The 55,251-nt window shown below is 69.4% G+C and carries 59 protein-coding genes, 2 tRNA genes and 1 riboswitch (2 of these 62 running past the window's edge); of the genes, 35 read left to right on the top strand and 26 right to left on the bottom strand.

Features of this window, described 5'->3' with window-relative positions:
• Positions 1-340, bottom strand: the 5' portion of a protein-coding gene (locus V8201_RS12820) for a DNA polymerase Y family protein (RefSeq protein ID WP_336545545.1). 1,091 nt of this gene lie to the left of the window's left edge; only the first 340 of its 1,431 coding nucleotides appear in the window; the start codon lies at positions 338-340; the stop codon falls past the left edge of the window.
• Between the two features lie 153 nt (positions 341-493).
• Here V8201_RS12820 and V8201_RS12825 point away from each other — a divergent pair.
• Positions 494-568 (top strand) — tRNA-Gly (locus V8201_RS12825).
• Between the two features lie 46 nt (positions 569-614).
• Here the strand turns inward: V8201_RS12825 and V8201_RS12830 are convergent.
• The 3 genes from V8201_RS12830 to V8201_RS12840 form a co-directional block, all read right to left on the bottom strand.
• A complete protein-coding gene (locus tag V8201_RS12830; protein WP_336545546.1) occupies positions 615-1,418 on the bottom strand; it encodes a transglutaminase family protein in 804 nt (267 codons plus the stop codon).
• 47 nt (positions 1,419-1,465) lie between these two features.
• Entirely contained in the window at positions 1,466-1,849 is a 384-nt protein-coding gene (locus tag V8201_RS12835) for a hypothetical protein (protein ID WP_271299777.1), read from the bottom strand.
• Positions 1,850-1,955: 106 nt separating this feature from the next.
• Entirely contained in the window at positions 1,956-2,864 is a 909-nt protein-coding gene (locus tag V8201_RS12840) for a LysR family transcriptional regulator (protein ID WP_037536191.1), read from the bottom strand.
• An 89-nt stretch (positions 2,865-2,953) separates the two neighbouring features.
• On the opposite strand from V8201_RS12840, the gene V8201_RS12845 reads away from it, so the two are divergent.
• Complete coding sequence (locus tag V8201_RS12845; RefSeq protein WP_336545547.1) at positions 2,954-3,988, top strand: aldo/keto reductase; 1,035 nt, start codon at positions 2,954-2,956, stop codon at positions 3,986-3,988.
• A gap of 13 nt (positions 3,989-4,001) precedes the next feature.
• Complete coding sequence (locus tag V8201_RS12850) at positions 4,002-5,195, top strand: MFS transporter (RefSeq protein ID WP_336545548.1); 1,194 nt, start codon at positions 4,002-4,004, stop codon at positions 5,193-5,195.
• Here the strand turns inward: V8201_RS12850 and V8201_RS12855 are convergent.
• Together V8201_RS12855 and V8201_RS12860 are read right to left on the bottom strand one after the other, a co-directional pair.
• On the bottom strand, positions 5,164-6,024 hold the full coding sequence (locus V8201_RS12855; protein ID WP_336545549.1) for a tyrosine-protein phosphatase: 861 nt from the start codon (positions 6,022-6,024) through the stop codon (positions 5,164-5,166). The two genes, V8201_RS12850 and V8201_RS12855, sit on opposite strands and share 32 nt — an antisense overlap.
• The gene (locus tag V8201_RS12860) at positions 6,024-8,471 is read right to left on the bottom strand and encodes a TonB-dependent receptor (RefSeq protein ID WP_336545550.1); all 2,448 of its coding nucleotides are present in this window, start codon (positions 8,469-8,471) and stop codon (positions 6,024-6,026) included. The genes V8201_RS12855 and V8201_RS12860 overlap by 1 nt, the downstream gene beginning before the upstream one ends.
• 306 nt (positions 8,472-8,777) lie before the next feature.
• On the opposite strand from V8201_RS12860, the gene V8201_RS12865 reads away from it, so the two are divergent.
• From V8201_RS12865 to V8201_RS12895, 7 genes are all read left to right on the top strand, one after another.
• On the top strand, positions 8,778-9,146 hold the full coding sequence (locus V8201_RS12865; RefSeq protein ID WP_271299783.1) for a CsbD family protein: 369 nt from the start codon (positions 8,778-8,780) through the stop codon (positions 9,144-9,146).
• The gene (locus tag V8201_RS12870; RefSeq protein ID WP_373276481.1) at positions 9,143-10,672 is read left to right on the top strand and encodes a PAS domain S-box protein; all 1,530 of its coding nucleotides are present in this window, start codon (positions 9,143-9,145) and stop codon (positions 10,670-10,672) included. The genes V8201_RS12865 and V8201_RS12870 overlap by 4 nt, the downstream gene beginning before the upstream one ends.
• Positions 10,669-10,824, top strand: a complete 156-nt coding sequence (locus tag V8201_RS12875; protein WP_336545551.1) for a CsbD family protein — start codon at positions 10,669-10,671, stop codon at positions 10,822-10,824. Before V8201_RS12870 ends, V8201_RS12875 begins: the two co-directional genes overlap by 4 nt.
• A gap of 14 nt (positions 10,825-10,838) precedes the next feature.
• Positions 10,839-11,711, top strand: coding sequence for a hypothetical protein (locus V8201_RS12880; RefSeq protein WP_336545552.1), 873 nt, complete (start codon positions 10,839-10,841; stop codon positions 11,709-11,711).
• A gap of 238 nt (positions 11,712-11,949) precedes the next feature.
• Positions 11,950-12,180: a hypothetical protein gene (locus V8201_RS12885; protein WP_037536030.1), complete on the top strand. Its 231-nt coding sequence runs from the start codon at positions 11,950-11,952 to the stop codon at positions 12,178-12,180.
• Positions 12,177-12,869 (top strand): hypothetical protein, encoded by a 693-nt coding sequence (locus tag V8201_RS12890; protein WP_336545553.1) that lies wholly within the window; start codon positions 12,177-12,179, stop codon positions 12,867-12,869. The genes V8201_RS12885 and V8201_RS12890 overlap by 4 nt, the downstream gene beginning before the upstream one ends.
• Before the next feature lie 137 nt (positions 12,870-13,006).
• Entirely contained in the window at positions 13,007-14,278 is a 1,272-nt protein-coding gene (locus V8201_RS12895) for a dicarboxylate/amino acid:cation symporter (RefSeq protein ID WP_336545554.1), read from the top strand.
• A 269-nt stretch (positions 14,279-14,547) separates the two neighbouring features.
• On the opposite strand, the gene V8201_RS12900 is transcribed toward V8201_RS12895, so the two are convergent.
• Entirely contained in the window at positions 14,548-15,141 is a 594-nt protein-coding gene (locus tag V8201_RS12900; protein ID WP_271299787.1) for an NADPH-dependent FMN reductase, read from the bottom strand.
• A gap of 106 nt (positions 15,142-15,247) precedes the next feature.
• Between V8201_RS12900 and V8201_RS12905 the strand changes: the two genes are divergently transcribed.
• Genes V8201_RS12905 through V8201_RS12925 form a run of 5 tightly spaced genes read left to right on the top strand, consistent with a single transcriptional unit; the run spans position 15,248 to position 20,395 of the window.
• A complete protein-coding gene (locus tag V8201_RS12905; RefSeq protein ID WP_336545555.1) occupies positions 15,248-17,383 on the top strand; it encodes a transglycosylase domain-containing protein in 2,136 nt (711 codons plus the stop codon).
• Between the two features lie 43 nt (positions 17,384-17,426).
• Positions 17,427-18,083 carry a cell wall hydrolase gene (locus V8201_RS12910; protein WP_336545556.1) on the top strand — a complete coding sequence of 219 codons (657 nt, stop codon included), beginning with the start codon at positions 17,427-17,429 and terminating at the stop codon, positions 18,081-18,083.
• Between the two features lie 58 nt (positions 18,084-18,141).
• On the top strand, positions 18,142-18,432 hold the full coding sequence (locus V8201_RS12915; protein WP_037536021.1) for a hypothetical protein: 291 nt from the start codon (positions 18,142-18,144) through the stop codon (positions 18,430-18,432).
• A gap of 50 nt (positions 18,433-18,482) precedes the next feature.
• A complete protein-coding gene (locus V8201_RS12920) occupies positions 18,483-19,484 on the top strand; it encodes a threonine aldolase family protein (protein WP_336545557.1) in 1,002 nt (333 codons plus the stop codon).
• Positions 19,481-20,395, top strand: coding sequence for a DMT family transporter (locus tag V8201_RS12925; protein ID WP_037536016.1), 915 nt, complete (start codon positions 19,481-19,483; stop codon positions 20,393-20,395). The genes V8201_RS12920 and V8201_RS12925 overlap by 4 nt, the downstream gene beginning before the upstream one ends.
• Here V8201_RS12925 and V8201_RS12930 read toward each other — a convergent pair.
• Entirely contained in the window at positions 20,305-21,123 is an 819-nt protein-coding gene (locus V8201_RS12930) for a Rossmann-fold NAD(P)-binding domain-containing protein (protein ID WP_336545558.1), read from the bottom strand. The two genes, V8201_RS12925 and V8201_RS12930, sit on opposite strands and share 91 nt — an antisense overlap.
• A gap of 102 nt (positions 21,124-21,225) precedes the next feature.
• On the opposite strand from V8201_RS12930, the gene pepN reads away from it, so the two are divergent.
• The 7 genes from pepN to V8201_RS12965 all read left to right on the top strand — a co-directional run bounded on the left by pepN (position 21,226) and on the right by V8201_RS12965 (position 27,427).
• On the top strand, positions 21,226-23,829 hold the full coding sequence (pepN, locus tag V8201_RS12935; RefSeq protein WP_336545559.1) for an aminopeptidase N: 2,604 nt from the start codon (positions 21,226-21,228) through the stop codon (positions 23,827-23,829).
• A gap of 199 nt (positions 23,830-24,028) precedes the next feature.
• On the top strand, positions 24,029-25,486 hold the full coding sequence (locus V8201_RS12940; RefSeq protein WP_336545606.1) for a S41 family peptidase: 1,458 nt from the start codon (positions 24,029-24,031) through the stop codon (positions 25,484-25,486).
• A 49-nt stretch (positions 25,487-25,535) separates the two neighbouring features.
• Positions 25,536-25,853, top strand: coding sequence for an alkylphosphonate utilization protein (locus V8201_RS12945; RefSeq protein ID WP_037536014.1), 318 nt, complete (start codon positions 25,536-25,538; stop codon positions 25,851-25,853).
• 1 nt (position 25,854) lies between these two features.
• Positions 25,855-26,547, top strand: a complete 693-nt coding sequence (ung, locus tag V8201_RS12950) for a uracil-DNA glycosylase (RefSeq protein ID WP_336545560.1) — start codon at positions 25,855-25,857, stop codon at positions 26,545-26,547.
• A gap of 31 nt (positions 26,548-26,578) precedes the next feature.
• On the top strand, positions 26,579-26,824 hold the full coding sequence (locus V8201_RS12955) for a type II toxin-antitoxin system Phd/YefM family antitoxin (RefSeq protein WP_037536012.1): 246 nt from the start codon (positions 26,579-26,581) through the stop codon (positions 26,822-26,824).
• Positions 26,821-27,087 carry a Txe/YoeB family addiction module toxin gene (locus tag V8201_RS12960; protein WP_336545561.1) on the top strand — a complete coding sequence of 89 codons (267 nt, stop codon included), beginning with the start codon at positions 26,821-26,823 and terminating at the stop codon, positions 27,085-27,087. Before V8201_RS12955 ends, V8201_RS12960 begins: the two co-directional genes overlap by 4 nt.
• A 58-nt stretch (positions 27,088-27,145) precedes the next feature.
• Positions 27,146-27,427 carry a DUF427 domain-containing protein gene (locus V8201_RS12965; protein ID WP_336545562.1) on the top strand — a complete coding sequence of 94 codons (282 nt, stop codon included), beginning with the start codon at positions 27,146-27,148 and terminating at the stop codon, positions 27,425-27,427.
• Positions 27,428-27,431: 4 nt separating this feature from the next.
• Here V8201_RS12965 and V8201_RS12970 read toward each other — a convergent pair whose 3' ends face one another.
• The 7 genes from V8201_RS12970 to V8201_RS13000 all read right to left on the bottom strand — a co-directional run bounded on the left by V8201_RS12970 (position 27,432) and on the right by V8201_RS13000 (position 35,333).
• Positions 27,432-27,785, bottom strand: a complete 354-nt coding sequence (locus V8201_RS12970; protein WP_336545563.1) for a hypothetical protein — start codon at positions 27,783-27,785, stop codon at positions 27,432-27,434.
• A gap of 90 nt (positions 27,786-27,875) precedes the next feature.
• The gene (locus V8201_RS12975) at positions 27,876-28,628 is read right to left on the bottom strand and encodes a hypothetical protein (RefSeq protein ID WP_336545564.1); all 753 of its coding nucleotides are present in this window, start codon (positions 28,626-28,628) and stop codon (positions 27,876-27,878) included.
• 234 nt (positions 28,629-28,862) lie between these two features.
• Complete coding sequence (gene thiC / locus V8201_RS12980) at positions 28,863-30,719, bottom strand: phosphomethylpyrimidine synthase ThiC (protein WP_336545565.1); 1,857 nt, start codon at positions 30,717-30,719, stop codon at positions 28,863-28,865.
• Between the two features lie 38 nt (positions 30,720-30,757).
• Positions 30,758-30,867, bottom strand: a riboswitch (TPP riboswitch).
• A gap of 29 nt (positions 30,868-30,896) precedes the next feature.
• A complete protein-coding gene (locus V8201_RS12985) occupies positions 30,897-31,901 on the bottom strand; it encodes a ferritin-like domain-containing protein (RefSeq protein ID WP_271299799.1) in 1,005 nt (334 codons plus the stop codon).
• A 37-nt stretch (positions 31,902-31,938) separates the two neighbouring features.
• Positions 31,939-33,015 carry a ferritin-like domain-containing protein gene (locus V8201_RS12990; RefSeq protein ID WP_037536000.1) on the bottom strand — a complete coding sequence of 359 codons (1,077 nt, stop codon included), beginning with the start codon at positions 33,013-33,015 and terminating at the stop codon, positions 31,939-31,941.
• Between the two features lie 225 nt (positions 33,016-33,240).
• A complete protein-coding gene (locus V8201_RS12995) occupies positions 33,241-34,290 on the bottom strand; it encodes a ferritin-like domain-containing protein (protein WP_037535998.1) in 1,050 nt (349 codons plus the stop codon).
• Between the two features lie 14 nt (positions 34,291-34,304).
• A complete protein-coding gene (locus V8201_RS13000; RefSeq protein ID WP_037535997.1) occupies positions 34,305-35,333 on the bottom strand; it encodes a ferritin-like domain-containing protein in 1,029 nt (342 codons plus the stop codon).
• A 205-nt stretch (positions 35,334-35,538) separates the two neighbouring features.
• On the opposite strand from V8201_RS13000, the gene V8201_RS13005 reads away from it, so the two are divergent.
• Both V8201_RS13005 and V8201_RS13010 read left to right on the top strand, forming a co-directional pair.
• Complete coding sequence (locus V8201_RS13005) at positions 35,539-36,117, top strand: sigma-70 family RNA polymerase sigma factor (protein WP_336545566.1); 579 nt, start codon at positions 35,539-35,541, stop codon at positions 36,115-36,117.
• Positions 36,104-36,811 (top strand): anti-sigma factor, encoded by a 708-nt coding sequence (locus V8201_RS13010; protein ID WP_336545567.1) that lies wholly within the window; start codon positions 36,104-36,106, stop codon positions 36,809-36,811. Before V8201_RS13005 ends, V8201_RS13010 begins: the two co-directional genes overlap by 14 nt.
• Here V8201_RS13010 and V8201_RS13015 read toward each other — a convergent pair whose 3' ends face one another.
• From V8201_RS13015 to V8201_RS13030, 4 genes are all read right to left on the bottom strand, one after another.
• Positions 36,812-37,657, bottom strand: a complete 846-nt coding sequence (locus V8201_RS13015) for a MipA/OmpV family protein (protein WP_200870463.1) — start codon at positions 37,655-37,657, stop codon at positions 36,812-36,814.
• An 87-nt stretch (positions 37,658-37,744) separates the two neighbouring features.
• Positions 37,745-38,137 carry a DUF2141 domain-containing protein gene (locus V8201_RS13020; protein WP_336545568.1) on the bottom strand — a complete coding sequence of 131 codons (393 nt, stop codon included), beginning with the start codon at positions 38,135-38,137 and terminating at the stop codon, positions 37,745-37,747.
• Entirely contained in the window at positions 38,100-38,918 is an 819-nt protein-coding gene (locus tag V8201_RS13025; RefSeq protein ID WP_336545569.1) for a sterol desaturase family protein, read from the bottom strand. The genes V8201_RS13020 and V8201_RS13025 overlap by 38 nt, the downstream gene beginning before the upstream one ends.
• A gap of 39 nt (positions 38,919-38,957) precedes the next feature.
• The gene (locus V8201_RS13030) at positions 38,958-39,476 is read right to left on the bottom strand and encodes a GNAT family N-acetyltransferase (RefSeq protein ID WP_336545570.1); all 519 of its coding nucleotides are present in this window, start codon (positions 39,474-39,476) and stop codon (positions 38,958-38,960) included.
• Positions 39,477-39,553: 77 nt separating this feature from the next.
• Here V8201_RS13030 and crtY point away from each other — a divergent pair, with 77 nt between their 5' ends.
• Both crtY and V8201_RS13040 read left to right on the top strand, forming a co-directional pair.
• Positions 39,554-40,720, top strand: a complete 1,167-nt coding sequence (gene crtY, locus V8201_RS13035; RefSeq protein ID WP_336545571.1) for a lycopene beta-cyclase CrtY — start codon at positions 39,554-39,556, stop codon at positions 40,718-40,720.
• A gap of 23 nt (positions 40,721-40,743) precedes the next feature.
• Positions 40,744-42,219, top strand: a complete 1,476-nt coding sequence (locus V8201_RS13040; protein ID WP_271300808.1) for a phytoene desaturase — start codon at positions 40,744-40,746, stop codon at positions 42,217-42,219.
• Between the two features lie 254 nt (positions 42,220-42,473).
• Here the strand turns inward: V8201_RS13040 and V8201_RS13045 are convergent, their stop codons facing one another.
• Genes V8201_RS13045 through ftsE form a run of 5 tightly spaced genes read right to left on the bottom strand, consistent with a single transcriptional unit; the run spans position 42,474 to position 46,536 of the window.
• Entirely contained in the window at positions 42,474-43,682 is a 1,209-nt protein-coding gene (locus tag V8201_RS13045; protein ID WP_037535982.1) for an LL-diaminopimelate aminotransferase, read from the bottom strand.
• Positions 43,683-43,710: 28 nt separating this feature from the next.
• Positions 43,711-44,433 carry a lysophospholipid acyltransferase family protein gene (locus V8201_RS13050; protein WP_336545572.1) on the bottom strand — a complete coding sequence of 241 codons (723 nt, stop codon included), beginning with the start codon at positions 44,431-44,433 and terminating at the stop codon, positions 43,711-43,713.
• Positions 44,430-44,966: a YdcF family protein gene (locus tag V8201_RS13055; protein WP_037535980.1), complete on the bottom strand. Its 537-nt coding sequence runs from the start codon at positions 44,964-44,966 to the stop codon at positions 44,430-44,432. Before V8201_RS13055 ends, V8201_RS13050 begins: the two co-directional genes overlap by 4 nt.
• Complete coding sequence (locus V8201_RS13060) at positions 44,963-45,829, bottom strand: cell division protein FtsX (RefSeq protein ID WP_336545573.1); 867 nt, start codon at positions 45,827-45,829, stop codon at positions 44,963-44,965. The genes V8201_RS13055 and V8201_RS13060 overlap by 4 nt, the downstream gene beginning before the upstream one ends.
• A complete protein-coding gene (gene ftsE / locus V8201_RS13065) occupies positions 45,826-46,536 on the bottom strand; it encodes a cell division ATP-binding protein FtsE (protein WP_037535976.1) in 711 nt (236 codons plus the stop codon). Before ftsE ends, V8201_RS13060 begins: the two co-directional genes overlap by 4 nt.
• A 171-nt stretch (positions 46,537-46,707) precedes the next feature.
• Between ftsE and V8201_RS13070 the strand changes: the two genes are divergently transcribed.
• On the top strand, positions 46,708-47,490 hold the full coding sequence (locus tag V8201_RS13070; protein ID WP_336545574.1) for an MJ0042-type zinc finger domain-containing protein: 783 nt from the start codon (positions 46,708-46,710) through the stop codon (positions 47,488-47,490).
• On the opposite strand, the gene V8201_RS13075 is transcribed toward V8201_RS13070, so the two are convergent.
• The gene (locus tag V8201_RS13075) at positions 47,462-48,826 is read right to left on the bottom strand and encodes an MATE family efflux transporter (protein ID WP_336545575.1); all 1,365 of its coding nucleotides are present in this window, start codon (positions 48,824-48,826) and stop codon (positions 47,462-47,464) included. The two genes, V8201_RS13070 and V8201_RS13075, sit on opposite strands and share 29 nt — an antisense overlap.
• A 132-nt stretch (positions 48,827-48,958) precedes the next feature.
• Here V8201_RS13075 and V8201_RS13080 point away from each other — a divergent pair.
• From V8201_RS13080 to V8201_RS13090, 3 genes are all read left to right on the top strand, one after another.
• A tRNA-Leu gene (locus V8201_RS13080) sits at positions 48,959-49,045 on the top strand.
• A gap of 109 nt (positions 49,046-49,154) precedes the next feature.
• Complete coding sequence (locus V8201_RS13085; RefSeq protein ID WP_336545576.1) at positions 49,155-49,940, top strand: DNA/RNA non-specific endonuclease; 786 nt, start codon at positions 49,155-49,157, stop codon at positions 49,938-49,940.
• Positions 49,941-50,014: 74 nt separating this feature from the next.
• Entirely contained in the window at positions 50,015-50,428 is a 414-nt protein-coding gene (locus V8201_RS13090) for a hypothetical protein (RefSeq protein ID WP_336545577.1), read from the top strand.
• Between the two features lie 50 nt (positions 50,429-50,478).
• Here V8201_RS13090 and V8201_RS13095 read toward each other — a convergent pair whose 3' ends face one another.
• Entirely contained in the window at positions 50,479-50,949 is a 471-nt protein-coding gene (locus tag V8201_RS13095) for a helix-turn-helix domain-containing protein (protein WP_037535971.1), read from the bottom strand.
• 126 nt (positions 50,950-51,075) lie between these two features.
• On the opposite strand from V8201_RS13095, the gene V8201_RS13100 reads away from it, so the two are divergent.
• From V8201_RS13100 to V8201_RS13120, 5 genes are all read left to right on the top strand, one after another.
• The gene (locus tag V8201_RS13100; RefSeq protein WP_373276483.1) at positions 51,076-52,212 is read left to right on the top strand and encodes a type III polyketide synthase; all 1,137 of its coding nucleotides are present in this window, start codon (positions 51,076-51,078) and stop codon (positions 52,210-52,212) included.
• Positions 52,209-52,898, top strand: coding sequence for a methyltransferase domain-containing protein (locus V8201_RS13105; RefSeq protein WP_037535967.1), 690 nt, complete (start codon positions 52,209-52,211; stop codon positions 52,896-52,898). Before V8201_RS13100 ends, V8201_RS13105 begins: the two co-directional genes overlap by 4 nt.
• A complete protein-coding gene (locus V8201_RS13110; protein ID WP_336545579.1) occupies positions 52,877-53,953 on the top strand; it encodes an NAD(P)/FAD-dependent oxidoreductase in 1,077 nt (358 codons plus the stop codon). The genes V8201_RS13105 and V8201_RS13110 overlap by 22 nt, the downstream gene beginning before the upstream one ends.
• Positions 53,954-53,992: 39 nt before the next feature.
• Complete coding sequence (gene msrB, locus V8201_RS13115) at positions 53,993-54,394, top strand: peptide-methionine (R)-S-oxide reductase MsrB (protein WP_037535963.1); 402 nt, start codon at positions 53,993-53,995, stop codon at positions 54,392-54,394.
• 96 nt (positions 54,395-54,490) lie between these two features.
• Positions 54,491-55,251 carry the start of a transglycosylase domain-containing protein gene (locus tag V8201_RS13120; protein WP_336545580.1) on the top strand. The gene runs 1,405 nt beyond the window's last position, so only the first 761 of its 2,166 coding nucleotides appear in the window; the start codon lies at positions 54,491-54,493; its stop codon lies beyond the right edge, outside the window.

A 55,251-nucleotide genomic window follows, 5' to 3' on the forward strand; every position in this document is an offset into this window, starting at 1 on the left:
CCACCGCGTCCGGCGGCATCGCCAGCGCATCGCCATAGCGGCTCGCCTCCTCGGCAAGCCGGTCGAGCCAGTCCATGTCGGCGTGCGGATCAGCGGGAAACGTCTCGAGATCGGGCGCGAGCCGCAGCGCCTCGACCAAAGTCGCACCCACCGTCAGCCCGAGCCGCGCCGCCGCCGCATCGATCGCGCTGAGCTGCTGCGCCGCGCCCTTGCCCTCGACGCAGGCGACCGGCGCCGCCGCGCGCCCGGCAAACAGATGCGGCCGCGTCAGCCGCAGCCGATCGACCGCGAGCCACGGGAAAACGAGCGCGAGACAGCGCGAGGCGGATGAGTCGCTCACCCCCGTTCTTCTAATGTTCGCCCGTCGCATCCGCCAGATGCGAAATCATTCGCGCTTTTTTCGTCTTTGCTGTTGCAGCCCTCGCAGAGCGCTGCTAGTGGCGCGCCTCACCCAAACGGTGGCTCGCCAGAGCAGCCGTTTCAAGGCGCCAGAGCGGGCGTAGCTCAGGGGTAGAGCACAACCTTGCCAAGGTTGGGGTCGAGGGTTCGAATCCCTTCGCCCGCTCCAGTCTTCCCAGACATCACGAAAACGACGGGACGTCCCTCCGGACGCCCTAGACCGCCGCGAGCGAGGCGAGCAGCGTCGCGATCCGCGCGCGCAGCGCGGTGTCGCGGGTGATCTCCAGCATCGCGGCAAGGCTGCTGCGCGCGGTGGTGACGTCGCCGTCGGCGAGTTCGAGCCGGGCGCGCTCCCACCAGCCGTGGCCGTAATCGGGCGCGACCACCGTCATCCGCCGGTAGAGGATCAGCGCCCGCCGCGCCGCCCCCGCCGCCTCGGCACGCGTCGCCTGGTTGAGCAGCAGCCGCACCAGCACCGCGCGATTCGGCATCGCCGCGACATGGCTCACCGCCGGCGCGCGACCGCCCGCCACGCCCTGCACCATCGCGGCGAGTTCGGCGGCATCGACGAAGCGGCCGTCGCGGAACGGATCGATCATCACCGGCGCGGCCTCGCCGCCGATCAGCACCAGCACATGGCCGGGCACGTCGAGCACATGCGCGCTCCAGCCGAGCCGTCGTGCCGCGGCGACGTAGAGGATCGACAGGCTGACCGGCAGCCCGCGCCGCCGTGCGATCACCTGGATCAGATCAGCGTTGGCGGGATCGTCATAGCTGTCCGAATCACCGCTGAAACCGAATTCGTCGGCGAACACCTGCGCCAGGATCTCGGCCTGGGTCTGCGCGTCGCGCGCGACGGGGGCGAGTTCGTCGAGCCGGTCGGCGACGGCATCGATCACCGCCCGCGCCGGATCGTCGTCGCCTTCGGCGTGGTCGAGCAGCGCAAGCGCCAGCGCGGCGTGGTCGAGAACGATATCCTCGTCATCGAGCAGGCCCAGGCGCAACAGATCATCACTCATGTCGCCAACATGGGGGCGGCAACGGCGGTGGCAAGCCGCCCGGCGCCTCACTCGGTGAGCAATTGCACCGTGCGGATCGTCGTCGCGAGATAGATTTCGATCGCGGTCACTGCGGCGGGGGCGAGCACGATCGTATCGTCGAGCGTCGCATCGGCGGGCAGCACCAACCCGCTGCGCGTCAGATGCTGCAACCACCGCGCCACCGTCGGCCCCGAGCAGGCGAGATTCGCGGCGACCATACCGCCGGTCAGCGGCTTGCCGGCGGCATCGGCGATGAACAGGGTGAGCAGCATCTCCCACGGCCATTCGCCGAACAATTCGGTCGGCAGCAGTCCGTAACGCGAGCGGCGGTTGACCAGGATCGCGAGCGCCGCCTCGGTCAGCCGGTCGCCGCGGCTCTCCGCGCGCTCGCCGTCGACGAAACGCGTCATGCCCGCGTTCCGCATCGGTCGCGGCCCGCGCGCAACCCCTCATCTGCCATCGTCACCTCCCTCGGCGATCGCGGCACATGCCGCCCCCTTTAGCCTTATAGCGGCATCAGCCGGCCAACCGCTCGGCGAGGAAGTCGACGAACACGCGCACCCGCGCCGGCAGGTGCGCGCCGCCGACGAACACCGCGTGGATCAGCTCGATGTCACCGGGATTATAGTCCTCGAGCAGCGCCACCAGCCGCCCGTCGGCGATCTCGCGCTCGACGCTGAACCGCCCGACCCGCGCCACGCCGACGCCCGCCGCGGCGAGCTGACCCAGCGTCTCGCCGTTGTTGGCGACGATCCCGCCCTCGACGCACAGGGTGAAGTCGCCACCGTCGCGGCGGAACGGCCAGGTCGGCTCGGCGCGGCGGAAGCTGAAGTTGAGGCAGTTGTGCGCGTGCAGGTCCTCCGGCACCGCCGGCATGCCGTGGCGGGCGAGATAGTCGGGCGCGGCGACGATGACGCGCCCGCTCTGGCCGATCTTGCGCGCGGTCAGCGCGCTGTCGGCGAGCGGGCCGAAGCGCACCGCGACGTCCGCCTGCCCCGCCGCGACGTCGACCAACGTGTCGGTCAACGCGATGTCGATCAGGATGTGTGGATAGGCGCGCGCGAAGTCGCCGAGCAGCGGCACGACGCACAGCCGCCCATGCGACAACGCCGCAGAGACGCGCAGCCGCCCGCGCGGGCTGCCCTGGTCGGCGATCTGCTGCTCGGCATCGTCGAGGTCGGCGAGGATGCGCCGCGCCGCGAGCAGATAGGCCTGCCCCTCCGCGGTCAGCGTCAGCGCGCGCGTCGAGCGGAGCAGCAGCCGCACGCCGAGCCGCGCCTCGATCCGGTCGACCGCACGCGCCACCGCCGAGGGCGTCAGCGCCAAGGTGCGGGCGGCGGCGGAGAAACTCCCCGCCTCGACCACGGTGACGAACAGCGCCAGCGCGCGCGCCCGGTCACTGCCACCCGCCAGCTTTGCATCCATCGCACAGATCCTTCGCCTGCCGCGGCGGTTCTCCACCGCCTTCTCCTGCGCCACCTAGCCGCTTCGGAACGGACAGCAAAAGGTGAATGATGGACTATCGGCAACTCGGATCGTCGGGGCTGCGCGTGCCGGCGCTGTCGTTCGGCACCGCGACCTTCGGCGGCAAGGGCGCCTTCTTCGGCGCCTGGGGGCAGAGTGACGCCGCCGAGGCGCGCCGCCTGCTCGACATCTGCCTCGACGCGGGCGTCACATTGTTCGACACCGCCGACGTCTACTCGGACGGCGCGTCGGAGGAGGTGCTCGGCGCGGCCATCAAGGGCCGGCGCGACGCGGTGCTGGTCTCGACCAAGACCGGCCTGCCGATGGGCGACGGTCCGCAGGACTGGGGCGCCTCGCGCGCGCGGCTGATCCGCGCGGTGGAGGACTCGTTGCGGCGGCTCGGCACCGATCACATCGATCTGCTCCAGCTCCACGCCTATGACGCGCACACCCCGGCCGAGGAGCTGATGGCGACGCTCGACCGGCTGATCGCCGCGGGCAAGGTCCGCTACGCCGGCGTCTCCAACTATCCCGGCTGGCAGCTGATGAAGGCGCAGGGGATCGCGGATCGCCACGGCTGGCCGCGGCTGGTCGCGCATCAGGTCTATTACTCGCTGATCGGCCGCGCCTATGAGTGGGAGCTGATGCCGCTCGCCGCCGACCAGGGCGTCGGCGCACTGGTATGGAGCCCGCTCGGCTGGGGCCGGCTGACGGGCAGGATCGGTCGCGATCGCCCGATCCCCGCGGGCAGCCGCCTGCATGACACCGCCGCCTTCGCGCCGCCGGTCGCGGACGAGCATCTCTACCGCGTCGTCGATGCGCTCGAGGCGGTCGCCGCCGAGACCGGGCGGACGGTGCCGCAGGTCGCGCTCAACTGGCTGTTGCGGCGGCCGACGGTCGCCTCGGTGATCATCGGCGCGCGCGACGAGGCGCAACTGCGCGACAATCTCGGCGCGGTCGGCTGGACGCTCAGCCCCGGGCAGATCGCCACGCTCGACGCCGCCAGCGACCAGCTCCCACCCTATCCCCACACACCCTACCGCCAGCAGGAGGGCTTCGCCCGCCTCGCGCCGCGGCTGATCTGAGCGGAGATCCGTCATGAAGCTCAATCCCGGCCTGCTCGCTCTGGCGATCGGCGCCTTCGGCATCGGCGTCACCGAGTTCGCGCCGATGGGCATGCTGCCCGTGATCGCCGCCGACCTGCACGTCTCGATCCCCTCGGCGGGCCTGCTGGTCAGCGCCTATGCGCTTGGCGTGCTGGTCGGCGCGCCACTGATGACGCTGACCACCGCGCGGCTCGATCGCCGCACGCTGCTGATCGCGCTGATGGCGATCTTCACGCTCGGCAACGCTTTATCCGCGGTCGCCGGCGGCTATGCCTGGCTGATGGCGGCGCGGGTGGTCACCGCGTTCAACCACGGCGCCTTCTTCGGCGTCGGCGCGGTGGTCGCGGCGGGGCTGGTGCCGCCCGAGCGGCGCGCCGGCGCGGTCGCGGCGATGTTCACCGGGCTGACGGTGGCGACGATCGGCGGCGTGCCACTCGCCACCTGGGCGGGCGAGACGATCGGCTGGCGTCCCGCCTTCGCCGGCATCGCCGCGATCGGCGCGGTCGCGATGGCGGCGCTGCGCCTCGCCCTGCCGCCGCTGCCTGCGCCGGCGGGGGTGGACCTCGCCGCCGAGCTGCGCGTGCTCGGCCGCCCGCGCGTGCTGCTCGCGCTGGCGCTGACCACGCTCGGCTTCGGCGGGGTGTTCACCGTCTTCACCTATATCGTGCCGATCCTGCGCGACGTCGCCCATGCCTCGACCGCGATGGTCACGGTCTCGCTGATGCTGTTCGGCGTCGGCGCGACGATCGGCAACATGATCGGCGGTCGGCTCGCCGACCGATCGGTGACGCGCGCGCTCGCCGCGATGCTCGGGCTGCTGACGCTGGTGCTGCTCGCCTTCGCCTGGCTGATGCACGCCCCGCTCACCGCCGCCGCCGCGATCCTGGTCTGGGGCATCGCCAGCTTCGCGACCGTGCCGCCCTTGCAGATGCAGGTGATGGCGGCGGCGGGCGAGGCGCCCAACCTCGCCTCGGCGATGAACATCGGCGCGTTCAACCTCGGCAATGCGATCGGCGCGGCCTTGGGCGGCGGGGTGATCGCCGCCGAGCTCGGCCTGCCGGCGGTGGCACTGGCGGGCGCGACGACGGCGGCGGCGGCGCTGGCGCTGCTGCTGGTGGCGGCGCGTCAGCCGCTCGGTCGGGCCGGCGCGCGCCTTACTCGAGGTACAACAGACGCAGCCGTGTGAGATCGGCGTCGCTCAGCCCCATCGCCTCGTGCAACCACCCGGTTGCGCCACCCGGGTGGCGGTCGAGCACCGCCAGCGCCGCTTCGATATAGCGCCGGTCCGCCGCGGTCATCGCCGTCAGCACTCCCGGCGGCAGCTGCGACCAGCCGGCGCTCGCCGGAGCGGCGGCGAGCGTCGCGGCATCGAGATAGCGGTTGGTGAGCAGATAATCCGCGATCACCGTTTCGCGCGGCACGCCCAGCGCGGTGAGCAGCAGCGCCGCGGCGACGCCGGTGCGATCCTTGCCCGCCGAACAATTGAAGGCGAGCGGCGCATGGCCGGCGAGCAATTCGGCGAACATCCGCCGATACTGGCCGCGGAACTGGTCGAGCAGCCGCGGATAGCTGGCGGTCATCGCCGCGCGTGCCGCCTCCGCCGTCCAGCCCCGCATCGGCCCGGCGGGAAGCCAGTCCGCCATGTCGAGCGCATAATCGTCGCTCAGCACCCGCGGCGCCAGCGCGGGCCATGCCACCGGCTCCGCGCCGCGTTCGCGGCTGTCGCGCAGATCGCAGACGGTGCGGATGCCGCGCCGGCGCAGCTCGGCGAAATCCGCCGCGGTCAGCCCGTGCATCGATCCCGACCGGTAGAGCAGCCCCCAGCGGACCTGCCGCCCGTCGGCGGTGCGATAGCCGCCGAGATCGCGAAAATTGCGCCCGCCCTGCAAGGGGATCAGGCGTTGCGACACCGGCCCGGCGGGCGGTGCCGGACGCACCTGCGCCGGCGCCGGCGCCACCGGCGCGGCGTGCCCCATGGCGACAAGCGCCAGCGCGATCACGCCGCGCCGACTCATCAGAAGGTCACCTGCGCCTGCACGCCCAATGTGCGCGGCTCGTTATAGAAGCCGGACAGGCCGGTGGTCACCGCCAGCGATTTGTAGAAGACATGCTGTTCGTTCAGCAGGTTGCGCGCCCATAGCGACACCGCGAGCCGGGCGTCGCCCTGCCCCATCGCGATGTCCGCCAGCCCGAGCGTGCCGTTGACCAGGACGGCACTGTCGCCCTTGGGCTGATAGACGTTCGCCGCGGCACCCGGCCCGACATAGACCGGGTCCTTCGAGTCGCTGAAGAAGCCCGAATCGTAATTGCCGTCGAGATGCGCGCGCAGCGTCGCGCCGGGCACGGGCGTTTCGTAATCGACCGCCACGCTCGCCGAATCGCTCGGCGTATAAGGCTGGTAGATCGGCACCGCGAGCGCGCTGACGTCGCCCTTGGCGTTGGGATAGGGGTTCACCGCGGCGGGGATATGTACATAGGTATGCGCATAGCTGCCGTGCAGCGTCAGCCCGCGCGCCGGCAGCACGGTCAGCTCCGCCTCCAGCCCATGGATGCCGCCGGTGCCCGGCGCGTTGAGCGTCGCGATCGTCGTCCGCGTCGTCGCGCCGTTCTTGCCGTCGATATAGGGCCGCTGGAAGTCGACCTGGATGTCCTTGTACGTCCCAGCATAAGCGGCGAGGTTGAAGCGCGCGCGATGATCGAGGAATTCGGTCTTGGCGCCGATCTCGAACACCGACACCGTTTCCGGATTGAAGGCATCATATTCCTGGCTGCGCGAATTGGCGCCGCCCGACTTATAGCCGGTGCTCCACTTGCCGTAGACGTGCACGTCGCGGGTCGCATCGACCGCGACATTGACCATCGGATCGATCCGCGACCAGTGCGCATCGAGCGGCAATTGCCGCGACACGCCGGCGCGGTCGACCGGCAGCTTGCCGTTGACGGTCAGCAAGGTTCCCAATTTGCTGTCGCGCGTCCAGCGCAGCCCGCCGGTGACATGGACGCGATCGTCGAGCGCCGTCGGCGACCACGTCGCCTGACCGAAGGCGCCGATGCTGCGCGTCGTCACATAGCTCGCCCGGTCGATCCGTTGCGCGGTATAGTCGAGCGGCAGCGCGGCATAATTGATCACGTCGGTGCGGAAATTGGGTGGCAGGATGACATAGCCCGTGCACCGCGCATTGCTGCACTGATCGGTGTAGAAGGCGCGGGCGTTATCCTCGACATGCTCCTGGTAATAAAGCGCGCCGGCGACGAACTTGATGTCCGGCAGGTCGCCGATCAGCTGCACTTCCTGGCTGAACTGGTTCTGGCGGAAATCGGCGAGGCTGTAGCGGGCGAAGACCCAGGGGATGGTATTGCCCCGCGCGTCCTTGGTCGTGAAGACCCCGTCCTTGGCGGACAGCGTCGTCGATGCCGAGCCATTGTCATATTGGGTCTGCGTCATCGTGCGATAGGCGCTGATCGACTTGACGGTCAGCGACGCCGCCGGCTCATAGGCGAGCGTCAGCTGGTTGCCGCGGACCTTGCCGATGCTCGGCTGCTGCGGCACGCCGACCGCGGCGTTGCGGGCGCGCCGGCCCTGCACCACGCCGATCGGCGCCTGCGTGTAGCTGCCCGGCGCGAGCAATTGCAGATAGAGCGGCGTCGACGCGTCATAGGAAGTGTCGAAGGCATAATCGGCGCTGAATCCCGCCGCCGGCTTCCACAGCAATTCGTAGCGCAGGCCGCGCTTGTCATAGGCGTTGAACCCGTCCGCGCCGTCGAGCGGATTGCGCACCAGCGGGCCGCGGTGCGCGACCACCGCGTCGATCTTGACGCTGAGGTCGGCGACGGCCGGCAGATCGAGATGCACCTCTCCCTTCGCTCCGCCATAATTGTTGACGCCGGCGATCGTATTGAGATGGAAATGGCCGCTCGGCCGTTTGGTGACGATGTTGAGCGCACCGCCTTCGGTGTTGCGACCGAACAGCGTTCCCTGCGGTCCTTTCAGCACTTCGACATTGTCGATATCGAACAGGGCGGTGCCGAGGCCCTGCGCCCGGCCGAGATAGACGCCGTCGACATAGACGCCGACGCCCTGGTCGCGCGCCGGCTGGTTGCTGTCGCCGAGCACGCCGACGCCGCGGATGTTGACGATCAGTGCCGAATTGCGGGAGTAGAAGGGCGCGACCTTGAGCGACGGGATCGCCCCGTCCCCCAGGTCGACCAGCGACACGACATGGCGGTTGGCAAGGTCGTCGCCGCTCATCACGCTGATCGAGATCGGCGTCTTCTGCGCATTCTGCGGGCGCTTCTCGGCCGTGACGACGATGTCCCCGAGCTGGTCGGCGGTCTGCGCCGGTTCGGCGCTGGCCGCGGCGGCGGCCGCCTGCGGATCGGCGAGCGCCGGCGAGACGAGCAGCGTCGATGACAAAGCGCTCGCGGCGAGCAGCCGCAGCGCGGCCTTGGACGTGACGAACATCAGATTTTCCCCCGTTGATGGCGAACCATTGCCGGGCCCGATGCGGTCGGTTCGTTTCGGACGTATGACGTTTGCATCGCGGTTTTGCGACATGGCTCATCCGAGCCGCACAAACCGCCGTCTGTACCCCCTCATGGTACAAGCCGCTCCATCCGACGGCCGAAAGCTACCAGGAACTTATCAGCTTAACCCAAGTTGTAGGACCATAACGGCCCTTTGGCCCGCATCCCTGCAACCACGGCAATCCGCCCGGCTGCCTCCGTCGCCCGTCGCGCCGGACCGGTGGTCGTGCGACCGGAGTAACGTATGAACACCCATGAATGGCACGGTGGCGCCCGCTATGTCGGCGGCAAGGTTGAGAAAGCGGTCGGCGACGTGGCCGACAGCCGCGAGTGGCAGGCGGACGGCATCGTCGATCAGGTCGCCGGTGCCGCCGAGAACCTCTACGGCCGCGCCCAGGAGAAGGTCGGCGATGTGGCCGATGCGATCCCGCCGCTCGCCGACAAGGCACGCGAGGCGCTGACCGATGCCGGCCACCGCGCGGGCGAGGCGGCACAGCACGGCCGCGCCGTCGCGGCACGCAGCCTCGACGATCACCCGGCGGTCTGGGCGGCGCTTGCCGCCGCCGCGGCCGGCTATGCGCTCGGCTGGCTGGTCCACGGCCGCCACGGGTGAGCGACGCGCGCCCGGCGATGTCGACGCTGCCCAAAAGCCTGCGCGCGACCAGCGACCTGCGTCACCTGCGCCAGATCATCGCCGGGCTCGACGAGGGCGTGATCCTGATCGACCCCGACCAGAGCCTGCTCTGGGCGAATGATGCGGCCTTGGCGATGCACGGCGTCGAACGGCTCGACCAACTGGGCGAGACGGTCGACGATTATCGTGCGCGGTTCCGCCTGCGCTATCGCAACAACCACCGCCTTGCCGCCGACGATTATCCGATCGAGCGCGTCGTCGCCGGCGAGGCCTTCTCCGAGGTCGTCGTCGAGGTGACGGTGGCGGGCGAGGAGGAGGCGCGCTGGGTCCATCAGGTGCGCAGCCTGGTGCTCAACGACGCCGACGAGGACGCGCCCACCTGTGTCGTGATGATCATACAGGACGTCACCGCGCGCTACGAGGCGGAGGAGCGGTTCGAACAGTCGTTCAACGCCAATCCGGCGCCCGCGGTGATCTGCCGCCTCGCCGACCTGCGCTTCGTCAAGGTCAACCAGGGGTTCCTCGAGATGCTCGGCGTCGAGCGCGAGGCGGTGCTCGGCCGCACCGTCTACGACATCGACGTGCTGCACGCGGCGAGCGACCGCGACCTCGCCAAGCAGCGGCTCGGCGAGGGGCGGACGATCCCGCAGATGGAGGCCGAGCTGCAGCTTCCCGGCGGCGGCACGCGGCTGGTGATCGTCGCCGGCCAGCCGATCGAGCTCGACGATCAGCCGTGCATGCTGTTCACCTTCGCCGACCTCGAGCCGCGGCGCCGCACCGAAGCGGCGCTGCGCCACAGCGAGGAACGCTTCACCCGCACCTTCCAGCTCGCCCCCGTCGCGATGGCGATCGGCGCGCGCGACGGCCATGTACTGTGCGAGATCAACGCGAGCTTTGCGGCGCTCACCGGCTATGAGGCCGAGGCGATCGTCGGCCAATCGCTCGCCGACCTCGGCCTGTGGGCGGACGAGACGGTGCGCGCCGGCGTCGAGGCGGCGCTCGCCGCCGGCGGCGACCTGCGCAACCACGAAGCGCGCATCACCACGCAGGACGGCCATCCGATCGACTGCGTCGTGTCGAGCGAGACGATCACCGTCGGCGAGGCGACCTGCCTGCTCTGGGCGTTCCAGGACATCACCCGTCGCAAGGCGACCGAACTCGAACTGGTCGAGGCGATCGAGGCGGTGATGAAGGATACGAGCTGGTTCAGTCGCTCGATCATGGACAAGCTCGCCCGGCTGCGCGCACCGCAGGCCAACAGCGACGGCCCCGGCCTCGACGCGCTCACCGCGCGCGAGCGCGAGGTGCTGGCGCTGATCTGCCGCGGGCTCGACGACAAGAGCATCGCTCGGACGCTCGACGTCTCGGGCAATACGGTGCGCAACCATGTCGCGCGGATCTACGCCAAGATCGGCGTCAACCGCCGCACCGCCGCCGCCGCCTGGGCACGCGCGCGCGGCTTCGACGACGGCGCGATCGCGCTGCAGCCGGGACGCGGCGGATGAGCAAGCCCCCCGTCAAGGCCACGACCCGCGCCGCCAAGGGCGCGGCGCGCGAGACGATCGGCAAGTTGCTCGGCGACGATGCCGCGGTGCGCAAGGGACGCGCCGAGCAGCGCGACCGGCCTGATCCGACCGATCCCAAAGATCCAGAATAACCACAGGAGTATATATGGCTTTACATGCGACGGCCGGGACGTTCCCGGCCGATCAGGCGGGGGTGCGCGGCAAGCGTCTGTCGTGGGGGGCGGTGTTCGCCGGGGTGGTCATCGCGATCGCGGTGCAGCTCGTGCTCGGCATCCTCGGCACCGGCATCGGTCTGGCGATGGTCGACCCGGTCGAGGGGACGACGCCCGGCGCCGCCGGCTTCGGCATCGGCGCGGGGATCTATTGGCTGATCACCACGGTGATCGCGCTCGGGGCCGGCGGCTATGCGGCGGCGCGCGTCAGCAGCGCGCACGACCGGTTCGATGCGCTCGTCCACGGCCTCACCGTCTGGGGCGTGACGCTGATCCTGACGCTGTATCTGCTCACTTCGGCGGTCGGCGGCATCATCGGCGGCGCCTTCCGCACCGTCGGCGCGGTCGCCGGCGCGGCGGGCAGCGGCATCAGCGCCGCCGCACCGCGCGCCGCGCAGATCGCCGGCGTCGACGCGGGCGATGTCCGTGACGAAGCCTCCGCCTATCTGTCGAACGCGCCGGCCGACCCGGCGCAGATGACGCCCGAGCAGGCGCAGAAGGAAATCGCCAAGCAATTGCCGGCGATGGCCCGCGGCGGCAGCGACGGCGCTCAGGCCGAAGCGCGCGTCGTCGACATCGTCGCCGCGCAGCGCAAGATCAGCCGCCCCGAGGCGCAGGCGCAGGTCAGCCGCGCCAAGGCCGATGTCGTCCGCACCAAGACGCAGGCGATCGCCACCGCCAAGCAGGCGACCGACGCCGCCGCCGGCGCCGCGTCGCGCACCTCCTTCCTCCTCGTGCTGGCGCTGGTGATCGGTGCCGGTGCCGCCGGTTTCGGCGCCACCGCGGCAGCCCGCCGCCGGGGCTGAAAAGTCGAGGCGGGTCGGGCGTATCGCGATCCGCCGCCGGTAAGGCGTACCTAGTAAGCGCGTATTTCGCGCCGTCGTCGCCGGGCCCCCTCCGCCCGGCGCCGGCGGCGCGGCTTGCCTTCTGGCCGTGCCGCCCCCATCTATGTGTCTCGAACAGTCGCATATCGACGGACCGACCCGGCCTGACGCCGTGCCGCTCGCCCTTCCCTGCCTCTCCTTTCCGCTGACGAGGTACCCGATGTCGAGCGACGCCACATTCTTCCGCAAACAGGCCGTGCAGGAGCGCAGCAACGCCTCCGAGGCTGATCTTGCCAACGTCCGCGACCGGTGCGAGCGCGCCGCCCGCTCATGGGAGGCGATGGCCGCCCGCGCCGAGCGCACCGAGGCGATGCGCGACCAGCGCGCCGCCGCGACCCGCGCCGCCAGCGTGCTCGCCGAAACCGACGATCCGGTCGCCACCCAGGCGTGAGGCCGCTTCGTGCCGCGCCGCTGCAGGGGGCAGCGGCGGCGCACGCCACGCTGACCCGGGGCGCGACCTTCCTCGCCGCGCTCGCCGACCGGCCGATGCTGGCAGGGCACTGGCCCGATGGCGCCGCGGCGCGACCGCGGGCGCGCTTCGTCGCCAATTGCCTGCGCGAACTCGACCGGTTCCTCCACACGCTGCTCGACGAGCTGGGCAGCTCGGCGGGGCAGAGGGTCGATCGCGAGCAGCGCAACACCGCCAACAAGCTGCGCGACTATGGCGGCCCTGCGCTGACCGCGGGTGCCGACCGCCTGCGGCTGCTCGCGCTCGGCCGGTCGAGCGCCTGTCTGATCCATTGCAACGGACTGGTCCGCCGCCCCGACGTAGCGGGTGGCGACGGGATGACGGCCGGCTGGCGCGGCACCGCGGGCGAGACGTTGCGCCGCTATCCGCTCGGCGACCGCCTCGCCCCCGGTCCCGCCGAATTGCGCGACGTCTGCCGCTTCTACGAGCGGCTCGGCAACGGGCTGATGCGGGGCGCGCGCGACGATGCGATCCTCCTGCCGCGGCCGCTGCAGCCCTATCTGCCGCAGCGCGACCATGAGGCGGTCGTCAAGCCCGTCCGTCTTGCCGGCCCCGCGCGGATCTCCGCCGGCGTATTGGAAGAGACGCTGCGGCCCGGCGACCGTATCTAGCTCAACCGACGGGGTCGCCTCCATCCGCGCTCCACCCGCAGGCGCCCCAACCTACCTTTACCCGCGACGATCAATTCTTTCGTCGCATGCGCCCGTCGCCACCCCTACATGCCCGCGATGAACAGGACGCTCGCGCAATGACCCGCCCCCCGTTCGGTGTGCAGGTTTTCATCGGCATGGCCATCGGCCTCGCGCTCGGCTTCGTCGCGCGCCGCTATGACCTGGCCGGTCTCGCCGAGGGGCTGAAGATCGTTGGCGACATCTTCGTCCAGTTGCTCAAAGCGCTGGTCGTGCCGCTCGTCTTCACCGCAATCGTCGCGTCGATCGCGGCGTTGCGCGATCTGCACAATGCCGCGCGGCTCGTCGCCGGCACCTTCCTGTGGTTCGGCCTATCGGCGCTGATCGCGGTCAGCATCGGCCTGACGCTCGGCACCCTGCTCCAGCCGGGCGCGCATGCCGGGGTCAGCGCCGCGGCGGCGGTGCGGCCGGATACCGCGGGATCGTGGCTCGATTTCCTGCGCGGCCTGGTTCCCGCCAATATCTTCGGCCTCGAAGCCTCGACCCGGCTCACCGACGGCGTGGCGAAGACCGGCCTGTCGTTCAACGTCCTCCAGCTGATCGTCGTCGCGATCGCGATCGGCGTCGCCGCGGTGCGCAGCGGTGAGGCGGGCGCCCCCTTCCTCGCGTTCAACGCTTCGGCGCTGGCGATCTTCCGCCGCATCCTGCGCTGGGTCGTCCGCCTCACCCCGATCGGCACCGGTGCGCTGCTCGGCAGCGCGATCGTCCGCTACGGCTGGCAATCGCTGTCGGCGCTCGGCACCTTCGCGATCGCCATCTACCTCGGCCTCGCGCTGGTGCTCGGCGTCGTCTATCCGCTGCTGCTGCTCGCCAACGGGATCAGCCCGCGGCGGTTCTTCGCCACCGCCTGGCCGGCGATCCAGCTCGGCTTCGTCTCGCGCTCGTCGATCGCGACGCTGCCGGTGACCGAGCAGGTGGTCGAGCGGCTCGGCGTCGCGCGCAGCTATGCCGCCTTTGCGGTGCCGTTCGCCGCGACGACCAAGATGGACGGCTGCGCCGCGGTCTATCCGGCGGTGGCGGCGCTCTTCGTCGCGCAATATTACAACATCCCGCTGCACGGGGTCGATTATCTGCTGATCGTGCTGGTCTCGGTGCTCGGCTCGGCGGCGACCGCGGGGCTGACCGGCGCGCTGGTGATGCTGACGCTGACGCTGTCGACGCTCGGCCTGCCGCTCGAAGGCGCCGGGCTGCTGCTGGCGATCGACCCGATCCTCGACATGGGCCGTACCGCGGTCAATGTCGCGGGGCAGGCGCTGATTCCGACGATCGTCGCCAAGCGGCAGGGGCTGCTCGGGGGGACGCTGGTCGAGGCGGAGCCGGCGTTCGCCTGAGGGCCGTCGGCCGGCGGGGACGTGGCGATCGGCGCGCGCGCCGGCTTGCGGCTTCCGAGACGCTAGGCTTCCGCAGAACCGAGACTAATCGAAAGTCGACGCTCATCCTCACCGCACCACCCCGGCGCAGGCCGGGGTCCAGTTGGGTGGAGCTTTGTCAAGACTAACGAATGTGTCCCAACTGGGCCCCGGCCTCCGCCGGGGTGGTCAGTAGGGTCTGGCATCGGCGTATCGGCTCGCCGCTGGCTCGATACTTCGCCCGACCGATGTCACATGCCGACGGCTTCGCCCGCCGCGAGCGGTGCGAAGCGCGCCACCTGCCGGCCGATCAGGCCGAGCTGCTCGACCACCGCGGGGTCGCTGGCGCCGCCCTCGGCGTCGAACTTGGTGACCTGTGTGTTGATCGCCGCGGCGAACGGCGTCGGCCAGCCGCGCAGCGCGTGGACGATCGAGCGCAGCGCCGCGATCGTCGATCCGGTCGCCTGCCAGCCATAAGCGGTGGCGATCAGCCCGACCGGCATGTCGGCGAGATACGGCCGCGCGTCCCGGGCGGTCTCCTCGAGCAGGTCGAGCGCGTTCTTGACCACGCCCGAGATGCTGCCGTGATAGCCCGGGCTGGCGATGATCACCGCCGATGCCTGCCGCACCGCATCGACGAACGCCTCCTCGTCGGCGGTGCGCTGCGTCGCGCGCGGGTCGTAGAGCGGCAGCCGCGCCATGTCGGCGCCCCCGAACATCCGCGTGCGGAAGCCTTCGCGCTCGGCGGCATCGAGCGCGATGCGCAACGCGCGCTCGGTCGACGAGACGCCGCCGATGGTACCGCCGATGCCGACGACGAGCGGAGAGGAGGCGGAATCGACCATGGCCGCTGCGATAGCGCGGCTCGACGGACGGCGCCAGCCAAGGTAGACCGCTCCGCCCGATCCGCCCCGCGCTTGCCACCGCCGCTTTAGGATAGTAATACACCTCATGGCCGACCGCTGGGACGAGCCGATGCGCCAAGACTCTACCCGCCGCAGCGCGATCGGCCAACGCTATCTGCTCGACGATGACCGCCCGCACGACGCGCGCTTCTCCGGGCGTTTCGACGATTTCGTCGCGCCGGGCGATCCGGCGGGCGAGCCGCCGCCGCCGCGCCGGCCGCGCAACCTCGGCCGCTGGATCGTCCGCGGCCTCGGCGTCGGCATCATCCTGCTCGTCATCGCGATCGGCTGGCTGGCGATCACCGCGCCGCTCAGCAAGTCGCTGCAACCGCCGACGCCGCCGTCGATCACGCTCACCGCCGACGACGGCACGCCGATTGCGCGGCGCGGCGCGATCATTGGCGCGCCGGTCGATGCGGCGAAGCTGCCCGCGCACGTCACCGACGCCTTCCTGGCGATCGAGGACCGCCGCTTCCGCTCGCATTGGGGGATCGACCCGCGCGGCATCCTGCGCGCCTTCGTCCACAACGTCGGCTCGGGCGGGGTGCGCGAGGGCGGCAGCACGATCACCCAGCAGCTCGCCAAGAACGCCTTCCTCGATTCGGACCGCACCGCCGCGCGCAAGATCCGCGAAGTGATGATCTCCTTCTGGCTCGAAGCGTGGCTGAGCAAGGACGAGATCCTGTCGCGCTACCTGTCGAACGTCTATTTCGGCGACAACGTCTATGGCCTGCGCGCCGCGTCGAAACATTATTTCGGGCGCGAGCCGGACAAGATGAACATCGGCCAGGCGGCGATGCTCGCCGGCCTCGTCAAGGCGCCGTCGCGGCTCGCGCCGACCGGCAATCTCGAGGGCGCGCGCAAGCGCGAGATGCTGGTGGTCAAGGCGATGGCCGACGCCGGCTTCATCACCAAGGCGGAAGCCGCGGGCGTCGAGCCGCAACGCGTCCTCGCCAGCCGTCCGGAGCAATTGCCGAGCGGTACCTATTTCGCCGATTGGGTGCTGCCCGACGCGCGCGACCAGGCCGGCGAGATCAAGACCGAGGCGACGGTCAAGACGACGCTCGACCGCCGCCTGCAGAACACCGCCGAGCGCGTCGTCCGCCAGGCCGGGCTGCGGCAGGCGCAGGTGGCGATCGTCGCGATGCGGCGGGACGGCCGCGTCGTCGCGATGGTCGGCGGCAAGAACTACGCGAAGAGCCCGTTCAATCGCGCCACGCAGGCGCGCCGCCAGCCGGGCTCGACCTTCAAGCTGTTCGTCTATCTCGCCGCGATGCGCGCCGGCATGACCCCCGACACGATGGCCGACGACAGCCGCGTCGAGATCGCCGGCTGGAAGCCCAAGAACGACGACAACCGCTATCTCGGCCAGATCCCGCTGCGCCGCGCCTTCGCCCGGTCGAGCAACGTCGTCGCGGCGCGGCTGACGCAGGAGGTCGGCGTGCGCAACGTCATCAAGGCGGCGCGCGACCTCGGCATCTCGACGCCGATCCCCAATGAGGCGACGATCGGGCTCGGCACCGCCGAGGTCTCGCTGCTCGAACTCACCGCCGCCTACGCCGCGGTCGCCAACGGCAGCTATCCGGTCCATCCGCGCGGGCTGGAGGACAGCGGCGCGAGCAAGAGCTGGCTGCAATCGCTGACCGGCGGCCCGCGCCGCATGCCCGACGGCATCCGCGACCATATGCTCGACCTGCTCGGCGCGTCGCTGCGCGGCACCGGCCGCGCCGCGGTGCTGACGCTGCCCGCCTATGGCAAGACGGGGACATCGCAGCAGAGCCGCGACGCCTGGTTCATCGGCTTCGCCGGCGATCTGGTCGTCGGCGTCTGGGTCGGCAACGACGACAGCTCGCCCAATGCCGGGCTGCACGGTGGCGGCATCCCCGCGCAGATGTGGCGCCAGTTCATGGTCTCCGCGCTCAACATCGCGCCGGTGGTGACGCCGGTGGTGGTCGAGGAGAATGCGATGGACCCCGATGCGGTGGTCGGCCCCGAGGAGGGGATCGAGGCGCCGACCGGCGATCTGCCGATTCCCGAGGGGACGATCGACGGGCTCGGCATGCAGATGAAGCTCGGCCGCGACGGCAGCATCAGCATCGCGCCCAGCCGCGACCGCGGTCCGCCGCCGCCCGACGCCCCGCCGCCGCGCGATCGACGCGGAGAGGATGACGGCGAGGAGTAGCGCCCTGCCATCGCCGCCGCGGCTGCGCTAGACGGACGCCACGATGGCGCAGCGACGCTCCCCTTCCCGCGCCCGGCGGCGCCGTCAGGACCTGACGAGCGAACGCTGGCTGCTGCTGCTCGGCGTCGTCGCGGTGGTGGCGGTCGTCGCCGGCTCGATCGGGCCGTGGCCGTTCGCCGCGCCGCCGGCGCCGCGCACCGCAAGGCCGCTCACCATGGCGGAGGCGCGGGCCTCCAACGCCGCGGTGCCGATCGACGCCAGCCGCCGGCTGCGCGCCCTGCCCTATCGCTTCCAGGGCGGCGCGGCGGCGCGCGAACAGGCCGCCGAATGCCTCGCCACCGCCGCGCTCTACGAGGCGGGCGACGACGCCCGCGGCCAGCAGGCGGTGATCCAGGTGATCCTCAATCGCGTCCGCGCGCCGGGTTTCCCCAAGACGATCTGCGGCGTCGTCTATCAGGGTTCGGATCGCGTCACCGGCTGTCAATTCTCCTTCACCTGCGACGGGTCGATCGCGCGCCGGCCGATCCACCTCGGCTGGGGCGCGGCGCGGCGGGCGGCGCGGGCGGCGCTGCGCGGCCGGGTGTTCGCGCCGGTCGGCCGCGCGACGCATTACCATACCGAGTGGATGGTGCCCTATTGGCGCGACACGTTGGTCAAGGTCGCCCGGGTCCGCTCGCATGTGTTCTACGTGCGGCATTAACCGAAGCCTTTTCGCCGCCGATCTGGCAACAGGCTCCGACATTTTAAGGAAGAGCCACATGGCAAAACGATTCTGGGCGCAGATCATCGAGATGGACGAGGAGATCGCCGCCGCGAGCATCCCCGGCGTGACCGATCACGAAAGCGCCGCCGATGCGCTGGTCACCGATTTCGTCGGCGCGATGGGCGGCGAGATCACCAGCGGCGCGGTGCGCGTCTGGGTCGAGGGCGGCGCCGCCAAGATCTACGACTGGAGCGCCGAATTCGACATGCCCGAGGATGCCGATCTCGACGGCGACGAGGATATCGAGGTGGAGGGCGAGATCGTCCTCACCGAACGGATGGGGTGAGCGGTCGCGGCGGTTGACGGTGACGGCGCCGCGCCGCAAGACCCTGGGCGATGCGCTTCTTTTCCGACAATGCCGCCCCCGTCCACCCGCGGGTGATGGCGGCGATCGCCGCCGCCGACACGCTCGACACCGCCTATGACGGCGACGCCCGCTCGCGCGCGCTCGACGGGCGCCTGTCCGAGCTGTTCGGTACCGAGGTCGCCGCGCTGTGGGTGCCGACCGGCACCGCGGCGAACTGCCTCGCGCTCGCCGCGCTCTGCCCGCCGCACGGCGCGGTGGTCTGCCATCGCGACGCGCATATCCAGAATGACGAGGGCGGTGCGCCCGAATTCTACACGCACGGCGCCAAATTGTACCTCGCCGACGGCGAGGGTGCCAAGCTTACCCCGGCGGCCATCGCGGCGGTGGTCGACGGCATCGCCAACGACGTCCATCGCGTCCAGCCGCATGCGATCTCGATCACCAACGCCACCGAATATGGCCGCGTCTATTCGCCCGACGAGGTCGCCGCGATCGGCGCGCTCGCGCGCGACCGCGGCCTCGGCCTGCATATGGACGGCGCGCGCTTCGCCAATGCGGTGGCGACGCTCGGCTGCTCGCCCGCCGCGGTGACGTGGCAGGCGGGGGTCGACGCGCTGAGCTTCGGCTTCGTCAAGAACGGCGCGATGAGCGCCGAGCTGCTCGTCTTCTTTCGCCCCTCGCTTGCCGCCGCGACGCTGTACCGCCGCAAGCGCGCCGGGCTGCTGCTCTCCAAGGGCCGCTATCTTGCCGCGCAGGTGCTGGCGATGCTCGAGGACGATCTGTGGCTCGACAACGGCCGCGCCGCCAATGCGCGTGCCGCCGAGCTCGCCGCGGCGGCGGGGGCGCGGCTGGTCCATCCGGTCGAGGCGAACGAGGTGTTCCTCCACGCCACGCCCGAGGAAGCCGCCCGGCTGCGCGCCGCGGGCTTCGACTTCTATGACTGGGCGGCGGGCGAGATCCGGCTGGTCACCGCCTGGGACAGTCCGGCGGATCAGGTCGCGCGGCTCGCCGCGGCGATCGCCGCGCTGTGACGCAGGCCCCGCCGCGCTCGACGCGCGCGGCGATCCTGGTGCCGTTCGCCCTCGTCACGCTGATCTGGGGATCGACGTGGCTGGTGATCCGCGACCAGATCGCGGTGGTGCCGCCGGGCTGGTCGGTGACCTATCGTTTCCTCGCCGCGAGCGTCGCGATGGCGATGGTGGCATGGTGGCGCGGCGAGCGGGTGACGCTCGACGCCCGCGGCTGGGGCTTTGCCGCGGCGGTCGGCGTGCTGCAATTCTGCCTCAACTTCAACTTCGTCTATCGCGCCGAACAGTACATCACCTCCGGGCTCGTCGCGGTGGTGTTCGCGATCCTGCTGGTGCCGAATGCGCTATTCGCGCGGCTCTTCCTCGGCCAGCGGATGGGCGGCCAGCTGATCGCCGGCTCGGCGGTGGCGATGGCGGGGATCGCGCTGCTGTTCCTGCACGAAGCGCGCGAGGGGCCGACCGGCGCGGCGGCGACGCTCGCCGGCATCGGCTTCACCGCGGTCGCGATCGTCTCCGCCTCGCTCGCCAACGTCTTGCAGGCGACGCAGACCGCTAAACGCTATCCGATGATGGCGACGCTCGCGATGTCGATGCTGATCGGCGCGATCGTCGACGGTCTCGTCGCCTGGACGCTGACCGGGCCGCCGGTGATCGAGACGCGGCCCGGCTATTGGGCGGGAATCGCCTATCTGGCGGTGTTCGGCTCGGCGATCGCCTTCCCGCTCTATTATCGCATCCTGCGCGAGATCGGCCCGGCCAAGGCGGCCTATTCGAGCGTCATCGTCCCGGTGATCGCGATGCTGCTGTCGACGCTGTTCGAAGGCTATCGTTGGTCGCTGCTCGCCGCGGCGGGGGGCGTGCTCGCCGCGATCGGGCTGGTCATCGCATTGAGGGCGCGCAGGCCGAACCGATAATCGGGATAGGCCGGCTGCCAGCCGAGCACGCGCTTCGCCTTGCCGTTGGCGACGCGGCGGTTCTCTGCATAGAAGCCGCGCGCCATCGGTGAAAGCGTGTCGAGCGCGACCAGCGGCGGCGGCGGCAGGCCGAGCAACCGCGCGGCGAAGGTCACGACGTCATCCTGCGCGCACGGCCGGTCGTCGGCGAGATTGTAGGCCCCGGCCGGCGCGTCGCGCGCGGCGAGCACGCCGCTGACGATATCGTCGACATGGACGCGGCTGAACACCTGATCGGCGCGGCCGATGCGATGCGCCTTGCCGCCGGCGACGCGATCGAGCGGCGAGCGCCCCGGACCGTAGATGCCAGGCAGCCGCAGCACGCGGGCGCCGCGCGCCAGCCACGCCGCATCGGCGGCGGCGCGCGCCGTTCGCCGCCCGCGCCCGGTCGGCGCCTGTTCGTCCACCCAAGCCCCCGCCGCATCGCCATAGACGCCGGTCGAGGACAGGTAACCGAGCCAGCGCCCGCCGAGCGCCTCGCCATATCGGCTCAGCACCGGATCGACCTCGCCCGCCGGGGGCACCGAGGAGAGGATATGCGTCGCCGCGCCGATCGCCGCCTGCACCGCCGCCGCATCGTCGAAGCGCAACGTGCCGTCGCGACCGTCGCGCGTCGTGCCGACGCTGGCGCCGGGCCATGAAGCGGCAATCCGCGCGGCGGTGTAACCGAGGCCGAAGATCAGCAGCATCGTGCCTCCATGTGGCTTGAACGGCGGCATTATGTCGCCGTTCCACGATCGCCGCCACCCGCAGGGACTGGCAGAGCCGCCGGGCAGTCCTATAAAGGCCGGATGCTCGACATCTCGCATGCCATCGCCCAGCCCGATCACGCCCCCGGCGCGATCAGCCGCCATGCCTATCGTCCGCCTGCCTGGCTGGTGCCGGAAACGCGGCTGGTGTTCGATCTGGATGCCGCCGCGACTCGCGTCACCGCGACGCTACACGTCACGCGGCAGCATGGCGAGGAACCGCTGCGGCTCGACGGCGCGGGCCAGACGCCGCTGGCGGTGCGGGTCGACGGCGTCGCGACCGACGCCTGGCGGATCGAGGGCGAACAGCTCGTCATCCCGCTCACCGGGACCGCACATACGGTCGAGACCGAGGTGGAGATCGCGCCCGAGCGCAACACGCAGCTGATGGGCCTCTATGCCAGCGGCGGTATCCTGTGCACGCAATGCGAGGCGGAGGGCTTCCGCCGCATCACCTATTTCCCGGATCGCCCCGACGTGCTCAGCCGCTACAGCGTGCGGCTGGTCGCCGATTGCGCGCGCTATCCGGTGCTGCTCGCCAACGGCGATCCGGTCGACGCGGGCGAGCTGGCGGACGGCCGCCATTGGGCGGAGTGGAACGATCCCTTCCCCAAACCCTCCTATCTGTTCGCGATCGTCGCGGGTGACCTTGCGGTCAACCGCGGCAGCTTCACCACCATGTCAGGCCGCGAGGTGCAGCTCGGCATCTGGGTGCGCGCGGGCGACGTCGCCAAGACCGACCATGCGCTCCACGCGCTCACACTGTCGATGGCGTGGGACGAGCGCGTCTACGGCCGCGAATATGACCTCGACGTGTTCAACATCGTTGCGGTCGACGACTTCAACTTCGGCGCGATGGAGAACAAGGGGCTGAACATCTTCAACAGCCGCTACATCCTCGCCGACCCCGATACCGCCACCGATTACGATTACGACGCGATCGCCGCGGTCGTCGCGCACGAATATTTCCACAATTGGTCGGGCAACCGGATCACCTGCCGCGACTGGTTCCAGCTCAGCCTCAAGGAAGGCTTCACCGTCTATCGCGATCAGGGCTTCTCCGCCGATCAGGGCTCGGCAGCGGTCAAGCGGATCGAAGACGTCCGCGGCCTGCGCGCCGCCCAGTTCCCGGAGGATGCGGGGCCGCTCGCGCATCCGGTCCGCCCGGAAAGCTATATCGAGATCAGCAACTTCTACACGGCGACCATCTACAACAAGGGCGCCGAGCTGATCCGGATGATGGCGACGATCCTCGGCCCGCAGGCCTTCCGCGCCGGCACCGACCTTTATTTCAGCCGCTTCGACGGCACCGCGGCGACCTGCGAGGATTTCGTCGCCTGTATGGAAGAGGCGAGCGGCCGCGATCTCGGCCAGTTCCGCCTCTGGTACAGCCAGGCGGGCACGCCGCGCGTCGCCGCCAGCCTGTCGCATCAGGCGGGCGAGGGCCGCGCGACGCTGCGCCTCGCCCAGCACGTCCCCGCGACGCCGGGCCAGCCCGACAAACAGGCGATGGTGCTGCCGCTGCGCATCAAGCTGTTCGGCGCGGAAACCGGCCAGCCGCTCGGCGACGAACGGCTGGTGCTGCTCGACCAGCCGGCCAGCACGATCGTGTTCGACGGCATCACCGAACGCCCGGTATTGTCGGTCAACCGCGGCTTTTCCGCGCCGGTGATCATCGAAAGCGACCGTTCGGCCGCCGACCTCGCTTTCCTCAGCGCGCAGGACGACGATCCGTTCGCGCGCTACGAGGCGATGCAGCAGCTGATGCTCGACACGCTGGTCGCCGCCACCGTCGAGGGGCGGGCCGATCACGATGCGGTGGTCACCGCGGTCGCCAATACGCTCGACGACCGCGCGCTCGACCCCGCCTTCGTCGCCGAGGCGGTGCTGCTGCCCTCGGAGAGCTTCATCGGCGACCAGCTCGCAATGGTCGATCCCGAGGCGATCTTCCGCGCGCGCGAAGGTCTGCGCCGGGCGCTCGGCCTGCGCCTCGCCGCTCGCTGGCGCGACGCCTATGACGGCGCGCCGGACGGCGCCTATGTCTACAGCCCCGCCGCCAAGGGCCACCGCCGGCTGCGCACCGTCGCGCTCGGCTATATCGCGGCGAGCGGTGCCGACGATGCCGCGACGATCGCCTTCCGCCAGTTCGAGCGCGCCGACAATATGACCGACCGGCAGGGTGCGCTCGGCACGCTCGCCAACGGCTATTCGGACGAGCGCGAGGCGGCGCTCGACATCTTCTACCATCGCTATGCCGGCAATGCGCTGGTCATCGACAAATGGTTCCAGACGCAGGCGCTGTCGTCGCGCGACGATACCGGGCGGCTGGTCGCCGAACTGGCGCGGCATCCCGACTTCACGCTCGCCAACCCCAATCGCGCGCGGTCGCTGGTCGGCGCGTTCGGCGCCAACCAGCGCGCCTTCAACGCCGCCGACGGCAGCGGCTATCGCTTCCTCGCCGACCAGTTGATCGCGCTCGACCGGCTCAACCCGCAGACGGCGGCGAAGCTGTTGCCGCCGCTGGCGCGCTGGCGCCGCTTCGACGCCGGCCGCGCCGCGCTGATGCGTGCCGAGCTCGAACGGATCGTCGCCGCGCCCGGCCTGTCCAAGGATGTATTCGAACAGGCGACGAAGAGCCTCGGCTGAGGCGCGCGCCGGGGCGGCACGTCCCTACGTCCCGATAGAAATTCGAGCCCGCACCAACGGGCGGCCGCCGAGTCGGCGCAAAATGAAGTCAAAGTAATAAGTCGCTGAGTTCCATCCGTTATTGGTCGCAATCGCGATTGCCGCCGGCGAAAACCACGCTTAGGCTCGCGAAGACATATGGGGGATTCGACCGGTGGCGATGCGGCGGACGGTGACGGGCGTGGCGGTGGCAGCGATGCTGGCGAGCTGCGGCGGCGGGGGTGGCGGCGGCTCGACCGGATCGATCGGCAGCGTCACGCCGACCCCGACGGCGACCGCCACGCCGACGCCGACCGCCTCGACCGGCTGTTCGCTGCGCGACCGGCAGGACTGGGTCGCGGCGCAATTGCGCGAATGGTATCTGTTCTACGACACGCTGCCCGCGAGCCTCGACCCGACGCCCTATACGACCGTCGACAGCTATCTCGACGCGCTCACCGCGACGGCGCGGTCGCAGAGCAAGGATCGCTATTTCACCTATCTCACCTCGATCAAGGAAGAGGACGCTTATTATAATTCCGGCTCGACCGCCGGCTTCGGCTGGCGGTTCGGGCTGACCAGCGATCTCCACCTCTACGTCACCGAAGCCTTCGAAGGCTCGCCGGGCCTCGCCGCCGGGGTCGATCGCGGCGCCGAGATCGTCGCGATCGGCACCAGCGCGAGCAACCTGCAGACCGTATCGGCGCTCTACCAGGTCGACAACAACGGCACCGCGCTCAACAATGCGCTGGGGTCGGACACCGCGGGGACGACGCGCTACTTCCAGGTGCGCGACGCGAGCGGGACGCGCACCGTCTCGGTCACCAAGGCCGATTTCACGCTGAGCCCGGTGTCGAGCCGCTACGGCGCGCAGATCATCACCGATGCCGGCCAGCGCTACGGCTACGTCAATCTGCGCACCTTCATCTCGACCGCCGATGCGCAGCTGCGCGCCGCGTTCGACCAGTTCCGCACCGCGGGCGTCACCAACATCATCGTCGATCTGCGCTACAATGGCGGCGGCCTGCTTACGACCGCGCAGCTGCTTACCAACCTGCTCGGCGCCAATCGCGCGACCACCGACGTGCAGAGCTACACCACCTTCCGCCCGGAGAAATCGACGGAAAACCAGACCGCCTATTTCGCTCCGCAACCGCAATCGGTGGCGGCGACCAAGATCGCCTTCATCGGCAGCCACAATACCGCCTCGGCGAGCGAATATGTCATCAACGCCTATATTCCCTATCTGCACGCCAACGCCGGGCTGATCGGCACCAACACCTATGGCAAGCCGGTCGGCCAGATCGCGCTCGACCGCTCGGCGTGCGACGACCGGCTGCGCGTCATCGCCTTCGCCTTGCAGAATTCGGCGCGGCAGGGCGCGTATTATACCGGGCTCGCCAACACGGTGGAGGCGAGCTGCAGCGCCGGCGACGACATCGGTTACGCGATGGGCGACCCGCGCGAGGCGTCGACCCGCGCCGCGCTCGACTTCCTCGAGGGCAAGAGCTGTACGCGGATCGGCAGCTCGGCGAGCGCCGACGCACGCGCGCTGTCGGTGGCGACCGCGCGCGAGGCGCTGCAACCGGTTGGTCCGCGCATCTCCACCGCGCAGCGCGAGGTGCCGGGGCTGTTCTAACCCGGTCATCAGCCGGTATGGGCGTCGCCTCAACCTTGGGGGCTATGCGATGCAGGACGACGATGACAGCTTCGTCTATGACGAGGCGACGGGCGAATGGATCAGCGCGGCGGATGCCGCCGCGGCGACGGCCGGGAGCAGCGCGGGGGAGATGGTCGAGGTGCGCGACTCGGTCGGCAACCTGCTCGCCGATGGCGATCAGGTGACGCTGATCAAGGACCTCACCGTCAAGGGGGCCGGACAGACGCTCAAGCGCGGCACGCTCATCAAGAGCATCCGGCTGACCGGCGACGCGCAGGAGATCGACTGCAAGTTCGACGGGATCAAGGGCCTGGTGCTGCGCGCCGAATTCGTCCGCAAGCGCTGAGGTGACGCCGGCGATCGATCCGAGCTGGCAGGCGGCGCTCGCAGGGGCGCTCGCCACCCCGGCGATGGCGGCGCTCGACGCCTTCCTCGCGGCGCAGGCGGCATCGGGCGAGATCATCTTCCCGCCCGCCGACGAGCGGTTTCGCGCCCTCGCGCTGACCCCGCTCGACCGGGTGCGTGTCGTCATCCTCGGTCAGGACCCCTATCATGGGCCGGGCCAGGCGCACGGCCTCGCCTTCTCGGTGCGGCCCGGGGTCAAGCCGCCGCCGAGCCTCGTCAACATCTACAAGGAGTTGCAGGCCGATTGCGGCATCGCTCCGGCGCGACACGGCTTCCTCGACCATTGGGCGCGGCAGGGCGTGCTGCTGCTCAACACGGTGATGAGCGTCGCCAGCGGCCGCGCCGCGTCGCACCGCAATCACGGCTGGGAGGCGTTCACCGACGCGGTGATCCGCGCGGTCGCGGCGCAGCCCGGCCCGATCGTCTTCCTGCTGTGGGGCGCGCATGCGCAGGCGAAGGCGGCGTTCGTGCCTGACGATGGCACGCATCTGGTGCTCACCGCGCCGCATCCTTCGCCGCTGTCCGCCTACAAGGGTTGGTTCGGCAGCCGCCCGTTCAGCCGGACGAATGCCTTTCTGGTCGCGCATGGTGCTGCGCCGATCGACTGGGCGCTGCCGGAGATGGTCGAATCTTGACATTGGACAGGTTGTTGTCCAATGAGACGCTATGCATACTGTCAGCTATTCCGATGCGCGCGAGAACCTCAAGGCGATGATCGACAAGGTCGTCGCCGATCGGGCGCCGTTGGCGATCACCCGGCAGCGGGGTGAAGGCGCAGTGCTGGTTTCGGCAAGTGAATGGGCCTCGATCGAGGAGACACTGTACCTCCTGCGCTCGCCCAAGAATGCGGAGCGCTTGCTGGAGGCGGTGCGGGGCTTCGAGAGCGGCGAAGACGGTGTGCCGTTTTCGTGAACGTCAGTTTCTGGCCGACGGCGTGGGATGACTATCGCCATTGGCAGCAGCAGGATGCGAAGGCAGTCGATAAGATCAACGCGCTGATCGAAGAATGTCGTCGCCATCCGTTTTCCGGCACCGGCCGGCCCGAGCCGCTGGGCGGTAATCTGACCGGCTGGTGGTCACGTCGGATCAATCACGAGCACCGGCTGGTCTATCGCGTCGCGGGCCGCGGCGAGGAGCAGGTGCTGCAAATCGCGCAATGCCGCTACCATTACTGACGCTGTACCGCATCCTTTGTCGGCCCCGTGCGATTGGCAGCACGAAGGAGAGCCGGACATGACCGAAGCCTATTGGAACGGTACGCGCATCGCGGCGAGCGACGATATCGTCACCGTCGAGGGCAACGCCTATTTCCCGCGCGATGCGGTCGACCCGGCGGTGCTGGTCGATAGCGCGACGACCAGCGTCTGCCCGTGGAAGGGCACGGCGCATTACCATAGCCTACGCGTCGGCGACGCCGAGAATCGCGACGCCGCCTGGTATTATCCTGAGCCCAAGGACGCGGCGCGCGAGATCAAGGACCGGATCGCCTTCTGGAAAGGCGTCGAAATCCGGTGACCGGTCACCAGATCGGCACCGTCACCCGTTCCTCGTCGGGATGGACGACATAGGTGATGCTGGCCGGCACGATGCTCGCGCCGCGATAGGTGGGGACGACCGTCAGGGTGCGCCGCCTGCCGCCGCCTACGGCCAGCAGCATCAGCCGTGCCGTCACCGCGGCGATCCGCCGTGCCGCCTCGGGCGGGACGAACAGTTCGTTGACGCGATCCGCCGAACCGCCGAGCTCCCGCGGAACGAGCCACGTCTGCACCAGCGCCCCGCGCAGCGCCAACACCCGCGCCTTCGCCCGCGACGACACCACGGCGAGATCGACCGCTGGTTCCGCCGCCTGCGCCATCACGATCGCAACTGCCATGCCTAGCCCCCGGTTGCTGGTCCATTCGATCTGTGACGCCGCACCGCGGCGGTATTGCTGGCTTTCGGTGTCGCACCGGGCGGGCAGCGGTTATCTTGCGATCCGCCACATACCGTTGCGAAAGCGGTAGACGTTGGGCGAGACACACCGTGACTGCTGCTCGCAATCTTCGACGACCGCCGCCTTGAATCCGTCGAAGTCGACGCCATCCGGCTTGGTCGCGACGAAGACGTAATCGTCGGCAACGACGGTAACGAACAGATCAGGCCCGATTGCCGCGGATAGACGCGCCCAGCCGGGAAGGTCGATCAACAGCGCCGCGGCCAACGGCCAGTGCTCGAAAACGATCGGCGCGTTTCGGAGAGCGGCGACCGTCGGTAGCTTCGGAAGCGTCGCCCGAGTCTGACGCAACGCCAACGTCCAGCCCTCGGCGGGATTCAGTCCCAAGTCCCGGAGCCTGGCAGGCGACATCAGCACCGTTGTCTTCGCTGTAACCGCCGCAACGATCGCAAACAGATCCTCACCGACCGGATGCATCACCGGCAAGCGCTCTCCGGCCATCGTCGACTTGACGTAATCGACATAGTCTTTGCCGCGGATCACGATTCGCAACTGGCTACGGTTGAATTGCGGTTTGGGAGGAAGAGCCAGCGTGTTCTCGACGAATTCTGTTTTCGTCGACGCACAGTCCGCCGGAGTCGAGTGCGAACAGACGTGCCGCAGATGGTCGAGCATCACCGTCATCGGCTCCCGCCCGGGCATCGTGACGCGCAACGTCAAGGCATCCCGCGGGTCGATCGTGACGGAGACACCCGGCTTTGCGTCGCGGAACCGCTGCGCCATGTCGCGGGCGAACCTGTCCTCCGCCGGCGCTGCCGAGCAGCACGCCAGCGAAAGGCACAGCAAGGACAGTGGCCGAATCCCTCGCACGTCCGTCATCCCGATCGATGCGGGAAGATTAAACCGTCACCTGCATCGATCAAGTCCGATCAACTATGCCCTTGATGCACAATATATCTGTCTGCGGGACGAAAACAGGCAGCAATCGTCTTGGCTCAGTCCGAGTGATAAAAGTCTTTATTCCACCGGTACATAGACCTCGCCACCCTGCGCGCGGAACTGCTCGCTCATCGCCGCCATGCCGGCCTCCGCCTCCGCGGCGGCGACGAAGCTTGCCACCGGCGCGTTCTGCTTCGCCGCGAAGTCCCTCACCTCCTGCGTGATCTTCATCGAGCAGAATTTCGGCCCGCACATCGAACAGAAATGCGCGGTCTTCGCGCCCTCGGCCGGCAGCGTCTGGTCGTGGAACGATTCGGCGGTGTCGGGATCGAGCGACAGGTTGAACTGGTCGCGCCAGCGGAAGTCGAAGCGTGCGCGGCTCAAGGCGTCGTCGCGCAGCTGTGCGGCGGGATGCCCCTTGGCGAGATCGGCGGCATGGGCGGCGAGCTTGTAGGTGACGACGCCGGTCTTGACGTCGTCGCGATCGGGCAGGCCGAGATGTTCCTTGGGCGTGACGTAACAGAGCATCGCACAGCCGAACCAGCCGATCATCGCCGCGCCGATGCCGCTGGTGATATGGTCGTAGCCCGGTGCGATATCGGTGGTCAGCGGCCCGAGCGTGTAGAAGGGCGCCTCCCCGCACGCCTCTAGCTGCTTGTCCATGTTCTGCTTGATCTTGTGCATCGGCACATGGCCCGGCCCCTCGATCATCACCTGCACGTCCTGCGCCCAGGCGCGGTGGGTCAGTTCGCCGAGCGTATGGAGTTCGGCGAATTGCGCCTCGTCATTGGCATCGGCGATCGCCCCGGGGCGCAGGCCGTCGCCGAGCGAATAGGCGATGTCATAAGCCTTCATGATCTCGGTGATTTCGTCGAACCGCTCATAGAGGAACGATTCCTTGTGATGCGCGAGGCACCATTTCGCCATGATGCTGCCGCCGCGGCTGACGATGCCGGTGACGCGCTTGGCGGTCATCGGCACATAGGCGAGGCGCACGCCGGCATGGATGGTGAAATAGTCGACGCCCTGCTCGGCCTGTTCGATCAGCGTGTCGCGGAATACCTCCCAGGTCAGGTCCTCGGCGATGCCGCCGACCTTCTCGAGCGCCTGATAGATGGGCACGGTACCGATCGGCACGGGGCTGTTGCGGATGATCCATTCGCGCGTGTCGTGGATGTTGCGGCCGGTGGACAGGTCCATCACCGTGTCGGCGCCCCAGCGCGTCGCCCAGACCAGTTTGTCGACCTCCGCCGCGACGTCGCTCGCCACCGCCGAATTGCCGATGTTGGCGTTGATCTTGACCAGGAAGTTGCGGCCGATCGCCATCGGCTCGCTTTCCGGGTGGTTAATGTTGGACGGAATGATCGCGCGGCCGCGCGCGACCTCGTCGCGGACGAACTCGGGCGTGACGAAATCGGGGATCGCCGCGCCGAAGCTCTCGCCGTCGCGGACGTACTGCGCCAGCCGCTCGCGGCCGAGATTCTCGCGCGTCGCGACATATTCCATCTCGGGCGTGACGATGCCGCGCCGGGCATAATGCATCTGGCTGACATTGTGGCCCGCCTTGGCGCGCAGCGGACGGGTCAGGCCGGCGCGCGGGAATTGGGCGACGCCGCCCGACCGGTCGGGGCCGAGCTGGCCATTGTCCTCCGGGCGGATCGCGCGGCCGTCATAGGCCTCGACGTCGCCACGCTCGGCGATCCATGCCGCCCGGCGCGGCGGCAGGCCGGCCATGATGTCGATCGTCGCGGTCGGATCGGTATAGGGACCGGAGGTGTCGTAGACGCGCAGCGGCGGCTCGCCCGAGGCGGGGTCGAGCGCGATCTCGCGCATCGCGACGGCGAGCGGACCGACGTGGACCTTGCGCGATCCCCGGATCGCGCCGGTGGTGACGCCGATCGCGTTGGTGGCGGCGGGGGCGGGTCGGTCGGCCATCTGTCTCTCTCCATGCGCGGAAAGAGAATGCGGATTTCCCGATGAAACCGCTCCCTCCCTCCGCCGGTATCAACCGGATCAGGTTCAGCGGGTCGAGGGCTGCGGCCCTCCTCTCAAGCGCTGCGTCAGCGCTCCCCCGGGGAATATGTCGTCGTTATACGCGCTTGGCGGGCGCGATCAACCGCTCGCCGCCGAGGTGCGGATATTGCCGTTGAGCCCCGCCGGGAAGAAGCCACCCGAACCCACCGCGGTCTTGTTGAGATAGACGATGTTGAGCACCTGCCCGGTCGAGCGGCTGTAGGCGACGCCGTTGCTGTCGGTCGGCACGACATTGGCGGTGGTGGTGTCGCCGATCCCCTGATCGTCGTCGCTGCTGCCGTCGAGGCTGTCGCGCGCGTCGGAGATCTTCTGCGTGTTGGCGAGGATCGTCGAGGCGCCGGCCAGCGTCTCGGCCGGGTCGACGCCCTTGCGGTAGAGCACCGAGCGGATCAGTCCGGCGTGATAGCCCTCCGTGGCGAGGATACCCGCCGCGGCTTCGAGGAACACCTTGTTGACGATCAGCGGCGAGGCGCCCTTGTAGGCGGAGACGCCGACATCCTCGAACAGATAGGCGCCGAGCAGGAAGCTGATGTCGTCGGCATAGGGATTGAAGACGTCGCTGCTGCCGATCACCCCGGCGGCGCGCGCCGCGGCGGTGAACGCGCCATTCGCATCACCCGAGATGTTGATTGCCGGCATCGCCACCGCCGAGCTGCTCAGGATCGAGCGCAGGAAGGTGACGTGCGCGACCTCGTCATTGGCGATCTCGCGCGCATATTGCGCCACGATCGGGTCTTGGAACGGCACCAGCGCGCCGCCGGTGACGCTGCCGAGCGTGCCGACGCCGCTGACGATGCCGCTGGTCAGCCCCTGGCCGAACGCCGCCCAGCTGTAGAAGCTCGCCTCGAGATATTCGAGGTTGAGCGCGAAGTTGAGCACGTCGGCATCGGCGGCGAGCGTCGGCGTCGTCGCGGTCGGCGTCGGTGTCGGCGTACCGCTGCCGCTATCGCCGCCGCAGGCCGCGAGCAGCGAGAGCGCGCCCGCCGAGGCGGCGGCGCCGCCGGCGTAACGCAGGAAGTTGCGCCGTTCGGCGCGGCGATCGGCGATCGCGTCGAGGATCGTGTCGGTCGGAAGGTCGGTCATCGGGGCTACCCCTGCAAGCGTTCGGATTCTGGCGGGATCAGGAGGCGACCGCCGCCTTGATGGTGCCGTTGAGGCCGGCGGGGAAGAAACCGCCCGCGCTCGCCGCCGCGGCGTTGAGATAGACGATGTTGAGCACCTGATTGGGGGTGCGGGTGTAGACGATGCTGTTGGCGTCGGTGGGGACGATGTTCGACACCGCATAGGTGGGCGTCGGCGTCGCGGTCGCGGTCGGCGTGGGAGTTGGCGTCGCGGTCGCCGTCGCGGTGGGGGTCGGCGTCGGCGTCGCCTGGCCCGGCGCGACGGTGGTGCCGGGGGTGATCCCCTGGTCGATGTCGGTGCCGCCGTCGAGGCTGTCGCGCGCGTCGGAGATCGCGCTGGCGCTGGCGATCAGCGCCGATCCGCTCGCCGATCCGCGCCGGAACAGCTCGCCGCGGATCGTCGCGGCATGATAGGCCTCGACCGCGAGGATACCCGCCGCCGCTTCGACATAGGTGGTGGTGAGGAGCGGCGCCGCGCCCTTGTAGGCGGTGACGCCGACGTCCTCGAACAGATAGGCGGCGAGCAGGAAGGCATCCTCGCTCGCATAGGGATTGAAGCTGTCGCCGCTGTTGATCAGCTTGGCGGCGAGCGCGGCGGCGGAGAAGGCGCTGGTCGGGCTCACCGACAGATCGAGCGCCGGTTGCGCGACGGCGGCGCTGCCGAGCGCGGTGCGCAGATAGGTGACGTGCGCGAGCTCGTCCGCGGCGATCTCGCGGGCGTAGCGGGCGAGCACCGAATCGGTGAAGGTCACCGCGCGCGCGCCGCTGAAATTGGCGGCGCCCTGCGTGCCGGCACCGGTCAGCAGGTTGGCGGCGATGCCGGCGCCGCCGGTCGCATAGGCATAGAATTGCGCCTCGAGATATTCGAGGTTGAGCGCGAAATTGAGGATGTCGGCATCGGCATAGGTGGTGGTCTGCGCCTCGGCCGATCCCGCCATGGTCAGCGCCGAGACGCCGGCGGTGACCGCCATCGCACCCATCGCGGTGCGGAAGAAGTCGCGGCGTTCGGTGCGGCGCTGGACGCGGGCGTCGAACGCGGCGGCGATCGCGCTGTCGGTATCGGTCTGGGCGGTCATTACTCGGGATCTCCCCACGCGCGGGCGGCGCAGCCGTCGCCCCTGGATGGCTTGCCGTTCCGCATCCCGCCGGAGGCGTCAAGCCCATCGCGGCGGAAAACGCCCATGATGCGACGGAAGCGGCACCCGCGGGAAACGAAAATCCTCCCCCGGTCGCAAGACCGAGGGAGGACCCGTGCGCCGGCCGGCCGGGAAGGGGCAGTCGACCGGCCGCGGACCGACCCGTCAGCCGAGGCCGACGGTGTAGTTGGGATCGGGATTGTTGGTGCCCGCCGGGAAGAAGCCGCCGCGGGTGCGGTTGCTGCCACTGACGTTCAGATAGGCGATATTGTGCACCTGCTGGACGCTGCGGCTGTAGGCGATGGCGTTGGCATCGGTCGGGACGATGTTCGAGATCGCATTCGCCTGGCCGATATTGGTGCCGGCGATCCCCTGATCGTCGTCGCCGTTGGTGCCGGTGCTGGTGCCGTCGAGCAGATCGCGCGCGTCCGAGATCTTGGTGGTCGCGGTGATGATATCGGCGTTGGTGATGCCGCGCGTGTAGAGGATCGAGCGGACCAGCCCGGCGTGATAGGCCTCCGCCGCCAGGATCCCTGCCGCCGCGTCGAGATAGGTCGCCGAGATCACCGGCGACGCCCCCTTGTAGGCGGTGACGCCGATATCCTCGAAGATATAGGCGCCGAGCAGGAAGTTGGTCGGGCTGGCATAGGGATCGAACAGCCCGGTCGACCCGACCACCCCGGCGGCGCGCGCCGCCGCGGTGAACGCGCCGGTCGACGTGCCCGACAGGTCGATCGCCGGCTGCGCCACCGCGGCGACACCGAGCGCCGTGCGCAGGAAGGTGACGTGCGCGATCTCGTCCTGAGCGATCTCACGCGCATATTGGCCGATCAGCGGATCGCCGCTGAAATCGACCGCGCGCGGATAACCGGCGCCCGAGCCGGTCACCACCGCGCCGGGCGTCCCCGTGCCGGTCAGCAGCGAGGCCGACAGGCCGACGCCGAATGCGGCGTAACTGTAGAATTGCGCTTCGAGATATTCGAGGTTGAGCGCGAAGTTGAGCACCGCCGCATCGGTGCTGACCGAGGTCGCGGTCGGCGTCGGCGTGGGCGTCGGGGCCGGCGAGGGATTGTTGTCGTCGTTGCAGCCAGCGAGCAGCGCGAGGCCACCCGCTGCGGCGACGCTGGTGGCGGCGGTCTTCATGAAGGCGCGACGCGCGGCGCGACGGGCGACGGCGGCCTCGACGATGGCGAGGACGGAAGTTTCGTGTGTCATAGATCCACCCCTGCTCAGTTCGCGGCGCTGCTGCGCAGCCCGCTGTTTCCGTTGTTGATGCCGTTCGGGAAGAAGCCGCCCGCCGTCACCGATTTCGGATTCAGATAGACGATGTTGAGCACCTGCGCCGGGGTCCGGCTGAACGCGAGACCGTTGCTGTCGAGCGGCACGATGTTCGACACGGTGCCAGCGCTGCTGCTGCTCGTGGTCAGCCCCTGGTCGAGGTCGCTCGAACCGTCGACCGAATCGCGCAGGTTGGAGATGGCGTTCGCCGCGGTGATGTCGCTCTGCGCGGTGCTGATCGCCGGTGTCGCGATACCGCGGGCGTAAAGCGCGCCGCGGACGATCGCGGCATGATAGGCCTCGACCGCGAGGATGCCGGCGGCCGCCTCCAGATAGGTCTTGTTGTTGATCAAGGCGCCGGCCGCACCCTTGTAGGCGGTGACGCCGACGTCCTCGAAGACATAGGCCGCGATGAGGAAGCTGTCGTCATTGGCATAGGGGTCGAACCCCGCCAGCGACGGGCTGGTGCTCGAGGCCGCCGCCGCGAAGGCGCCGCCGCTCGATCCGGAAATGTCGATCTGCGGCATCGCCGCGATCAGCGAATCGCTGGTGCCGGTGCCGCGGATCGCGGCGCGCAGGAAGGTGACGTGGGCGACCTCGTCGGCGGCGATCTCGCGCGCATAGGCGGCGATGCCGGCGTCGCTGAACTGCACCTGGCGCGCCATGCCGGTGCCGCTGCCGGTCACCACCGAACCCTGCGTGCCGACGCCGCCGGTCAGCAGGTTGTTGGGCAGGCCGACGCCATAAGCGGCATAGCTGTAGAATTGCGCTTCGAGATATTCGAGGTTGAGCGCGAAGTTGAGCACGTCGACCTCGGACACGGCGGTTTGCGCCGCGGCCTCGCCGGTGAACGACATCGCCGCCGCGCCGGCTGCGGTCACCGCGGCCAGGCCCATCGCGTTCTTGAAGAATTCGCGGCGCTCCTCGCGCCGCCGGGCGCGCGCATCGAACGCCTCGATGATCTGCTGTGTCTCGGCCATCGGTAGCAACCTCCCTCACCGTGTCACGGTCCGCCGGTTACGCTCCCACCGGAGCGGGCGGCCGTCGGTCAGATACGTCGGTGCCATCCCGAAAGATGCGGCGACTCCCGCAACAATGTGTCTTTGTGGCAAAAAACATTCGCTTCGGTATCATTTGGGTCGGCGGACCATTGCCGGGCAGGCGACGGACGGTTAGCCTTCGCGCGTGTCATCCCCCGATCCCTCCTCCGCCAACGCCGCACGCGCCGCGCTGGTCGAGGCGCTGATCCGCACCGGTGATGCCGATCGCGACGCCTTCCGTGCGGTCTATCAACTCACCTCTGCGAAGCTTTTCGGCATCTGCCTGCGTATCTGCGAAGACAGGCAGGGTGCGGAGGACGTGCTGCACGACGTATATCTCACCATCTGGCATCGCGCCGCCACCTATCGACCGGAACGGGCGAGCCCGATCGCCTGGCTGGCGACGATCGCGCGCAACCGCGCAATCGACTGGCGCCGTCGCCAGACGCGGGCGCGCGCCGCCCCGGTCGAGGCCGCCGACGCGCTCGCCGATCCGGCGCGCGCGCAGGACGAGACGCTGATCGCCGACGAATTGCACGGCCGCCTGCATGGCTGCCTCGAGGCGATCGAGCCGCGCCAGCGCAGCGCGATCCGCAGCGCCTTCTTCGGCGGGCTGACCTATGCCGAGCTGGCGCTGGCGCAGGCGGTGCCGCTCGGCACGATGAAAAGCTGGGTGCGGCGTGGCTTGCTCGCGTTACGGGGGTGCCTCGATGCCGCCGCCTGACGAACCCGATATCGCCGCGGCGGAGCTCGCGCTCGGCCTGCTCGACGGCGAGGAGCGTACCGCCGCGTTGCGCCGGCTGGCGCGCGATCCGGACTTTGCCGCGGACGTGGAGCGCTGGCGCGACTGGTTCGGCGCGCTGTTCGCCGACTGGCCCGAGGTGGCGGCGCCGCAATCGCTGGCGTCGCGGATCGAGGCGTCGCTGGACGGCAAGGCGGCAACGCCCGCCAACGACAATATGGCATGGCGCCGTCTCGCGCTGGTGGCGAGCTTTGCTGCGCTGCTGCTGCTCGGCGTCACCGTGTTCGAGCTGTTGCGCCCGCTACCTGCCCCGGTGCAGATCGCGGTGCGCATGCCGGCGCCGGCCCCCGCCCCCTTGCTCGCCGCGATCGCGCCGACCGGCGGCGGGGCGCCGCTCGCTGCCGCCTACGATCCCGCCCGGGCGACGGTGCGGATCACCGGCGCGCTCCCCGTCCCCGCCGGACGCTCCGCCGAGCTGTGGGCGATCCGCGGCAAGGAGGCGCCGCGCTCGCTCGGCCTGGTGGCGGGCGGGCCGACGCGGCTCGTCGTCCCCGCGGCGGCGCGGCAGGCGATCGCCGCCGATACGGTGCTGGCGATCTCGATCGAACCGGTCGGCGGCTCACCGACCGGGCTGCCGACCGGACCGGTGGTCGCGACCGGCACGCTCACCGGCTGATCAGAAGGTATAGGCGAGCCCGACCGCCCCGAGCCACTGGTTGCGCGAACCTGCGACGCTGACCAGCGGACTGTCGGCGAAGCCGTTGAGCATCCGCACATAGGTGCCGCCGGCGACGATCTTGAAGCCGTGCAGCAGGTCGCCTGTCAGCGCATAGGTATAGAGGCCGCCGAGCGAATAATTCTTCCAGCCCGACCGCGCATTGTAGGTCGGCAGTCCGCTCGCCAGCGTCTGCGTCGGCGATACCGAGAAATAGGTGGTCGCATAGCCGCGGCCGGCATGTTCGGCCGAAGCGAACAGCGCCACTGCCATCTTGGTGCTGAGCGGGGTCAGATAACTGACGCTCGGCTGCCAGATGCCGCTGTCGTGCGCGCCGGCGACGTCGTGGCGATAGCTGACCGTCGCCGCGAGCTGATCGTAATCGCTGGTGATCACGCCGGTCTTGCCGATGCCGACATAACCGCCCAGTTCGATCGCGGTATCGACCTTGCCGAGCGCGCGGACGCGGGGATCGTCGATGCTCTTGAGGCTGCTACGGTTGAAGTTGACCACGCCGATCGGGCCGGCCTGCACGTCCCAAACCGGACCCGGCTTGTCGCGGATCAGGTCGACGCTGAACCGGTTGCCGGCGATGATGAAGCCATAGCCCTTGATCGAGCCGACCGCGCCCGGCGCCGCGGTGAAGCGATAATCGTTCGAGCCTTCGTAGTCGCTGAGATAGACGCCGCCGGCGCCGACGGTGACGGTGTCGCGGTTGAAGTCGAAATCGGTCGGCCCCGGTGCGGCGGCCTCCTGCGCCTGGGCCGGGGCGGCGGTGATGGCAGCAGCGGCGAGCGCGAGCGGCATGAGAAACTTGAGCGACACGGCTACGGCTCCAAACCTGTTACGACGGCGTAACGCGGTGAACCGCTTTTGCTATCCCTGCCCGACCGATCAGAGCATGTAATGCATCTTGATCTGTTGCTGATTTGCATCACCGGTGATCGCAAAACGCGCGGCGGCGAAGCGCGGCGCGCCGAAGCGGATCGGCGGGTTGCGCGAGAAGCCGAAGCCTTCGCGCGGGATGCCGGCGAACGTGTCGAGCTTGCGATTGCCGTTCTCGTCGTGGATCACCGCGACGGCATATTGGCCGTGCGGCAGGCCTTCGAACCGCATCGCATGCGCATCGGCGGGTACCGAGCGGGTGATCGCATCGGCATCGTCGACGCAGGCCGGGAAATTCTCCGGGTCGGCGGTCAGGCAGACGCGCAGCATGCCCTTGGCCGAGCGCATCTGGCTGACCGAGACGTCAAGCCGGGCGATCGGCGCCGCGCCCAAGACCAGCACGGCCGCCGGCACCAGCGCGGCGATCGCCGCCGCCCGCGACCTGCGCCCTGGCCCGCGCATGGCTGCGCGCGAAATCGCCGACGCCGCGATCGGTGCCGCACAGGCGATCCCAGAACCGGAAATAGAGCCCATAATTACACCCATAGAGTTCATGATGCCGCTGATGATGGCTGGCGGTGATCAACCAGCCCCCCAATGGCCCCCGCCACATGAACCGCGGGAAAACCTCCCAGCCCATATGATTGGTTACGCCCATAACCGTCATGATCGTCAGCACGAAGCCCAGAGCCGAGACGTGGATCGGAATTGCCAGCACCAGTGCCGGAATTGCCACAGCACCGGTCAGCGCCTCGATCGGGTGAAAGGCCATCGCCGCCCAGGCGGTCGGCGGGCGGCTGGCGTGGTGGACGGCATGCGCCGCCTTGAACACCTTGGGCCGGTGCATCCAGCGATGCGTCCAGTAGAACCAGGTGTCGTGCAGCACGAGATAGACGAGGATCGAGACGGGCCAATACCATAAGGGATAAGCGTGGACATCGCGATAGACGCGCGTCCAGCCATGCGCCTGCCAGCCCCAGGCGAGCACGCCCGCCGGAATGCCGTAGATCGCCGCGGAGGCGAGGCTCCACGCCACCTCGCGGCGCATCTGCGCATCGAGCCCGCGATACAGGCCGGGATGCCGCAGCCGCGTCGCCGCCGCGAACGCGCCCGAAACGATCAGATAGCGAACGCCGACGATCAACGTCATCGCCAGCGCGGAGAGGGTGACGGCGAGCAGCATGGCGACGGATGTAGCGGATTTCCGTGCGCGGGGGCAGCGTTAATCGCGGACGCCGCGCTCCAGCACCTGCACCGTGCGGCCATGATAGGGTGCCTCGCGCACCGCTTCATAGCCCAGCTTGGCGGCGAGGCGCAGCGACGGCGCATTGGCGGGATCGATGATGCAGGTCGTCCGCGGTGCGCCATGCGCCGCCGCCCAGTCGAGCGCCGCGGTCATCGCCTCCTGCGCATAGCCGCGGCCATGCTGCGCGGGTGCGAGCGTCCATCCCGCCTCCGGCCAGGCGAGCGGCGGCTCGATCGCGCGCCGCGATTCGAGCAGCCCCGCCTCGCCGACGAACGCGCCGTCATGCGTGCGCACCACCCAGCTGCCATAGCCGAACGCCTGCCACTGGCCGATGCTGCGCAACAGCCGCAGCCACACGTCCTCGGGCGGACGCGCGACGCCGCCGATCCGCGTGTAGACGGCCGGATCGGCCCACATCGCCGCCAGCTCGGCCCAATCCTGCGGCCGGTGGACGTGCAGGGTCAGTCGGTCGGTGGTGAGCTGCGGCGGGGTCATCGTCGCTGGGGATAGCGCGGCGCGGGCGAGTCGAAAATGGCAGTTCTCGCGCGCGACGCTTTGCGGTAGGCGCAGCCATGGGCTCCACCATCCCTTGCGATGTTGCGATCGTCGGCGGCGGCCTCGCCGGCGGGCTGATCGCCCTCGCACTGCACAGCCGCCGCCCCGACCTCGACGTGCGGATCATCGAGGCGGCGCCGCATCTCGGCGGCGATCACGTCTGGTCGTTCTTCGGCAGCGACGTCGACGCGGCGGACCGCTGGCTGGTCGCGCCATTGGTCGTCCACGACTGGACCGGCTATGACGTCGCCTTCCCCGATCTCGCGCGGCCGATCGCGGCGACCTATCATTCGGTGACGAGCGAGCGATTGCACGCGGTGCTGCGCGCGCAGCTGCCCGAGCGAGCGTTCCTGCTCGGGCGCAAGGTGCTCGCCGCCTCGGCGACCGCGGTGGTGCTCGCCGACGGCGACCGCATCGCCGCCAAGGGCGTGATCGACTGCCGCGGCCCCGGCGATCTGTCGGTGCTCGACCTCGGCTGGCAGAAGTTCCTCGGGCAGGAGCTGTTGCTCCACCATCCGCACGGCAAGCCGATCCCGACGGTGATGGACGCGACGGTCGCGCAGATCGACGGTTATCGCTTCGTCTATTGCCTGCCGTTCGCCGACGACCGGATGTTCGTCGAGGACACCTATTACAGCGATACGCCGCAGATCGACCGCGCCGCGCTCGGCACCCGCATCGCCGCTTATGCCGCCGGCCGGGGCTGGCTGGTCGACAGCGTGATGCGGACCGAGGCCGGGGTGCTGCCGATCACGCTCGGCGGCGATTTCGAAACCTATTGGCGGTCGAGCGGCGCGCATGTCGCCAAGGCGGGGATGCGCGCCGGGCTGTTCCAGCCGACCACCGGCTATTCGCTGCCCGATGCGGTGCGGCTGGCGGTGGCGCTCGCCGGGCAGAGCGACCTGTCGGGCAAGGCGCTGGCGCGCTTCACGCATGATTATGCCCGTGCTGCCTGGAAGCGCGGCGCCTTCTACCGCATGCTCAGCGCAATGATGTTCCGCGCGGGCGATCCGGCGGAACGTTGGCGCATCATCGAGCGCTTCTACCGTCTCGACCCGACGCTCATCACCCGTTTCTATGCGGGGCGATCGAGCCTCAAGGACAAGATGCGGATACTGACGGGCAAACCGCCGGTGCCGGTGCGCAGCGCGATCCGCGTCCTGCGCACGACGGCATGGCGGTGAGCGGCAGCAAGGGGATGGACAGGATGAAGTCGGCGATCGTCATCGGCGCAGGATTCGGCGGGCTGGCGCTCGCGATCCGGCTGCAATCGGCCGGGATCGCGACGACGATCGTCGAGTCGCGCGACAAGCCGGGCGGCCGCGCTTATTATTGGGAGCGCGACGGCTTCACCTTCGACGCCGGGCCGACCGTGATCACCGACCCCGCCTGTTTGCAGGAATTATGGGCGCTGAGCGGACGCGACATGGCCGAGGACGTGACGCTCGAGCCGGTGACGCCCTTCTACCGGCTCAACTGGGTCGACGGCACCAATTTCGACTATACCAACGACGAGGCGCTGCTCCAGCGCGAGATCGGCAAGCTCAACCCCGCCGATATCGCCGGCTATCACAAGTTCCTCGAATATGCCGAGGGCGTCTATCGCGAAGGCTATGAGAAGCTCGGCCACGTCGCCTTCCTCGACTTTGCGACGATGATCAAGGCGGCGCCGGCGCTCGCCAAATATCAGGCGTGGCGGTCGGTCTATTCGATCGTGTCGAAATATGTGCAGAACGAGAAGCTACGCGAGGCGCTGAGCTTCCACACGCTGCTGGTCGGCGGCAATCCGATGACGACCAGCGCGATCTATGCGCTGATCCACAAGCTGGAGCGCGACGGCGGCGTCTGGTTCGCGCGCGGCGGCACCAACCGGCTGGTCGCCGGGCTGGTCGCGCATTTCGAGCGGCTCGGCGGCACGCTGCGGCTCGGCGATCCAGTCGCCTCGATCGAGACGCTCGGCGACCGCGCCACCGGCGTGCGCTGCGCGAGCGGCTGGGAAGCGCAGGCGGATGCGATCGCCGCCAACAGCGACATCATGCACACCTATCGCGACCTGCTGAACAGTTCGCGCAGCGCGCAGCGCACCAAGGCGCGGCTGGAGCGCAAGAGCTATTCGCCGTCGCTGTTCGTCGTCCATTTCGGCATCAAGGGCACGTGGCCGGGCATTCCGCACCACATGATCCTGTTCGGCCCGCGCTATAAGGAACTGCTCGCCGACATCTACGATCACGGCGTGCTCGCGCAGGATTTCTCGCTCTACCTGCACCACCCGACCGTCACCGATCCGAGCCTCGCGCCGGAGGGGCATTCGACCTTCTATGCGCTGGCGCCGGTGCCGCACATGGGCAAATTCCCGGTCGACTGGGACGAGGTCGGCCCGATCCTCGAAAAGCGTATTCTCGACGAGGTCGGGCGGCGGCTGATCCCCGATATCCACGAGCGGATCGTCACCAAGTTCAGCTATGCGCCGCATGATTTCGCGACCGATCTGAAGGCGCATCTCGGCAGCGCGTTCAGCCTCGAACCGGTGCTGACGCAGAGCGCCTATTTCCGCGTCCACAATCGCGACGATCATATCCCCAATCTGTATTTCGTCGGCGCGGGGACGCATCCGGGCGCGGGCATCCCCGGCGTGGTGGGCAGCGCGAAGGCGACGGCGGCGCTGATGCTCGGCGCACGCTAGCGGCGCTGCCCCCGCCCGCCGTTCGGGCTATGCGGATAAGGCCCGCTTCTCCCCAGACCGAATGCTTCCGGGGAAAATTGCCCTTCGGCAAGCTCAGGGCGAAGGGTGGGGGGAGCGGCGTGGGGCGCACCGCCCCCTGGCCCCGTTCGGGCCGAGCCTGTCGAAGCCCACGTCTCCCCGGGCGGGAGGCTGGTGGAAGCCTGACATCGACCCACCCGCGCGAACCGTTCAGCCGGCCGGCGGCGCGCCGGCTGTCACCCCGCCGTGCGGCTCGGCGTGTTGACGCCCATCGATTGCAGGTAGCGCTTCACGTTGCGCGCCGCCTGCCGCAGCCGCTGCTCGTTCTCGACCAGCGCGATGCGGACGAAGCCTTCGCCATTCTCGCCATAGCCGACGCCCGGCGCCACCGCGACCTGGGCATGGGTCAGCAACTGCTTCGAGAATTCGAGGCTGCCGAGATGCGCCACCGCCGGCGGCAACGGCGCCCAGGCAAACATCGACGCGCGCGGCGCCGGAATCTCCCACCCCGCCCGCGCAAAGCTCTCGACCAGCACGTCGCGGCGCTTGTGGTAGAGCTGGCGGTTCTTCTCCACGATGTCCTGCGGCCCGTTGAGCGCGGCGCAGGCCGCCGCCTGGATCGGGGTGAAGGCACCGTAATCCAGATAGGATTTCACCCGCGTCATCGCCGCGATCAGCTGCTTGTTGCCGACCGCGAAACCGATCCGCCAGCCGGCCATGCTGTAGGTCTTGCTGAGCGAGGTGAATTCGACCGCGACGTCCTTGGCGCCCTTGACCTGGAGGATCGAGGGCGTCGGATTGCCGTCATAATAGAGTTCGGAATACGCGAGATCGGAGATGATCCAGACCTGATTCTCCTTCGCCCAGGCGACCAGCCGTTCGTAGAAGGCGAGGTCGACCGCCTCGGCGGTGGGGTTGGACGGATAATTGACCACCAGCACCGACGGCCGCGGCACGGTGAACGCCATCGCGCGCTCGAGGCTTTCGAAATAGGCTTCGTCCGGCGTCGTCGGCACCGCGCGGATCGTCGCCCCGGCGATGATGAAGCCGAAGGTGTGGATCGGGTAGGACGGATTCGGCGCGAGCACGACGTCGCCCGGCGCGGTGATCGCGGTGGCGAGGCTGGCGAGCCCCTCCTTCGATCCCATCGTCACCACCACCTCGGTCTCGGGATCGAGATCGACGCCGAAGCGGCGGCCGTAGTAATTCGCCTGCGCGCGGCGCAGGCCGGGGATGCCCTTCGACTGCGAATAGCCGTGCGCATCGGGCTTGCGCGTCACCTCGATCAATTTGTCGAGCACGTGCGCGGGCGGCGGCAGGTCGGGATTGCCCATGCCGAGATCGATGATGTCCTCGCCCGCCGCACGTGCCGCGGCCCGCATGCCGTTGACTTCGGCGATGACATAGGGCGGCAGACGCTTGATGCGGTAGAATTCGTCGGACATGGGTCACCTTATCGTTGACCCGGCCATCCTACGCCGCGGACGACGCTTTCACCACCTCTTCCGATGCGGCCGGTTCGAGCGCGTTGATCGCGGCGTGGACGCGTGCCTCGATCGCCTCGCGCCTCAGGCCGGGCGGGATGACCTCGCCGATCCGGATGGTGACGACGCCGGGGCGTTTCGGCCCGTGCTTCGGCCAGACCGTGCCGGTGTCGAGCGCGACCGGGATCACCGGCAGGCCGAGCGCGCGATACAGGCCGGCGAAGCCCGATTGCAGCGGCGGCTGCTCGCCCGGCGCGACGCGCGTGCCCTCGGGATAGATCAGGATCGAGCGGCCCTCGTCCTTCAACGCCTTGGCGGCGCGCATCATCGATCGCAGTGCGCTGGCCGACGCCTCGCGATCGGCGATGATCCCGCCGTAGCGCATCGCCGCATAGCCCCAGAAGGGGATGCGGCTGAGTTCGCGCTTGATCACCATCGCCGGGCCGCCGAGCAGCAATTGCAGCTCCAGCGTTTCGAACATCGCCTGGTGCTTGGCGGCGAAGAAATAGGTGCCGGGCGGCACCTTCCCCTCCACCCGCACCCGGATGCCCATGATCGTCCGGTAGAGCAGCCGGTGCATCTGCGCCCAGATATGCGCGTGCCGCATCACCGCGCGCCGCCCGAACAGCGCCGATACCGGCACGCTCAGCACGATCGGCACCGACAGCGCATAGAACAGCATTGTGAACAGCAAGGTGCGCAACCGGTTCATCCCCCTACCCCCAGCCACAGCGCGACACGCCGCAGGATCAGCTTGTTGTATTCGTTGACCAGCGTCGCGAGCCGCGGCGTGCTGCGCACCCCGTCGCCGAGCACCAGTACCTGCGGCCCCATCGCCGCCGCCAGCTCCATCCGCGCGCGCGGCACGTGCCAGTCGGAGGTGACGAGGCGGACGGTGCGATAGCCGTGCGTCTTGACCCAGGCGGCGGTCTCCTCGGCGTTGGAGCGCGTATCGACCGCGTCGGCGCCGAGATCGATGCAGCAGCTGAACAGCGCCACCGGCGCCTTATATTCGCGCGCGAGGTCGATCGGCCGCACCCCCGGCGCGACGCCGGTGACGAGCATCCGCCGCGCCTGCCGCGCCTGGAGCAGCGCGATGCCGCGATCGATCCGCCCCGCGCCGCCGGTCGGCACGACGATCGCGTCGGTGGTGTTGGGCGCGAGCGGTCCGGGCAGCATCAGCATGAACGCCGCGAAGCCGAGGCACCAGGCGAGCGCCGCCAGACCGAACAGCCGGACGATCACAGCGACCGCCTGAGCGAGGCGACGACGGTGACGCGCGCCGCCGCCATCGCCAGCGCGACGAAGCCGACCGGCACGATCCCCAGCGCCGCCCAGTCCCCCGCCCCCAAGGCGATGCCGCCGAGCAGTTCCGACCCCAGCGCCGCGAGCCGCGTGCCGAGGAACAGCAGCACCGCCAGCGCCGCCGCGCCGCCGGCGACGCCGCCCATCGCCGCGTCGAGCGCGATCCGCCGCTGGAACAGCCGCGCGACCTGCACGTCGGTCGAGCCGAGCATATGCATCACCTCGATCGTCGCGCGATGCGTCTCGAGTCCGGCGCGCGCGGCGAGCACCACCACCGCGCCGGTCGCGGCGAGCATCAGCACGACGAGCGCGAAGGCGAGCCAGGTCAGCGTATCGAGGAAGCCGACGACCGGCGCCATCCAGCGTTGATGCTGGTCGATCCGGCTCGCCGCGCTGATCCGCCGCACCGCGGCGACGATCGCGGTGGCGTCGGTGCCGGCGAGGTCAACGTCGATCATCGCCGGCACGGGCAGCTCGGCGTCCGCCCCGACATCGCCGAGCCACGGCGCGAGCAGCCGGGTCAGTTCGCCCCGATCGACCAGGGTCGCGCGACGCACCTGCGGCAATCGGCGCAGCGCCGCGAGCGTGCGTGCGGCGAGGGCGTCGCGCGTCGCCGGGCTGCCCTCGACGATCTGCACGGTCAGCCGCCCGGCGAGCTGGCGTTCGAGCGCGTCGGCCGACTGGCGCGTGCCGAGCCCGAGCGCGGCGGCGAGCAAGGTCAGGAACAGCATGATCGCCATCACCCCGGTCATCGCGCGCAGGCCCCCCGCCTCGTCGAGGACACGTCGGTCGGCGCCGCTCATGCCTCGCCTCGCGGCGGCGGCGGGTAGCGCAGATGGCCGGTCGGATCGAGCAGCCGTCCCTTGTCGAGCCGCATCATATGCGCCCCCGGCACGCGGCTGAGCAGCTGGAAATCGTGCGTCGCGACCACCACCGTCGTGCCGAGCGTGTTGAGCGAGCCGAACAGGTGGATCAGCCGGTCGGCCATCTCGGGATCGACGTTGCCGGTCGGCTCGTCGGCAACGAGCACCTCGGGCCGGCCGATCACCGCGCGGGCGATGGCGACGCGCTGCTGCTCGCCGCCCGACAGCGTTGCCGGCCGCGCCTCGGCCCGGTCGCCCAGCCCGACCCAGCCGAGCATCTCGCGCACCGGCTGTTCGATATCGCCTTCAGGCACGCCGGCGACGCGCAGCGGCAGGGCGATATTGTCCCACGCGGACAGGTGCGGCACCAGCCGGAAGTCCTGGAAGACGACGCCGATGCGCCGGCGGAAGCCCGGCAGCCGGCGGCGCGGCATCGTCACCGCATCCTCGCCGAACAGGCGGATGATGCCGCGGCTCGGCCGCTGCGCGAGATAGAGCAGCCGCAGCAGCGAGGTCTTGCCCGCGCCGCTCGCCCCGGTGAGGAAATAGAAGGCGCCGGCGCCGAGCGTGAAGCTGATATCCGACAGGGTTTCCTGCCCGGTGCCATACCGCAGCCCAACATTTTCGAACTGCACGATATTTGCCATGCGCCTGGCCGCAACCGCTCCGTGTGACGAATTTCCGGGCGGCGCGACGCCGCGGCGGCAGCCTTCGCATGGCCGGCGCGTGGCTTCAAGCTTGCCACGCAGGCGGCCGACGTGCTTAGCAGTGCAGGCAATCCGGTCATCGGTCCGGCCCCCGTCCGTAAAGCGTTGCGCATGATCCTCGAATGTCCCGAATGCAGCACCCGATATCTGGTGCCCGACAGCGCGATCGGTACCGAGGGGCGAACCGTGCGCTGCGCCAATTGCCGACACAGCTGGTTCCAGGATCCGCCGCCGCCCGAACCCGCGCCGCCACCGCCGCCGCCCGCGCCGGCACCTGCGCCTGAGCGGTTCGCCGAGGCCGCCTCTTATGCCGCCGCCGCTTATGCCGCGCCGGTCGCCGAGACCGAGCGCCCCGCCTTCCTCGAGCCGGCGGCGATTCCGCAGCCGCGCACGGCGATTCCCGAATCGGTGCTCCCGGCGCCCGACTATGACGCCTTCGCCGCGCGCCAGCCCTTCCGTGCCCGGCGCAACACGTCGAAGCGCTGGACGGTGATCGCGATCGTCGCCGGGCTGCTGATGATCGCCGGCGTCGCCGCGATCGTCTTCCTCGGTGCGCCTGGCCTGCTCGCGCAGATCGGGCTGCCGATCGGCACGCAGGAATCGCCGCTGCGGCTCAAGGACAATCCGATCGAGCGGCGCGGGCTGGAGAACGGGTCCGAGCTGTTCGCGGTGAGCGGCCAGATCAGCAATCCCTCGACCGAGCGGCAGCGCGTGCCCGACATCCGCGCCGAACTGCGCGATGCGCAGGGCCGCATCGTCTACAGCTGGACGATCACGCCGCAGCAGCGCACGCTCAACCCCGGCGGCACGATCGACTTCAACTCCGCCAAGCTCGACGTTCCCGCCAATTCGAAGCGGCTCGAACTCAGCTTCGCCGGCGAAGCCGCGAACTGACCAGCGCGAACCGGCCGCCGTGCAGCAGCGCGGCGGCGACCATGCCGATCCCCGACGCCCAGACCAGCGCCATCGCGCCGCCGCCCTGCTGCACCAGCCACCAGCCGGCGCCGCCGGTGACGAGGAAATAGGCGATGATGCTGTTGATCCCCGCGGCGATCTGGTCGCCGAGGCTGCGCAGCGCATAGACCAGCACGATCTGGATGCCGTCGAACACGATGAACGGCGCCCAGCGCGGCAGCATCGCCGCGGCGAGCCGGTGCACCTCGATTGTCGCCGGGAACAGCGCGACCAGCGCCGGCGTCGCCACCGCGAGCAGCAGCGCGCCGATACCGAGCGCCGCCACCGCAAGCACCAGCGCGATCAGCGTCCGCCGGATCGCCGCCGCGGGCTGCCCCTCGCCCACCGCATTGCCCGCACGCACGCCGGCCGCCGAGCCGAGCCCGAGCGCCACCGCGAAGGTGAGGTTGTGCATCGCGAAGACGATCTGGAAGGCATGCGCCGCCGCGTCGCCCAATTGCGTCGACAAAGCGATCAGGATCGAGAAACCGGCAAGTTCGAGCCCCGAGGCGATCGCCGGCACGATCCCGAACGTCGCCAGCCGCCACGCACCGCGCGGCACCGCCCGCCACGCCGCCGCATCGATCCGGCCTATGCCGCGCGCGGCGGCGCGCGGCAGCGTCAGCACGCTCGCCACCATCCCCGCCGCGCCGAGCAGCGAGGCGATCGCCGTCGCCAGCGCCGCGCCGACCGCCCCTAGCGCCGGCAGGCCGAGATGCCCCGCCGACAGCGCCCAGGCGAGCAGGCCGTTGACCGGCAGCACCGCGAGATTGACGACGGTAACGCGCTGCGGCCGGCTCACGCCTTCGAGGAAGAAGGCGGCGGCGACGGTCATCAGCTGGAACGGATAGGCGATTGCGAACGCCCGGACGACGCGGGCGCTCTCGTCGATCCGGTCGGCCGCGACGCCGACCAGCGCGAGCAGCGGCTCGGCAGCGACGAGGAACAGCCCGCCGATCGCCAGGCCGAGCAGCAGCCCGAGCGCCAGCCCCTCGCGAAGCACCGCGCCGGTTCGCGGCAGGTCGCCGGCGCCGTCCGCGCGCGCCGCCATCACCAATACGCCCGACAGCCAGGCGAGTCCGGTCACGATCCCGACGAAGCCGAGCGCCCGGCTCGCCCCCAGCGCCGCCACCTGCTCGGTCGAGACGAGGCCGACGACCATCACGTCGGTGACCTGCAACAACGTCCAGTTGAGGCTGGTCAGCACCACCGGCCAGGCGAGCGCGAGCAGCCGTCGCGTCTCGGCAGGCGTGGTCAGGGGGAGCGAAGCCGTCATGCGACGGGCGCTACCCGCTCCGCATGACAGCGAAAAGCGCAGTCCCATGAAAAAGGGGCGTTGCGGACCGGCAAACCCTTTGCTAGGGGCCTGCGCCTGCCAGATGCCGGCTCAGCCCGGTGTTCTTCACGTGCGGCCGTGGCGGAATTGGTAGACGCGCAACGTTGAGGTCGTTGTGGGCGAAAGCCCGTGGAAGTTCGAGTCTTCTCGGCCGCACCACTCTTCAAGCAGAGAGAAACGCCCGCGCCCCATGGGGTTGCGGGTTTTTTCTTGTCTTATTGGAAAACGTTGCTGATCTGTTCCCGTCGCAACGGGGCGGAGCGGCGATATGCAGGTGTCGATCGAGGCAAAACGGCGGGCCTATGCGGCCTGGCTGAGGACCGGGCGGTGGCCGGTGATGCGGGGTGCCGACGGGACGGAGTGGAAGTTCAATCCGTATCATGACCCGAAGAACGGCCGGTTTACCACGGCCGGTGGTGGGCAGGCTGGAACCAGCTCGTCGTCCGCTAGGCTAGCTAGGTCATCGGTGCAAACTCCCAAGCGTCAGCTTGTTGCATTCGCGCCGCCACAAGAAAATACCGGACGGGGTTGGGGTGATGGCGGCTTCACAGGACCGGGTGGCGGCTCGTTCGGTGGAGGCGGCGCAAGCGGACATTGGACATGGCCTGCCCCCCAACGTTCGATCAACAAAGCACCGGTCAAATCGGATAAGAGCAATGGTGTCGGTCAAGCTATTGCTCCGAGGGCGGGCCGGTCGGAACACATCAAGTCCGTAGTCAAGAACGGATACACCTTTACGATTCATAACGAACGAGGATTGATCGGCGTCAGCGGCAATCTATCTCAGGCCGCTAAGCCGTTCGTCCGTTCCCGACAGGAGCAGGCCACGGCCGGTGGCCCGGATCGGCGACCGACGGACGATGGCGGGCACTATATCGCCACACGGTTCAACGGTCCCTCAGACGCTTTCAATCATTTCGCGCAGGACGCGAACTTCAACCGTGGGCGTTACCGCCGGCTGGAGGATCAATGGGCTCGTGTTTTTACGTGCCCACAAGAAGGTCAACGTCTCGATCATACCCCATTATGCCAATTTGTCACGACGACCATATGAGATTGACGTCACGTTTGTGATCGACGGCCGAGACAATAGCGTAAAATTCTCGAACGAGCGTGGAGGCCATTCCCATGGAAACCAATGATGCGGCATCCCCCCTGCTCGAATCGATCGGCAAATTAATTAGAGAAGAAACAAAGCAGAATGAATACCGCGTTCTGCTATGGGCCGAAGTGGAAGAAGGAGCGCTATCCGTCGCGCTATTCGTCGAACGTGGCAACCATATCGACTACGTCGGTCCTTCGTGGGATAAGAATTACGACATCTTGTTCGACCTGTGGTATTTGCAAGCTGCAAACCGCTGGTCGGAAATCGAATATTTGCTTGAGCGCGATACATTCAAGGTTCGATTTGCCTATGCTGAGGAATTCGATCCAGAGGAGGAATCCTTCGATCGCCGCGATCGCACGGTGCAACGCTACTTCGGCGAGAAGCCAATCGTATATCCCCCGTGGGATGATAGCTTGCCGACTTACGATCTATAGCGAGCAATGCGTACTTCGGAGGTGACAGCGAATGTCGTCATCGCTTGAGACTACCCCGCCCCCATCCGCCGCAGATACGCCGTCACCGCGGTATAGCCGCTGTCGCTCAGCGAAATCTCCATGCGGCGGCGGTCGACCGGGTCGATCACCCGATCGATCAGCTTGAGCTTGTGGAGATGGTCGATCCACCGTTGCGAGGTGGTCACCGGCGCGCTGGCGCTGCCGACCAGGGTCTTGACGTTCATCGTTCGCCGCTCCTCGTGCGCGACGAAGAGTGCGAGCAGCATGTCCCAGGCGGGTTCGTGGAACAGCTCGGCGGGAAAATGATCGAAGCGCGCCAGCCGCTGGGCGAGCAATTGCTTGGCGAGCTCGCGCGCGTCGAGCGGCGTCGCGGGCTGCGCCTCGCCGGTGCCGGCCGGGGCGGCGTGGAGCCGGTCGGCGCGGGCGCCGAACTCCACCGCGATCGCGGAGAGCTGCGTCGTCAGGTCTTTGACCAGTCCCGCGATGGACTCAGTGGGCACGTCGCTTTCCCCGTGCGTCGTTGATAGGCAGGAAGTACCATCTGTTTCTGAAATAATGCAATCAGCTTAATGACATGGATGGTGACGCCGCGCATCGGGCCGGGTCGTGCGCGCAGCGACGGCGCCTTGGGTGGGAACACCGCATCCAAGTCGCGTCCCCGCGCGTTTAACGATGTACGGAATTGTGCGCGTAACCAAAGGATGCCGGTGGTCGCCTACCTCAATGCAATCGGCACCGCCGTGCCGCCCCACGACGTGCATCAGCATTTCATCGATTGGGCGAACACCCGCGTCACGCCGGAGGCGCGCGGCCTGTTCCGGCGGATGACCGCGCGCGCCGGGATCAGCCATCGCTGGTCGGTGCTCGGCGGGACGGACGGCGGCAGCGCGATCGATCCGGGCGGCTTCTACGGCGCGGCGCTGCCCGGCACCGCGGCGCGGATGCGGCTCTATGCCGCGGAGGCGCCGGCGCTGGCGCTGGCGGCGATCGCCGCACTCGGCGACCCGGTGCCCGAGGGGATCACGCATCTCGTCGTCGCGAGCTGCACCGGCTTCGTCGCGCCGGGAATCGATCAGATCATCGCCCGCCGGCTCGGCCTCGCCTCGTCGGTCGAGCGGCTGCTGATCGGCTTCATGGGCTGCTACGCCGCGGTCGTCGCGTTGCGCAGCGCGCGGCATATCGTCCGCTCGCAGCCGGCGGCGCGCGTCCTCGTCGTCACCGTCGAACTCTCGTCGCTGCATTTGCAGGACGACAGCGAGGTCGCGCCGCTGCTCGCGATGCTACAGTTCGGCGACGGCGCCGCGGCGGCGCTGGTCAGCGCCACGCCCGCGGGGATCGCGCTCGGCGAGCCCTTCGCGGCGACGCTCACCGAGAGCGAAGAGCTGATCCGCTGGACGATTACCGACACGGGCTTTGCCATGCACCTCGACGGCGCGGTGCCGGGTCGGATCGGCGACGCGCTCACCGACCCGGCGTTCGTCGCGGCGGTGACCGGCGGCCAGGCGCCGGACTCGCTGTTCTGGGCGGTGCATGCCGGCGGCCGCTCGATCCTCGATGCGGTGCAGAGCGGACTGGCCCTGCCGAAGGAGGCGCTCGATCCGTCGCGCCGGGTGCTTGCCGATTATGGCAATATGTCGTCGGCGACGCTGATGTTCGTCCTCGCCCGGCTGCTCGCCGCGCCGCCGGACCAGCCCGAGGGCGTGGCGCTCGCCTTCGGTCCCGGCCTCGCCGCCGAGGGCCTCGCGTTGCGGACGGTGCGATGAGCCTCGCGGCCCGCGCCGAGGCCGAAGAGCTGATGGACGCGGACGACCTGCCCGCCGACGTCTATGCCGCGGTCGTCGCCGACCTCGCCCGCGTCAACACGGTGACGCTCGCGGCGCGGCCGACGCTCGCCTTCCTCGACCGGGTCGCGGCGGGGGCGACGCACCTGCGGGTGCTCGACGTCGGCTATGGCGATGGCGACATGCTGCGGCGGATCGTCGCCTGGGCGGCACGGCGCGGCATCAGCGTCGACGGCGTCGGCATCGATCTCAACCCACGCAGCGAAGCCGCGGCGCGGGCGCATAGCCCGGCCGGGCTCGGCATCGACTGGCGGACCGGCGACTATGCCGATTGCGCCGGCGAAGGCTGGGACGTGATCCTCTCCAGCCTCGTCGCGCATCATATGACGCACGATCAGCTGATCGCCTTCCTGCGCTTCATGGAGGCGGAGGCGGCGCGCGGCTGGCTGGTCAACGATCTCCACCGCCACGGCTTCGCGCATGCCGGCTTTCCGCTGCTCGCCGCGCTCGCGCGCTGGCATCCGATCGTCCGCCACGACGGCAGGCTGTCGATCGCGCGCGCCTATCGCCCCGCCGAATGGCCGCCGCTGCTCGCCGCGGCGGGGGTCAGCCACGCGCGGGTGTTCCGTGCCTTTCCGTTCCGGTTATGCGTCGAACGCCGGCGCTGATCGTCGGCGGCGGGCCGGCGGGATCGGCCGCGGCGATCCGACTCGCCCGCGGCGGCACCGCGGCGGTGCTCGTCGAACGTCAGGACGATGCGGATGCCTTGTGCGGCGGCTTCCTCAGCTGGCGCTCGCTCGACCGGCTCGCTGCGCTGGGCGTCGACGCCGACCGGCTCAATCGGGCGCGGCTGACCGAGGTGACGCTGTTCGCCGGCGATCTGATCCGCGAGGCGCGTCTGCCGCGGCCCGCGCTCGGCGTCTCGCGCCGCCGGCTCGATCGCGTCCTGCGCGACGCCGCCGACCGCGCCGGGGCGGTGATCGAGACGGGCCATGTCCGCGCGATCGACGGCACGACGGCGCAGATCGGCGAGATGGCGATCACCGCCGACGCGCTGTTCCTCGCGACCGGCAAGCATGACGTCCGCGGCCTTGCTCGCCCGGCCACGGCGCGCGGCAGCGACCCGACGCTCGGACTGCGCCTGCGCCTGCCCGCCTCCCCGGCGCTGTCCCGTACGCTCGCCGGACGGATCGAGCTGCATCTGTTCGATCGCGGCTATGCGGGGATCGCGCTCCAGGAAGACGGCAGCGCCAATGTCTGCATGGCGGTGCACCGGTCACGCCTGCACGCGGCGGGAAGCCCGGCGGAGCTGCTCGCGCTGCTCGCCGAACAATCGCCGCGGCTCGGCGACCGGCTCGCCGGGCGCGACCCGGCGGGGCCGATCGATGCGATCGCCAACGTCCCTTATGGCTGGCGGCAGCGGCACGGCAGCGCGGGGCTGTTCCGCCTCGGCGACCAGGCCGGCGTCATCCCCAGCCTCGCCGGCGAGGGCATGGGCATCGCCCTGGCGAGCGGCGTCTCCGCGGCCGATGCCTATCTGCGCGGCGGACCGGCGGCGGCGGCGGCGTGGCAGCGCGATTTCGCGCGCAGCCTAGCGCGGCCGATGGCGGTGGCGGGGATGGTCCGCCGGCTTGCCGAATCACCGCGCGCCGCGGGCGTGCTGCGCTGGTTGCCGCCGGCCCTGATTCAGGTGGTGGCGCATGCCACCAGAATGGCCCCATGACAGTTGACGCGACGGTCCCTCATCACGAGATTAACATATATGGATCATCTGAACCTTTCCGAAGCCGAATGGCGCAAGCGCCTGACCCCCGCGCAATATCATGTGCTGCGGGAGGCGGGCACCGAACGCGCCTATGCCGGCGCGCTGACCGACAACAAGGCGGACGGCCTGTACCATTGCGCCGCCTGCCATCAGGAGCTGTTCGACAGCGCCGACAAATATGACAGCGGCTCGGGCTGGCCGAGCTTCACCCAGCCGATCGCGCCCGATCGCGTCTCCGACCATAGCGACACCAGCCATGGCATGACGCGCACCGAGACGCGCTGCGCGCGCTGCGACAGCCACCTCGGCCACGTCTTTCCGGATGGACCGCCGCCGACCGGCCTGCGCTATTGCATGAACTCGATCGCGCTCGAGTTCCGCGCGCGCAAGGCCGCCTGACGGTGATCGCTGCGACGGGAGACAGGCTCCCGTCGCCGAAGATCGCCGCGGGGCGCTTGTCCACATCGCGCTAAGCCGGTAATCGCCACCGTCTCCATGGCCCGTGCGCGCACCCCCCGCTCCGCTCCCGCCCGCCGCGCCCCGTGGCGCCGGCGGATCGTCCTCTCCGTCCAGATCCTGATCGGGCTCGCCGTCCTCGCCTTCGGCGCGCTGGTCATCGCGGTCTATGTCGCGAAATCGCAGCTGCCGAGCTTCGAGGAGCTCAAATCCTCGCCCAACGGCCAGATGATCCGCGTCCACGCCGCCGACGGCACCGTGATCGTGTCGATGGGGCCGAGCTATGGCGAATGGCTGCCCTATGACAGCATCCCGCGGGTGATGCGCGAGGCGACCGTCGCGGTCGAGGATCGCCGCTTCTACAGCCATCCCGGCGTCGATCCGATCGGCATGGTGCGGTCGCTGCGCGTCAACCTCGAACGCGGCCGCCGCGTGCAGGGTGCCTCGACGATTACCCAGCAGCTCGCGCGCAACGTCTTCCTCAACAACCAGAAGAAGTTCGGCCGCAAGTTCCGCGAGGCGATCCTGGCGCTGGCGCTCGAGCGCAAGTTCAGCAAGGAGCAGGTGCTCGAGCTGTACCTCAACAAGGTCTATTACGGCGGCGGCGCCTATGGCATCGACGCCGCCTCGCGTAAATTCTTCGGCCATGGCGCCAATACGCTCAACCTCGCCGAGGCGGCGGTGATCGCCGGGCTGGTCAAGGCTCCCTCCAATTATTCGCCGACCGCGGATGCGCAGGCGGCGGTGGGGCGCGCCGGGGTCGTGCTCGACGCGATGGTCCGCGCCGACGCGATCACCCC

This window comes from Sphingomonas kyungheensis, assembly GCF_037120395.1.
Lineage (GTDB): Bacteria > Pseudomonadota > Alphaproteobacteria > Sphingomonadales > Sphingomonadaceae > Sphingomonas > Sphingomonas kyungheensis.

Bases quoted from the DNA above. Each gene is read 5' to 3' on its own strand.
- V8201_RS12975 (WP_336545564.1), bottom strand. From the start codon at position 28,628: ATGGCGCAGCGGTTCCGCGACGCAAAGCCGGGTGTCTCCGTCACGATC.
- V8201_RS12900 (WP_271299787.1), bottom strand. From the start codon at position 15,141: ATGGTCGATTCCGCCTCCTCTCCGCTCGTCGTCGGCATCGGCGGTACC.
- V8201_RS12985 (WP_271299799.1), bottom strand. From the start codon at position 31,901: ATGACCGACCTTCCGACCGACACGATCCTCGACGCGATCGCCGATCGC.
- V8201_RS13010 (WP_336545567.1), top strand. From the start codon at position 36,104: ATGCCGCCGCCTGACGAACCCGATATCGCCGCGGCGGAGCTCGCGCTC.
- V8201_RS12905 (WP_336545555.1), top strand. From the start codon at position 15,248: ATGGCCGACCGCTGGGACGAGCCGATGCGCCAAGACTCTACCCGCCGC.
- V8201_RS13030 (WP_336545570.1), bottom strand. From the start codon at position 39,476: ATGACCCCGCCGCAGCTCACCACCGACCGACTGACCCTGCACGTCCAC.
- V8201_RS13075 (WP_336545575.1), bottom strand. From the start codon at position 48,826: ATGACGGCTTCGCTCCCCCTGACCACGCCTGCCGAGACGCGACGGCTG.
- V8201_RS13105 (WP_037535967.1), top strand. From the start codon at position 52,209: ATGAGCCTCGCGGCCCGCGCCGAGGCCGAAGAGCTGATGGACGCGGAC.
- V8201_RS12995 (WP_037535998.1), bottom strand. From the start codon at position 34,290: ATGACACACGAAACTTCCGTCCTCGCCATCGTCGAGGCCGCCGTCGCC.
- V8201_RS12880 (WP_336545552.1), top strand. From the start codon at position 10,839: ATGGCTTTACATGCGACGGCCGGGACGTTCCCGGCCGATCAGGCGGGG.
- V8201_RS12910 (WP_336545556.1), top strand. From the start codon at position 17,427: ATGGCGCAGCGACGCTCCCCTTCCCGCGCCCGGCGGCGCCGTCAGGAC.
- V8201_RS13025 (WP_336545569.1), bottom strand. From the start codon at position 38,918: ATGCTGCTCGCCGTCACCCTCTCCGCGCTGGCGATGACGTTGATCGTC.
- V8201_RS13050 (WP_336545572.1), bottom strand. From the start codon at position 44,433: ATGAACCGGTTGCGCACCTTGCTGTTCACAATGCTGTTCTATGCGCTG.
- V8201_RS13045 (WP_037535982.1), bottom strand. From the start codon at position 43,682: ATGTCCGACGAATTCTACCGCATCAAGCGTCTGCCGCCCTATGTCATC.
- pepN (WP_336545559.1), top strand. From the start codon at position 21,226: ATGCTCGACATCTCGCATGCCATCGCCCAGCCCGATCACGCCCCCGGC.
- V8201_RS12835 (WP_271299777.1), bottom strand. From the start codon at position 1,849: ATGACGCGTTTCGTCGACGGCGAGCGCGCGGAGAGCCGCGGCGACCGG.
- V8201_RS12875 (WP_336545551.1), top strand. From the start codon at position 10,669: ATGAGCAAGCCCCCCGTCAAGGCCACGACCCGCGCCGCCAAGGGCGCG.
- V8201_RS12895 (WP_336545554.1), top strand. From the start codon at position 13,007: ATGACCCGCCCCCCGTTCGGTGTGCAGGTTTTCATCGGCATGGCCATC.
- V8201_RS13000 (WP_037535997.1), bottom strand. From the start codon at position 35,333: ATGGCCGAGACACAGCAGATCATCGAGGCGTTCGATGCGCGCGCCCGG.
- V8201_RS12940 (WP_336545606.1), top strand. From the start codon at position 24,029: ATGCGGCGGACGGTGACGGGCGTGGCGGTGGCAGCGATGCTGGCGAGC.
- V8201_RS13015 (WP_200870463.1), bottom strand. From the start codon at position 37,657: ATGCCGCTCGCGCTCGCCGCTGCTGCCATCACCGCCGCCCCGGCCCAG.
- V8201_RS12855 (WP_336545549.1), bottom strand. From the start codon at position 6,024: ATGAGTCGGCGCGGCGTGATCGCGCTGGCGCTTGTCGCCATGGGGCAC.
- V8201_RS12865 (WP_271299783.1), top strand. From the start codon at position 8,778: ATGAACACCCATGAATGGCACGGTGGCGCCCGCTATGTCGGCGGCAAG.
- V8201_RS12965 (WP_336545562.1), top strand. From the start codon at position 27,146: ATGACCGAAGCCTATTGGAACGGTACGCGCATCGCGGCGAGCGACGAT.
- V8201_RS12915 (WP_037536021.1), top strand. From the start codon at position 18,142: ATGGCAAAACGATTCTGGGCGCAGATCATCGAGATGGACGAGGAGATC.
- V8201_RS13090 (WP_336545577.1), top strand. From the start codon at position 50,015: ATGGAAACCAATGATGCGGCATCCCCCCTGCTCGAATCGATCGGCAAA.
- ftsE (WP_037535976.1), bottom strand. From the start codon at position 46,536: ATGGCAAATATCGTGCAGTTCGAAAATGTTGGGCTGCGGTATGGCACC.
- thiC (WP_336545565.1), bottom strand. From the start codon at position 30,719: ATGGCCGACCGACCCGCCCCCGCCGCCACCAACGCGATCGGCGTCACC.
- V8201_RS12885 (WP_037536030.1), top strand. From the start codon at position 11,950: ATGTCGAGCGACGCCACATTCTTCCGCAAACAGGCCGTGCAGGAGCGC.
- V8201_RS12840 (WP_037536191.1), bottom strand. From the start codon at position 2,864: ATGGATGCAAAGCTGGCGGGTGGCAGTGACCGGGCGCGCGCGCTGGCG.
- V8201_RS12955 (WP_037536012.1), top strand. From the start codon at position 26,579: ATGCATACTGTCAGCTATTCCGATGCGCGCGAGAACCTCAAGGCGATG.
- crtY (WP_336545571.1), top strand. From the start codon at position 39,554: ATGGGCTCCACCATCCCTTGCGATGTTGCGATCGTCGGCGGCGGCCTC.
- msrB (WP_037535963.1), top strand. From the start codon at position 53,993: ATGGATCATCTGAACCTTTCCGAAGCCGAATGGCGCAAGCGCCTGACC.
- V8201_RS13110 (WP_336545579.1), top strand. From the start codon at position 52,877: ATGCGTCGAACGCCGGCGCTGATCGTCGGCGGCGGGCCGGCGGGATCG.
- V8201_RS12845 (WP_336545547.1), top strand. From the start codon at position 2,954: ATGGACTATCGGCAACTCGGATCGTCGGGGCTGCGCGTGCCGGCGCTG.
- V8201_RS12990 (WP_037536000.1), bottom strand. From the start codon at position 33,015: ATGACCGCCCAGACCGATACCGACAGCGCGATCGCCGCCGCGTTCGAC.
- V8201_RS12920 (WP_336545557.1), top strand. From the start codon at position 18,483: ATGCGCTTCTTTTCCGACAATGCCGCCCCCGTCCACCCGCGGGTGATG.
- V8201_RS13085 (WP_336545576.1), top strand. From the start codon at position 49,155: ATGCAGGTGTCGATCGAGGCAAAACGGCGGGCCTATGCGGCCTGGCTG.
- V8201_RS13070 (WP_336545574.1), top strand. From the start codon at position 46,708: ATGATCCTCGAATGTCCCGAATGCAGCACCCGATATCTGGTGCCCGAC.
- V8201_RS12945 (WP_037536014.1), top strand. From the start codon at position 25,536: ATGCAGGACGACGATGACAGCTTCGTCTATGACGAGGCGACGGGCGAA.
- V8201_RS12850 (WP_336545548.1), top strand. From the start codon at position 4,002: ATGAAGCTCAATCCCGGCCTGCTCGCTCTGGCGATCGGCGCCTTCGGC.
- V8201_RS12930 (WP_336545558.1), bottom strand. From the start codon at position 21,123: ATGCTGCTGATCTTCGGCCTCGGTTACACCGCCGCGCGGATTGCCGCT.
- V8201_RS12830 (WP_336545546.1), bottom strand. From the start codon at position 1,418: ATGAGTGATGATCTGTTGCGCCTGGGCCTGCTCGATGACGAGGATATC.
- V8201_RS12860 (WP_336545550.1), bottom strand. From the start codon at position 8,471: ATGTTCGTCACGTCCAAGGCCGCGCTGCGGCTGCTCGCCGCGAGCGCT.
- V8201_RS13040 (WP_271300808.1), top strand. From the start codon at position 40,744: ATGAAGTCGGCGATCGTCATCGGCGCAGGATTCGGCGGGCTGGCGCTC.
- V8201_RS13060 (WP_336545573.1), bottom strand. From the start codon at position 45,829: ATGAGCGGCGCCGACCGACGTGTCCTCGACGAGGCGGGGGGCCTGCGC.
- V8201_RS12970 (WP_336545563.1), bottom strand. From the start codon at position 27,785: ATGGCAGTTGCGATCGTGATGGCGCAGGCGGCGGAACCAGCGGTCGAT.